Annotated in this window: 59 protein-coding genes (1 of these 59 only partly in view); 40 read left to right on the top strand and 19 right to left on the bottom strand. The window is 63.6% G+C overall.

The features are described 5' to 3' along the window. Positions 1-253, bottom strand: partial view of an alpha/beta hydrolase gene (locus ACWF6P_RS06710; RefSeq protein ID WP_452620474.1) — the 5' portion only. It extends 839 nt beyond the left edge of the window; the window shows 253 of its 1092 coding nt (coding positions 1-253); it begins with the start codon at positions 251-253; its stop codon lies off the left edge, out of view. A 19-nt stretch (positions 254-272) separates the two neighbouring features. On the opposite strand from ACWF6P_RS06710, the gene ACWF6P_RS06705 reads away from it, so the two are divergent. Genes ACWF6P_RS06705 through ACWF6P_RS06695 form a run of 3 tightly spaced genes read left to right on the top strand, consistent with a single transcriptional unit; the run spans position 273 to position 2294 of the window. Continuing rightward, on the top strand, positions 273-1037 hold the full coding sequence (locus tag ACWF6P_RS06705) for an MBL fold metallo-hydrolase (RefSeq protein ID WP_452620473.1): 765 nt from the start codon (positions 273-275) through the stop codon (positions 1035-1037). After that, a complete protein-coding gene (locus ACWF6P_RS06700; protein ID WP_452620472.1) occupies positions 1034-1699 on the top strand; it encodes an alpha/beta hydrolase family protein in 666 nt (221 codons plus the stop codon). Before ACWF6P_RS06705 ends, ACWF6P_RS06700 begins: the two co-directional genes overlap by 4 nt. Positions 1700-1742: 43 nt before the next feature. After that, positions 1743-2294 (top strand): SRPBCC family protein, encoded by a 552-nt coding sequence (locus ACWF6P_RS06695; RefSeq protein WP_378542803.1) that lies wholly within the window; start codon positions 1743-1745, stop codon positions 2292-2294. 4 nt (positions 2295-2298) lie between these two features. Here the strand turns inward: ACWF6P_RS06695 and ACWF6P_RS06690 are convergent, their stop codons facing one another. Further along, the gene (locus tag ACWF6P_RS06690; protein ID WP_452620471.1) at positions 2299-3369 is read right to left on the bottom strand and encodes a LacI family DNA-binding transcriptional regulator; all 1071 of its coding nucleotides are present in this window, start codon (positions 3367-3369) and stop codon (positions 2299-2301) included. A gap of 161 nt (positions 3370-3530) precedes the next feature. Between ACWF6P_RS06690 and ACWF6P_RS06685 the strand changes: the two genes are divergently transcribed. Next, positions 3531-4703 carry an acyl-CoA dehydrogenase family protein gene (locus ACWF6P_RS06685; protein WP_046380332.1) on the top strand — a complete coding sequence of 391 codons (1173 nt, stop codon included), beginning with the start codon at positions 3531-3533 and terminating at the stop codon, positions 4701-4703. Next, entirely contained in the window at positions 4700-5848 is a 1149-nt protein-coding gene (locus ACWF6P_RS06680; RefSeq protein ID WP_452620470.1) for a CaiB/BaiF CoA transferase family protein, read from the top strand. Before ACWF6P_RS06685 ends, ACWF6P_RS06680 begins: the two co-directional genes overlap by 4 nt. Positions 5849-5902: 54 nt before the next feature. On the opposite strand, the gene ACWF6P_RS06675 is transcribed toward ACWF6P_RS06680, so the two are convergent. Further along, positions 5903-6904, bottom strand: a complete 1002-nt coding sequence (locus ACWF6P_RS06675) for an NADP-dependent oxidoreductase (protein ID WP_095968655.1) — start codon at positions 6902-6904, stop codon at positions 5903-5905. Between the two features lie 111 nt (positions 6905-7015). Here ACWF6P_RS06675 and ACWF6P_RS06670 point away from each other — a divergent pair, with 111 nt between their 5' ends. Both ACWF6P_RS06670 and ACWF6P_RS06665 read left to right on the top strand, forming a co-directional pair. Next, complete coding sequence (locus ACWF6P_RS06670; protein WP_452620469.1) at positions 7016-7963, top strand: alpha/beta fold hydrolase; 948 nt, start codon at positions 7016-7018, stop codon at positions 7961-7963. Then, positions 7960-8391 (top strand): nuclear transport factor 2 family protein, encoded by a 432-nt coding sequence (locus ACWF6P_RS06665; protein ID WP_378629671.1) that lies wholly within the window; start codon positions 7960-7962, stop codon positions 8389-8391. The genes ACWF6P_RS06670 and ACWF6P_RS06665 overlap by 4 nt, the downstream gene beginning before the upstream one ends. 18 nt (positions 8392-8409) lie before the next feature. On the opposite strand, the gene ACWF6P_RS06660 is transcribed toward ACWF6P_RS06665, so the two are convergent. Further along, positions 8410-9183 (bottom strand): SDR family oxidoreductase, encoded by a 774-nt coding sequence (locus tag ACWF6P_RS06660; RefSeq protein ID WP_452620468.1) that lies wholly within the window; start codon positions 9181-9183, stop codon positions 8410-8412. Positions 9184-9418: 235 nt separating this feature from the next. Between ACWF6P_RS06660 and ACWF6P_RS06655 the strand changes: the two genes are divergently transcribed. Then, complete coding sequence (locus tag ACWF6P_RS06655; RefSeq protein WP_378629677.1) at positions 9419-10330, top strand: hypothetical protein; 912 nt, start codon at positions 9419-9421, stop codon at positions 10328-10330. On the opposite strand, the gene ACWF6P_RS06650 is transcribed toward ACWF6P_RS06655, so the two are convergent. Then, positions 10318-10929, bottom strand: coding sequence for a phosphoribosylanthranilate isomerase (locus ACWF6P_RS06650; RefSeq protein WP_452620467.1), 612 nt, complete (start codon positions 10927-10929; stop codon positions 10318-10320). The genes ACWF6P_RS06655 and ACWF6P_RS06650 overlap by 13 nt on opposite strands. 69 nt (positions 10930-10998) lie before the next feature. Between ACWF6P_RS06650 and ACWF6P_RS06645 the strand changes: the two genes are divergently transcribed. The 3 genes from ACWF6P_RS06645 (at position 10999) to ACWF6P_RS06635 (ending at position 14345) form a co-directional block, all read left to right on the top strand. Then, the gene (locus ACWF6P_RS06645) at positions 10999-12300 is read left to right on the top strand and encodes an alpha/beta hydrolase (protein WP_452620466.1); all 1302 of its coding nucleotides are present in this window, start codon (positions 10999-11001) and stop codon (positions 12298-12300) included. A 91-nt stretch (positions 12301-12391) separates the two neighbouring features. Further along, a complete protein-coding gene (locus ACWF6P_RS06640; RefSeq protein WP_230814689.1) occupies positions 12392-13621 on the top strand; it encodes an acyl-CoA dehydrogenase family protein in 1230 nt (409 codons plus the stop codon). Positions 13622-13748: 127 nt separating this feature from the next. Next, the gene (locus ACWF6P_RS06635; protein ID WP_452620465.1) at positions 13749-14345 is read left to right on the top strand and encodes a CatB-related O-acetyltransferase; all 597 of its coding nucleotides are present in this window, start codon (positions 13749-13751) and stop codon (positions 14343-14345) included. A 12-nt stretch (positions 14346-14357) separates the two neighbouring features. Here the strand turns inward: ACWF6P_RS06635 and ACWF6P_RS06630 are convergent, their stop codons facing one another. After that, the gene (locus tag ACWF6P_RS06630; protein ID WP_452620464.1) at positions 14358-14963 is read right to left on the bottom strand and encodes a hypothetical protein; all 606 of its coding nucleotides are present in this window, start codon (positions 14961-14963) and stop codon (positions 14358-14360) included. 67 nt (positions 14964-15030) lie between these two features. Here ACWF6P_RS06630 and ACWF6P_RS06625 point away from each other — a divergent pair, with 67 nt between their 5' ends. Together ACWF6P_RS06625 and ACWF6P_RS06620 are read left to right on the top strand one after the other, a co-directional pair. After that, entirely contained in the window at positions 15031-15384 is a 354-nt protein-coding gene (locus ACWF6P_RS06625) for a VOC family protein (protein ID WP_003939907.1), read from the top strand. A gap of 88 nt (positions 15385-15472) precedes the next feature. Beyond that, a complete protein-coding gene (locus ACWF6P_RS06620; protein ID WP_452620463.1) occupies positions 15473-16792 on the top strand; it encodes a M18 family aminopeptidase in 1320 nt (439 codons plus the stop codon). Between the two features lie 11 nt (positions 16793-16803). Here ACWF6P_RS06620 and ACWF6P_RS06615 read toward each other — a convergent pair whose 3' ends face one another. Then, positions 16804-17790, bottom strand: coding sequence for a Dyp-type peroxidase (locus tag ACWF6P_RS06615; RefSeq protein ID WP_452620462.1), 987 nt, complete (start codon positions 17788-17790; stop codon positions 16804-16806). A gap of 249 nt (positions 17791-18039) precedes the next feature. Between ACWF6P_RS06615 and purL the strand changes: the two genes are divergently transcribed. The 9 genes from purL (at position 18040) to purM (ending at position 28412) form a co-directional block, all read left to right on the top strand. Then, positions 18040-20328: a phosphoribosylformylglycinamidine synthase subunit PurL gene (gene purL, locus ACWF6P_RS06610; protein WP_452620461.1), complete on the top strand. Its 2289-nt coding sequence runs from the start codon at positions 18040-18042 to the stop codon at positions 20326-20328. A 3-nt stretch (positions 20329-20331) separates the two neighbouring features. Then, positions 20332-22116 (top strand): alpha/beta hydrolase, encoded by a 1785-nt coding sequence (locus tag ACWF6P_RS06605; protein ID WP_378446598.1) that lies wholly within the window; start codon positions 20332-20334, stop codon positions 22114-22116. Next, entirely contained in the window at positions 22113-22769 is a 657-nt protein-coding gene (locus ACWF6P_RS06600) for a CPBP family intramembrane glutamic endopeptidase (protein WP_452620460.1), read from the top strand. Before ACWF6P_RS06605 ends, ACWF6P_RS06600 begins: the two co-directional genes overlap by 4 nt. Beyond that, the gene (locus ACWF6P_RS06595) at positions 22769-23158 is read left to right on the top strand and encodes a sterol carrier family protein (protein WP_214883455.1); all 390 of its coding nucleotides are present in this window, start codon (positions 22769-22771) and stop codon (positions 23156-23158) included. The genes ACWF6P_RS06600 and ACWF6P_RS06595 overlap by 1 nt, the downstream gene beginning before the upstream one ends. 147 nt (positions 23159-23305) lie before the next feature. Next, positions 23306-24883: an amidophosphoribosyltransferase gene (purF, locus tag ACWF6P_RS06590; protein ID WP_003940541.1), complete on the top strand. Its 1578-nt coding sequence runs from the start codon at positions 23306-23308 to the stop codon at positions 24881-24883. 192 nt (positions 24884-25075) lie between these two features. Further along, positions 25076-25684, top strand: a complete 609-nt coding sequence (locus tag ACWF6P_RS06585) for an AIM24 family protein (RefSeq protein WP_020970622.1) — start codon at positions 25076-25078, stop codon at positions 25682-25684. A gap of 3 nt (positions 25685-25687) precedes the next feature. Beyond that, positions 25688-26365, top strand: a complete 678-nt coding sequence (locus tag ACWF6P_RS06580) for an AIM24 family protein (protein ID WP_003939918.1) — start codon at positions 25688-25690, stop codon at positions 26363-26365. A gap of 13 nt (positions 26366-26378) precedes the next feature. Beyond that, positions 26379-27125 (top strand): AIM24 family protein, encoded by a 747-nt coding sequence (locus ACWF6P_RS06575; RefSeq protein WP_003939813.1) that lies wholly within the window; start codon positions 26379-26381, stop codon positions 27123-27125. Positions 27126-27332: 207 nt separating this feature from the next. Beyond that, positions 27333-28412 carry a phosphoribosylformylglycinamidine cyclo-ligase gene (purM, locus tag ACWF6P_RS06570; RefSeq protein WP_003940225.1) on the top strand — a complete coding sequence of 360 codons (1080 nt, stop codon included), beginning with the start codon at positions 27333-27335 and terminating at the stop codon, positions 28410-28412. Positions 28413-28560: 148 nt separating this feature from the next. On the opposite strand, the gene ACWF6P_RS06565 is transcribed toward purM, so the two are convergent. From ACWF6P_RS06565 to ygfZ, 4 genes are all read right to left on the bottom strand, one after another. Beyond that, positions 28561-28764: a DUF3073 domain-containing protein gene (locus tag ACWF6P_RS06565; RefSeq protein ID WP_003940337.1), complete on the bottom strand. Its 204-nt coding sequence runs from the start codon at positions 28762-28764 to the stop codon at positions 28561-28563. Positions 28765-28966: 202 nt separating this feature from the next. Next, positions 28967-29920 carry an asparaginase gene (locus ACWF6P_RS06560; RefSeq protein WP_452620459.1) on the bottom strand — a complete coding sequence of 318 codons (954 nt, stop codon included), beginning with the start codon at positions 29918-29920 and terminating at the stop codon, positions 28967-28969. Continuing rightward, on the bottom strand, positions 29917-30585 hold the full coding sequence (locus ACWF6P_RS06555; RefSeq protein ID WP_378446596.1) for an MOSC domain-containing protein: 669 nt from the start codon (positions 30583-30585) through the stop codon (positions 29917-29919). The genes ACWF6P_RS06560 and ACWF6P_RS06555 overlap by 4 nt, the downstream gene beginning before the upstream one ends. After that, positions 30582-31703, bottom strand: a complete 1122-nt coding sequence (gene ygfZ / locus ACWF6P_RS06550) for a CAF17-like 4Fe-4S cluster assembly/insertion protein YgfZ (RefSeq protein ID WP_452620458.1) — start codon at positions 31701-31703, stop codon at positions 30582-30584. Before ygfZ ends, ACWF6P_RS06555 begins: the two co-directional genes overlap by 4 nt. Before the next feature lie 79 nt (positions 31704-31782). Between ygfZ and ACWF6P_RS06545 the strand changes: the two genes are divergently transcribed. The 5 genes from ACWF6P_RS06545 to cydC all read left to right on the top strand — a co-directional run bounded on the left by ACWF6P_RS06545 (position 31783) and on the right by cydC (position 38778). Further along, positions 31783-32646, top strand: a complete 864-nt coding sequence (locus ACWF6P_RS06545; protein WP_452620457.1) for an aminodeoxychorismate lyase — start codon at positions 31783-31785, stop codon at positions 32644-32646. Positions 32647-32800: 154 nt separating this feature from the next. Continuing rightward, positions 32801-34300 carry a cytochrome ubiquinol oxidase subunit I gene (locus tag ACWF6P_RS06540; protein ID WP_452620456.1) on the top strand — a complete coding sequence of 500 codons (1500 nt, stop codon included), beginning with the start codon at positions 32801-32803 and terminating at the stop codon, positions 34298-34300. 9 nt (positions 34301-34309) lie between these two features. After that, complete coding sequence (gene cydB / locus ACWF6P_RS06535; RefSeq protein WP_003939727.1) at positions 34310-35353, top strand: cytochrome d ubiquinol oxidase subunit II; 1044 nt, start codon at positions 34310-34312, stop codon at positions 35351-35353. 58 nt (positions 35354-35411) lie between these two features. Further along, positions 35412-37100, top strand: a complete 1689-nt coding sequence (gene cydD / locus ACWF6P_RS06530; RefSeq protein ID WP_452620455.1) for a thiol reductant ABC exporter subunit CydD — start codon at positions 35412-35414, stop codon at positions 37098-37100. Next, the gene (cydC, locus tag ACWF6P_RS06525; RefSeq protein ID WP_452620454.1) at positions 37090-38778 is read left to right on the top strand and encodes a thiol reductant ABC exporter subunit CydC; all 1689 of its coding nucleotides are present in this window, start codon (positions 37090-37092) and stop codon (positions 38776-38778) included. Before cydD ends, cydC begins: the two co-directional genes overlap by 11 nt. A gap of 233 nt (positions 38779-39011) precedes the next feature. Here the strand turns inward: cydC and ACWF6P_RS06520 are convergent, their stop codons facing one another. From ACWF6P_RS06520 to ACWF6P_RS06485, 8 genes are all read right to left on the bottom strand, one after another. Beyond that, positions 39012-40052, bottom strand: a complete 1041-nt coding sequence (locus ACWF6P_RS06520) for a type IV toxin-antitoxin system AbiEi family antitoxin domain-containing protein (protein WP_452620453.1) — start codon at positions 40050-40052, stop codon at positions 39012-39014. Positions 40053-40196: 144 nt separating this feature from the next. Beyond that, positions 40197-40835, bottom strand: coding sequence for an FABP family protein (locus ACWF6P_RS06515; RefSeq protein ID WP_214884598.1), 639 nt, complete (start codon positions 40833-40835; stop codon positions 40197-40199). 258 nt (positions 40836-41093) lie between these two features. Then, the gene (locus ACWF6P_RS06510; protein WP_003939797.1) at positions 41094-41399 is read right to left on the bottom strand and encodes a DUF1416 domain-containing protein; all 306 of its coding nucleotides are present in this window, start codon (positions 41397-41399) and stop codon (positions 41094-41096) included. 2 nt (positions 41400-41401) lie between these two features. Further along, positions 41402-42235 carry a sulfurtransferase gene (locus ACWF6P_RS06505; RefSeq protein ID WP_003939859.1) on the bottom strand — a complete coding sequence of 278 codons (834 nt, stop codon included), beginning with the start codon at positions 42233-42235 and terminating at the stop codon, positions 41402-41404. A gap of 74 nt (positions 42236-42309) precedes the next feature. Beyond that, a complete protein-coding gene (locus tag ACWF6P_RS06500) occupies positions 42310-42780 on the bottom strand; it encodes a DUF4395 domain-containing protein (RefSeq protein WP_452620452.1) in 471 nt (156 codons plus the stop codon). A gap of 132 nt (positions 42781-42912) precedes the next feature. After that, entirely contained in the window at positions 42913-42999 is an 87-nt protein-coding gene (locus ACWF6P_RS06495) for a putative leader peptide (protein ID WP_350318872.1), read from the bottom strand. 10 nt (positions 43000-43009) lie between these two features. Next, a complete protein-coding gene (locus tag ACWF6P_RS06490) occupies positions 43010-43486 on the bottom strand; it encodes a thioredoxin family protein (protein WP_452620451.1) in 477 nt (158 codons plus the stop codon). Continuing rightward, positions 43483-44262 (bottom strand): LmeA family phospholipid-binding protein, encoded by a 780-nt coding sequence (locus ACWF6P_RS06485; protein WP_452620450.1) that lies wholly within the window; start codon positions 44260-44262, stop codon positions 43483-43485. The genes ACWF6P_RS06490 and ACWF6P_RS06485 overlap by 4 nt, the downstream gene beginning before the upstream one ends. A 141-nt stretch (positions 44263-44403) precedes the next feature. Between ACWF6P_RS06485 and ACWF6P_RS06480 the strand changes: the two genes are divergently transcribed. From ACWF6P_RS06480 to ACWF6P_RS06420, 13 genes are all read left to right on the top strand, one after another. Further along, positions 44404-45156: a winged helix-turn-helix transcriptional regulator gene (locus ACWF6P_RS06480; RefSeq protein WP_003939728.1), complete on the top strand. Its 753-nt coding sequence runs from the start codon at positions 44404-44406 to the stop codon at positions 45154-45156. A 1-nt stretch (position 45157) separates the two neighbouring features. Next, positions 45158-46057, top strand: coding sequence for a mycothiol synthase (gene mshD / locus ACWF6P_RS06475; protein ID WP_452620449.1), 900 nt, complete (start codon positions 45158-45160; stop codon positions 46055-46057). A gap of 193 nt (positions 46058-46250) precedes the next feature. Next, positions 46251-47369, top strand: a complete 1119-nt coding sequence (pstS, locus tag ACWF6P_RS06470) for a phosphate ABC transporter substrate-binding protein PstS (RefSeq protein ID WP_452620774.1) — start codon at positions 46251-46253, stop codon at positions 47367-47369. Between the two features lie 68 nt (positions 47370-47437). Continuing rightward, entirely contained in the window at positions 47438-48529 is a 1092-nt protein-coding gene (gene pstC / locus ACWF6P_RS06465; protein ID WP_378531991.1) for a phosphate ABC transporter permease subunit PstC, read from the top strand. Between the two features lie 3 nt (positions 48530-48532). Then, entirely contained in the window at positions 48533-49441 is a 909-nt protein-coding gene (gene pstA / locus ACWF6P_RS06460; protein WP_003940100.1) for a phosphate ABC transporter permease PstA, read from the top strand. 58 nt (positions 49442-49499) lie between these two features. Next, positions 49500-50276, top strand: a complete 777-nt coding sequence (gene pstB, locus ACWF6P_RS06455) for a phosphate ABC transporter ATP-binding protein PstB (protein WP_230814665.1) — start codon at positions 49500-49502, stop codon at positions 50274-50276. Positions 50277-50557: 281 nt separating this feature from the next. Next, positions 50558-50860 (top strand): urease subunit gamma, encoded by a 303-nt coding sequence (gene ureA / locus ACWF6P_RS06450; protein ID WP_003939800.1) that lies wholly within the window; start codon positions 50558-50560, stop codon positions 50858-50860. After that, entirely contained in the window at positions 50857-51327 is a 471-nt protein-coding gene (ureB, locus tag ACWF6P_RS06445; RefSeq protein ID WP_007733849.1) for an urease subunit beta, read from the top strand. Before ureA ends, ureB begins: the two co-directional genes overlap by 4 nt. After that, entirely contained in the window at positions 51324-53033 is a 1710-nt protein-coding gene (locus ACWF6P_RS06440) for an urease subunit alpha (protein ID WP_007733854.1), read from the top strand. Before ureB ends, ACWF6P_RS06440 begins: the two co-directional genes overlap by 4 nt. A 4-nt stretch (positions 53034-53037) precedes the next feature. Then, complete coding sequence (locus ACWF6P_RS06435) at positions 53038-53727, top strand: urease accessory protein UreF (RefSeq protein WP_378542855.1); 690 nt, start codon at positions 53038-53040, stop codon at positions 53725-53727. Next, positions 53720-54469, top strand: a complete 750-nt coding sequence (gene ureG / locus ACWF6P_RS06430; protein ID WP_347874591.1) for an urease accessory protein UreG — start codon at positions 53720-53722, stop codon at positions 54467-54469. The genes ACWF6P_RS06435 and ureG overlap by 8 nt, the downstream gene beginning before the upstream one ends. Continuing rightward, positions 54469-55206, top strand: coding sequence for an urease accessory protein UreD (locus ACWF6P_RS06425; protein ID WP_452620448.1), 738 nt, complete (start codon positions 54469-54471; stop codon positions 55204-55206). The genes ureG and ACWF6P_RS06425 overlap by 1 nt, the downstream gene beginning before the upstream one ends. Before the next feature lie 90 nt (positions 55207-55296). Beyond that, positions 55297-56043 carry an SDR family oxidoreductase gene (locus tag ACWF6P_RS06420; protein ID WP_452620447.1) on the top strand — a complete coding sequence of 249 codons (747 nt, stop codon included), beginning with the start codon at positions 55297-55299 and terminating at the stop codon, positions 56041-56043. Positions 56044-56067 lie beyond the last annotated feature (24 nt).

The following is a 56067-nucleotide window of genomic DNA, read 5'->3' as shown; positions in this document are numbered from 1 at the left end:
CCGTTCGGGTCAGATTGGCGCGAGCAGCGGCGAGTGACTGGGAATCGGTTGTATGCGACGGTAGTGGCCGCGTCTTGGCGAGCGTGAGCAGCAGGTGTGCGTCGGCGTCGAGCGTGTTGCCCTCGATGACGACGGGTGGACCGGTGATTCGGCGTTTCACCGCGCTGGGCAGCGCGAATGCGGCTGCCACCAAGGATGCTTCGGCGCGATCTCGAATGCTGCGGCTGCTGGCCTGCTTCACGGATTCCGACACGTGGCGCACACTACCAAGCATGACTACTGCGGCACTGTCGATCACGCAGATCGAGAACACACACCTGGTTCGGTGCGGTCACGCCAATTGGGTGCTGGTCGAAGAGGGGTCCGATCTGACGCTGATCGACGGCGGATACCCGGCCAACGGGGCCGACGTCGAACGCTCGATCGAGCAGATCGGTCACCAGCTCGGGGATGTTCGGGCAATCCTCGTCACTCACGCGCACGTTGATCACATCGGCGGAATCGCGGACATCGTGACTCGGCTCGAGGTTCCGGTCCTGATGGATCCGTTGGAGGTGCCCCACGCGAAGCGGGAGTATCTGCAGCAGTTGTCGCCGGCTAAAGCTCCGTTGCTGTTGTGGCGGCGAGGTGCTCCGAAGTGGCTTCGCGACGTGATCGGAGCGGGCGCATTGAAAGGAGCGGAACTGCCTCACGCACAGGCCTTTGCGTCCGGTGGCGCGCTGGACGTTCCTGGCCGTATCGTGCCGATTCCCACTCATGGGCACACCGACGGTCACAGCGCTTACCTGGTCCCCGACGCAGGCGTCGTCGCGTCGGGTGATGCTTTGGTGACCGGACACGCGACGTCGAGCGTCGCCGGACCACAATTTCTGGTGTGCCCTTTCAATCATGACCGTGAAGCGACGGACCAGGCGTTGGACAATATCGCCGCTGCACCTGCCGGCGTGCTGTTTCCCGGACACGGTCCGGTCTACGAAGGCAGCCTGGCTGCCGCAGTCGAACAGGCCCGAGCCGGCCGGACAAGGATGCGTCCATGACTACTGTCGAAACGGTCGACGAAGGTGCAGTGCACGGGTTCCTGCATCGGCCTGATTCTGTGTCCTTCGCGTCGCCCGTCGCCACGCTTGCACTGACTCACGGCGCCGGAAGTAACTGCGACACTGTGCTGTTGCGTGCTGTTGCCGACGGCTTCGCCGTGGCGGGAGTGCAAGTTCTCCGATTCGATCTCGCGTTTCGGGTGCGTCGAGCTTCAGGCCCGCCACATCCCTCGCGTGCTGCGGAGGATCGCGCGGGCATTGCCGAGGTGATTGCCGCTGTTCACGCGGACTACTCGGTGTTCGGACCTGTTCTGCTCGGCGGACATTCGTACGGCGGACGGCAAGCGTCGATGCTGGCGTCGGAGAGCCCAAGACTCGTCGACGGACTCGTTCTGCTGTCCTACCCACTGCATCCACCGAAGAAGCCCGAGAAGCTCAGAACGGAACACCTACCCGAGTTGAACACACCGACCGTTGTCGTCCACGGATCGAAGGACGAGTTCGCGACCACGGAGGAGATTCAGGCTGCACTTGCGCTGATTCCCGCACCGACGCGATTGGTGGAGTTCGAGGGGGCTCGACACGACTTGTCCGTGGTGAAATTCCCGGTGGTCGAACAGGCAGTCGCCGCAGCAACAGAACTGTTCACGCTCGGACGTTGACGCGCCGGTTGCCCGTGTCGGTGGTTCCTGGTGAGATCGAAGCATGAGTGCCCAGCAGTATCAGCCCAGTGCCCTGTCGGACGTCACGGTGAGCGTCGACGGCGACGACACAGTCGTCAGCTTTCCCCGGGTGCTGCCGTATCCGGTCGAGAAGGTGTGGGAGGCGATCACCGACCCGGAGATGTTGGCGCAATGGACGCCGTACACCGCCGATCGGAATCTGAGCCGCACGGGCGACGCCGTGATCACCATGCTCACCGAGGACGGCGCCCCCGAAATGTCGTTGCCGGTCAGTGTTCACGTCGTGGAGACCACCCGGCGTCTCGAACACGAGTGGGGCCCGGACGAATTGGTGTGGGACCTGACCCCGGTCGAAGGCGGTACCCGCGTCGTGCTGACGCAGAGGTCGCGGGCTGAGGGGATGGCGTCGGCGCTCGCTGCGGGGTGGCATTTGTGCTTCGACGTACTCGATGCCCTTCTCGCGGGTGAGCCCTTCGGTCCGATCGTGGGTGAACGGGCACGCGAGTACGGCTGGGACGCGCTCAACTCCGGCTACGCGCGACGGTTGGGTATCGACGAATCTCAGGTCTGGTAGCTGCTCAGAGTTCTCGGGCGGCGGGCTTTCTGGTGGAGGCTCGCACGATCAGTTCGACGGGAAGTTTCACGGATTCGACGTTCCTGCCGGCGATCAATGCGAGCAGGTGTTCGAGCCCGGTGGCGCCGATCTTGCGGGCGGGGGACCTCACCGTCGTCAGTGGCACCGGGAGTTGGGAGACAACCGGGATGTCGTTGTAGCCGACCAGTGCAAGATCGTCCGGAATGCTCAACCCGAGATCGCGGGCTACGCCGAGGACGCCGATGGCAATGGTGTCGCTCACCGTGAAGACGGCGTCGGGCCGTGAATCCCCACCCAGCAGTATTGCCGCGGCATCGACTCCGCCTTGAACTTCGAACTCGGACGCCACGATTCGGTGCTGCGGCAGTTCCAAGCCCGCTTCGGCCAGGGCGTCGCGGAAACCTGCGACGCGTTCACGTGACGTGCTGGCGTGATCCGGTCCGGCGATCACACCGAGATCGCGATAGCCGCAGTCCAGTAGGTGCTTTCCTGCGAGGTAGCCGCCGAGGCGGTCGTCGCCGCTGACAAATGGCAGGCCGCCGTTCGGCGACGAAATTGCCGGGTCGATGTGCCGGTTCAGCAGCAAGATCGGTAGTGAGCGCAGGGGGAGTGAGTCGACAAAATCGGTACCCGGCAGGTGGATGCTGCTCAGCATGAGCCCGTCGACCTGCCGGCTGACCAGGAACTCGACGGCTTTGCGCTGCGCGTCCAGATCGTCAGGTGGGCTGGAGAGCAGGACCGAGTAACCCGCCGCGGTGGCAGCTTCCTCGATGCCCTGGAACATGGTGGCCACCACGACGTCCGTCAGCCTCGGCATCACGACGCCGATGGTGGTGGTCTTGCGGGTGCGCAGGCTGGCCGCCCACAGGTTCGGTTGGTAACCAAGCTCCTCGGCGACCTGACGAACTCGGAGCGCGGAGTCGGACCAACCGTCGGCGGGCTCGGGCTGACGGAGGACCCGCGACGCCGTCGAGATGTGGACCCCGGCCTGGTCGGCGATTTCGCGCAGCGTCGGCGGACGGCCGTTGCTGCGGGTCGACGGATCGGGCGTCATCTGCGTCGGGGCTCCTGCTGTGGGTCCGGGTGTGGGTCCGGGTGTGGGTCGGAGTGAGGGTCGGGGATTGACGGGTGTGCAACCGGGCCCTACTCTAGGCGATGCAAACGATTGCGCAATCGTTCTCGCAAAGGATTGCGCCCGAGAACACTGGAGGCCCCGTGACCACGCCGCAGTCCCTGTCCGAGCTTTTTGCCATCGACACCCTGCTGGACGCCGAAGAGATCGCGATCCGCGACACGGTCCGCAAGATGGTCGACGATCGCATTCGCCCGCACATCGGCGAATGGTTCGAGGCGGCAGCATTGCCGGCTCGTGAGCTGGCCAAGGAGCTGGGCGCGCTCGGCGTACTGGGGATGCACCTCGAGGGCTACGGCTGTGCCGGGATGAGCGCGACGGCGTACGGGTTGGCCTGCCAGGAACTGGAAGCTGTCGATTCGGGCATTCGCAGCCTCGTCTCGGTCCAGGGCTCGCTCGCCATGTTCGCGATCCACCACAACGGAAGTGAAGAGCAGAAGGAAGAATGGCTCCCGCGGATGGCGGCGGGTGAAGCCATCGGCTGCTTCGGTCTCACGGAACCCGATTTCGGATCCAACCCCGGCGGTATGCGAACCAACGCCAAGCGCGACGGCGACGACTGGATCCTCAACGGCACCAAGATGTGGATCACCAACGGCTCCATCGCGGACGTCGCCGTGGTCTGGGCTCGAACCGACGACGGCGTGCGCGGATTTGTCGTTCCCACCGACACTCCGGGATTCTCCGCCCCCGAGATCAAGAACAAGATGTCGCTCCGGGCGTCGGTCACCTCGGAACTGGTGCTCGAAGACGTGCGTCTGCCTGCCTCGGCGATGCTGCCCAAGGCTCGCGGACTGTCCGGCCCGCTCGGCTGCCTCAACGAGGCACGCTTCGGCATCATCTTCGGCGCGATGGGTGCAGCACGTGACTGCCTCGAGACCGCGATCTCGTACGCGCGTGATCGCAAGGTCTTCGACAAGTCGCTCGCCGCGTACCAGATCACCCAGGCCAAGATTGCCGACATGGCAGTCGAATTGGGCAAGGGGCAATTGCTCGCAATCCACCTCGGACGTCTCAAGGACGCCGGAACGGTTCGTCCCGAGCAGGTCAGCACCGGCAAGCTCAACAACGTCCGCGAGGCCATCAAGATCGCACGTGAATGCCGAACCATTTTGGGCGCCAACGGCATCACGCTCGAGTACCCCGTGATTCGACACGCCAACAACCTCGAATCCGTCCTCACCTACGAGGGCACCTCCGAGGTTCACCAGCTGGTGATCGGTCGCGCTCTCACCGGTGAAGAAGCGTTCCGGTGACGGTAGACGCTGTCGGAGCGCTCGACGGGTTGGTGATCGCGGATTTCGGCCGCGTCCTCGCCGGTCCGTACGCCACGATGATTCTTGCCGATCTCGGCGCGGAGGTCGTCAAGATCGAGCGGCCGGGTGTCGGCGACGATACTCGCAGCTGGGGTCCGCCGTGGGTCGGTGACGAGTCGAGTTACTTCCTGTCGGTGAACCGCAACAAGAAGTCGGTCACCCTGGACCTGCGCGAGAACGCGGATCTCGAGAGTGCACGCGAACTGGTTCGCAATGCGGACGTAGTGGTGCAGAACTTCCTGCCGGGAACGATGGACCGTCTGGGTCTGGGCTACGACGCTGTCCGAGAAATGAATCCGCGTGCGGTCTACTGCTCGATCAGCGGCTTCGGTGGCAACAATTCTCTGCCGGGGTACGACCTGTTGATTCAGGCGGTCGGCGGATTGATGAGTATCACGGGTCCCGATTCCAAGACACCCACCAAGGTCGGTGTCGCGGTGGTCGACGTCATCACCGGCTTGCATGCCAGCGTGGGAATCCTTGCAGCGCTGCGCCACCGCGATCGAACGGGCGAAGGGCAGCACGTCGAGGTCAACCTGTTGTCCTCGTTGCTGTCCGCGCTGGCCAACCAGTCCTCCGGCTACGTGGCCGCGGGTGTGGTGCCGGCGGCCATGGGCAATCGGCATCCGAGTATCGCGCCCTACGAGGTGTTCGAGACCGCCGACCGCCCGCTGGTTCTCGCTGTCGGCAACGATCGCCAATTCGGTTCGTTGGTAGAGGTTCTCGGAGTTCCCGAACTTGCCGCGGATGTACGGTTCATCTCGAATCGGGATCGGGTCGCGCATCGAGAAGAGTTGTTCGACGCCGTCACGGCTGCGTTGGCCAAGGGCACAGCAGACTCGTGGTTCGAGGCGCTGACCGAGCGCGGAGTCCCGTGCGGGCCCCTCAACGACATAGCCGACGCGATTGCACTGGCGGAGCGGCTGGATCTCGATCCGGTGGTGACCATCGACGATCCGCGTCGCGATGCACCGACTCGGCAGGTAGCCAATCCGATTCGGTTGAGCGGCACTCCGGCAACCTATCGGTCGGCCCCGCCGCGGTTGGGTGAGGACAGCGTTCCCACCCCGTCGGGCGTTGGTTGACGCACGCGAATCGGCCACCGGAACACCGGTGGCCGATCTGCATGTGTGTCTGACTCAGCTGACCTTCAGGACCAGCTTTCCGGTGTTCGCGCCGGCGAAGAGAAGATTGAGGCTGTCGCCGAACGCGTCGATACCGCCGTCGACGACGTGCTCGCGAGCAGTCAATTCGCCACTCTTGATCCACTTTCCGATCTGCTCCTGCGCTTCTGCATAGCGATCGAGGTAGTCGAAGACCACAAAGCCGGCCATCGTGGCCCGGTTGACGAGAAGTGACAGATAGTGCGCGGGGCCGGGCTGAGGCTCGGTGGCGTTGTAGCCCGCGATGGCGCCGCAGATGACGACCCGAGCACCGAGACGCAGGCGGGACAATGCTGCGTCGAGAATCTCACCGCCGACGTTGTCGAAGTACACGTCGATACCGTCGGGTGCATTGGACTTGAGTGCCTTGTAGACGGATTCGTTCTTGTAGTCGATGGCAACATCGAAGCCGAGGTCTTCGGTGAGCCACGCGCACTTCTCCGGACCACCGGCGATGCCGATGACCTTGCAGCCGTGGATCTTTGCGATCTGGCCGACGAGGCTGCCGACGGCGCCTGCCGCGCCGGATACTACGACGGTGTCACCGTCCTTCAGCTTTCCGACGTCGAGCAGTCCGAAATATGCGGTGACGCCGGGGAATCCGAGAGCGCCGAGCCAAGTCGGTAGGGGAGCGATCGATTCGTCCACCCGCGTGACATCGGTGCCGTCGGAAACGCCGTATTCGGAAGCGCCGAACGATCCGGCGACGATGTCACCGACCTGGTAATCGGGGTGTTGCGATTCGGTGATGCGTCCGACGCCGTGGGCGCGCATGACGGAGCCGAGTTTGACCGGGGGAACGTAGGACTTGACGTCGTTGAGCCAACCGCGCATCGCGGGGTCGAGGGAGAGGTACTCGACCTTGACGACAAACTCGCCCGGTCCGGCGGACGGGATCTCGGCATCGACATATTCCCAGGTGGAAGCGTCCGGAAGTCCTGTCGGGCGGGCGGCGAGGCGTACTTGGCGGTTGGTCATCTCTCCCCTTCGGCGAAACGAATTGAACTTGAGGCCGGATTCAATATAGGTGATGGATCACGAACTGGGAAGAGTTGGATGAACCGATTGGCGACTATGTATGTTCGATCGATGAGCAATGTGGTCGAAGACGCGCCTGGTTGGTTCACCCGGGCGCTGGAAGCGCCGGTCGAGACCGGTTCGGTGGAGGTCGAGGGCGCTGCGGTGCACTTTCGGGCTTGGGGGTCGGCCGGGTCGGCGGGGCCGGGAATCGTGCTGATCCACGGCGGTGCGGCCCACAGCAGGTGGTGGGACCACATCGCCCCGCAATTGGCTGATGGGCGGCGCGTCGTTGCCCTGGACCTGACGGGCCACGGCGACAGTGACACTCGCGACGCCTACGCGATGTCCCAGTGGGCTCGGGAGGTGCTGGCGGCGGCCGAGGCCGGGGGAATCGACGGCAAGCCGATTCTGGTGGGGCACAGCATGGGTGGGATTGTTTCTTTCGTGGCCTCACATCTGCACGGCGAGCTGTTGGATGGCGTTGTCATCATCGATTCTCCGCTCAAGGCGCGTACGCCCGAAGAGGAGGCAGCTCGACGCCAGAATGCGTTCGGCCCCAAGAAGGTTTATCCCACCAGGGAGGACGCGATGGGCCGGTTCCGCTTCGTTCCGCCGCAGGATTCGGGTCTGCCTGCGGTGCGTGACCATGTGGCAGCCACGTCGATGGAGGAAGTCGAGGGCGGTTGGTCGTGGAAGTTCGATCCGAACTTCTTTCTCCGTGTCGGCGCCGAAGATGTTCTGAGCAGTGAACCACGTTGCCGCGTAGCATATTTCCGGGCCGAGAACGGAATTGTGTCCGACCGACTCATGGAACACATGCGCGGGTTGTTCGGACAGGAGGCCATCGTGGCGGAGATTCCCGAAGCCGGACATCACGTCATGATCGATCAGCCGTTGCAACTCGTGACCGGGGTGCGAACTGTGTTGAGTGCGTGGGCCGTCGCAAATCAAGTGCCCGCACAGCAAGTGCCCGTAAATCAAGTGGCAGGTAACGCCGAAGAAAGGGTAGAAGCATGAGCACGGTATTGACGCTCGAACCGAAAGTCGAAGCAGCCCTGCAGTTGTGGCACACCATGATCGAAACCGGTGACCTGTCGGAGCTGCCGACCATCGTCGCGCCCGACGCGCAGTTCCGGTCGCCCACCGGGTTCAAGCCGTACCAGTCTGCGGATGCCGTTGTGCTCATTCTCAATACGGTGATCCAGGTCTTCGAGAACTTCGAGTACCACCGGCAGTTCGCCGGAGCCAACGGTCGGCAGGTCGTGCTCGAATTCAGTGCGAACATCGGCGACAAGAGCCTCAAGGGAATCGACATGGTCGAATTCGACGAGGACGGCAAGATCGTCGATTTCGAGGTCATGGTGCGTCCGGCCAGCGGGCTCGCCGCATTGGCTGCCGAGATGGGCAAGAGGCTCGGGCAGACGCTGCCGACCTACAAAGCCTGAACCGAGTCCGGCCAGGGCTCAGTTCGTACTGAATCCGCCGTTGGAGTGAAGGAGTTGTCCCGTAATCCAGCTTCCGGCGTCGGACATCAGAAACCGAACGAGGTCTGCAGTGTCGCCGGGAGTACCCAGCCGGCCGGCAGGGGTCTGGAGGGTGGCGGCCTGTCTGATCTCCGGTGTCATCCACCCTGTGTCGATCGGTCCTGGGTTGATGACGTTTGCTCTTACGCCACGTGATCCGAGTTCGACTGCGGCTGCGATGACGATGCGGTCGAGCGCGCCCTTGCTGGCCCCGTACGGGAGATTGTGGGCCGCATGGTCGCTGGTGAGCGCGATGATCCGCCCGGTCACCTGACTGGCATCGTGCTGTTGCGGAAGTCGTTCGGCGAACGCTTTGATCAGCAGCCAAGAGGCGCGGGCGTTGACGGCGAAATGTCGTTCCCAGCTCTCGATCGTGGTGTCGAGGATCGAGCTGTCGACGCTTTCGCAATGCGAGAGCACCAGCCCACGAAGGTCGCTTCGCGCTGCGGCAGCGTCAACGAGCTGATCGGCAGCGTCCGGCGAGGCCAGATCTCCGGGAATCAGGTCGACACGGCTCCCGAGTGCGCGACACTTCTCTGCAATGTCCTGCGGATCGTGCGCTCCGCGGACGAACCCGACGCGTTCGTCGTAAGGCTCCCAGTAGCCGATCGTCAGATCCCAACCATCCTCGGCGAGACCCAATGCAAGGCCTGCTCCGATCGACTTGCTCCGGCCGACGCCGGTGATCAACACGGTTCCGCGCTTGTCAGACACTGCTCGCCTCCAGAAACTTCGTGTAACTGACGCGGGACTTCCTGCAACTGACGCGCACAACTCGAGCGGTCAATCGCGGGTGAGGTCACTTCAGTTGGAAGGATCACTGTATCGGGCGAGCGGGTGCCGTCGGCCCCTCGACCTGGCAAGAGTCTTGACACGGCGCTGTTCACAGCGTTTGACTGAGATGCAAGCTCGAGTTGATTCGCCGGACTGTGTCCCGGGAGGTTGACCTATGCGCGGCAAGGGAATTGCAGGCAAGGCTTTCTCAGGCGAGGGCTGTAGACGTGGGGCACGGTCGCACCGGGGGACCATCCCGGTACTGGCTTTGGTTGGGGTGTGCGTACTTTCGTTTGCCATGACTCAGACGGCCGGCGCTCAACCTGTTGCGGAGACTGTCGATACCGGGTTCGTGATCCCCTTTGCCGGGGCACCTGGCTACGAGATCGTCGCGCCCACACAGCTGACCAGTCCGGATCAGCTCAACCAGCCGCTGGGGCAACCGGTAGCGGACGAGATTGCCGCGCAGATCGGACTCGAACCAGCCGACACTTTGTCCGAGGAGCAGTATCGCGATCTCATCTCCGGCGGTGGGGTCGGGGGCAATCGCGAGGACGCCGAGGTGATCGACGAATGCGCCCGAATATTGACCAATACGAACGGGCGCCCTCTCTACTCCGGCACTACGCCGTCGGCTCTGGCCAGTTACGGGTTGTACGTGAACCCCGACGGATTGTTGGAGAGTCCCGCCAACGCGGATGCGCCGACGCGGCAGGTGAATACGCTGATCGCTCCCGGCGGTTTTGTCGGCACTTGGTTACGCAACAACGGTGCGACGCACTCTCTGATTGCGCTCTATCAGTCGGCATACACGGTGCAAGCGGTCTACGGATTTGCAGCGCAACAGATTTCGGGTGAAGCGCAGCTGGTGACCAACACCAAAGGCGATGTGAGTTCGGAAGTCGGCATGTCGATGGCGCCGCCGCTCTGGATAGTGAACTTCGCTCTGCTCTACATCTTGAAGCCCGCACTGGCGGCAGCGATGCCTGCACACTGGGCTCCCATTCCGCCTGCCGTTGCCGACGCGGTGAAGGCGAGTCCCACCGGCCAAGTCGCGTTCAGTGACTACGCGTCCTACTTCGAGTGATCGGTCTGCCGGACAGCGCTCACGAACTTCTCGATCAAAGCGTGGTCCTTGACGCCGCGGGACGATTCGACGCCGCTGGAGACGTCGACGCCCCAGGCGCCGGTGGCATCCAATGCGTCGCGCACGTTGTCCGGGGACAGTCCGCCCGCCAGGATCCACTGGCCTTGCGGGCGCGATTGCTGTTGGGCCCAGTCCCACGGCACCCCGGATCCGGCGTCTGCGCCGTCGATCAAGAGTTCGTCCTCACCGAGGTCGAGGTTGTAACCGTCGCGGACGTTGCTGGAGACGACTGCACGGATCACGGTGAGGCCGGCGTCGTGCAGCCGCTGCACTTGCTCGGCGTTTACAAGATCGTGAATCTGCACGGTGCGAAGCCCGGTGCCCTCGGCGATCTCGAGGATCTGATCGATCGGGTTACCGAGAAAGACTCCGATTGCCCGGATATGGGCGGGGACCCGCGCGAGTAGTTCGACTGCGAGAGCGGGGTCGACTTTGCGGACGCTCTCGGCGAAGACGAAACCGATGGCGTCGACGCCCAATCCCACCGTGAAGTCGACCGTGTCAACGTCGCGTAGGCCACAGACCTTGATGAATGTCACCTGATCCAGAGTACTAGCGTCGTCGTCTAGCCTCGAGCGTGCGACATTTCTACGCGCGAGAGGCTTGACGTGGACTGGCTCTACCGAATCAGTTTGATCTCGGGACCGCTGCCGGTGATCCTGACTGTCCTTGGGGTCCTGGGTGGTGTGTGGCTGCTCGGTTCGAACGTGCGGTGGTACTACCGCCGAGCGGTGCCGATTGCGGGGCTGATCGCACTGGTGATCATGATCGCCGTGTGGATTACCGTCGAAAAGGTGATCGTGCCGTTCCCCGATCCCATCGCGATGTCGATCTACGTGTGGATCGGTCTCGGTATCTACGCGCTGCTACTTCTCGGGCCGCGAATCAAGGCGGGCGGAACCGTCGCGAAGGCGGTGCTGTCCGTGGTTGCGACAGTGCTGGTCATCGTCACCGCCGCGACCCAGATCAATCTGGTCTTTGCCGCCTACCCGACTGTGGGAATTGCGTTCGGCCACGACGATTTCGACCGCATTTCACTCAGTGAAGTTCCCGGTCCGACGGATCCTGTTGTCACCGGCGACCCCACCGACACGGTGTGGAAAGCGCCCGAAGGCATGCCGATTCGCGGACGAGTCACGACGTTGCCGGTCCCCGGAACGATTTCGGGATTCTCCGCGCGTGACGCTCAGGTGTATCTGCCGCCGTCGTACTTCACTAATCCGCGTCCGCTTCTTCCCGTACTGGTGCTGATGGCCGGCCAGCCTGGCAAGCCCGAGGACTGGCTTCAAGGCGGAAAGCTGACCGCGACAATGGATTCTTTCGCGCGCGATCATGCCGGGCTGGCTCCGGTCGTCGTGATCGCCGACGGAACGGGTTCGCAGATGGCCAATCCGTTGTGCACCGACTCTTCGCAGGGCAAGGTCGGCACGTATCTGGCAAAGGATTTGCCCGCGGCAGTGGCGAGTGCGTTCCAGATCGACACGAATCCGAGAGCGTGGGCCATCGGCGGGCTCTCCTACGGCGGTACCTGTTCACTACAGATGGCGACCAACTATCCCGACGTGTACCCGACGTTCCTCGATCTGTCCGGTCAGTTGGAGCCTTCGCTCGGTGACCGAGCGCGGACCGTCGACGAGATATTCGGCGGCGACGAGGCAGCGTTCGTGAAGGTGAATCCGATGGATCTCCTGGCGACGCGGAAGTTCCCGAACTCGGGCGGAGTGTTTGTGGTCGGAACGGATGACAACGAGTTCAAGCCCGGCCAGCAAAAGGTGTACGAAGCGGCCAAAGCGGCCGGAATGGACGCCAGGTATCTCGAGCTTCCCGGTGGTCACAGCTTTTCGGTGTGGTCCGCGGGCGTCGAACAGGAACTGGTGTGGATCTCGCAGCGAATGGGACTGATCAGCTGAATCCTGTTCCGGTTTTGGAACGTGTTCTATATTCGGTGTGTGGCTGTCGTTCGGCAGTCTCCCGATCGTTCACCGACTGGAGTTCAGGCACATGTACGAGTGGTCCGACACCGACCTGATGTTCCGCGACGCCTTGCGGGGCTTTATCGACAAAGAGGTGCGACCTCACGTCGACGAGCTCGAAAGTGGTGCGCTGCCGCCGTTCGACATCATCCGCAAGCTGTACTCGACCTTCGGTCTGGCCGACATGGCACGCGAGGGTCTCGAGAAGTCGCTGGCACGTGAGCGTGGCGATGCACCCTCCAGTGACGGTGAGAAGTCGAGTGCATTCAGCGGCGCAGGCAGCATGGGCGTTGTGCTCAACAGTGAATTGGCCGGAGTCAGCCTCGGTCTCGTCGCGTCGTTGGGCGTCAGCCTCGGATTGGCCGCCGGAACCATCCGCAGCCGCGGCACACTCGCACAGAAGGAACGCTGGCTCCCCGGCCTGGTGACTTTCGAAACCGTCGGCGCCTGGGCGATCACCGAACCGGATTCGGGCTCGGATGCCTTCGGCGGCATGAAGTCCTACGTGCGCCGCGATGGTGACGACTACATCCTCAACGGCAACAAGACCTTCATCACCAACGGTCCGTACGCCGACGTGATGATCGTCTACGCAAAGCTCGACGAGGGCGACGCGTCGGTTGATCGCCGCGATCGCAAGGTGCTCGCCTTCATCCTCGACAAGGGCATGGAGGGGCTCACGCAGAGCCCGCCGTTCAAGAAGATGGGTATGAACTCCTCACCGACCGGTGAGCTGTTCTTCGACAACGTCCGCATCACCAAGGACCGCCTGCTCGGCGAAACCGAGGACAGCGGAAAGTCGGACGGAAAGTCCAGTGCAAAGGAGAGCTTCGCCGCCGAACGCATCGGCATCGCGTCCCTCTCGCTCGGCATCATCAACGAATGTCATCGTCTGAGTATCGAATACGCGAAGTCCCGCAAACTGTGGGGACGCGAGATCGGGCAGTTCCAGCTCATCCAGCTCAAGCTGGCCGAGATGGAGGTCGCTCGAATCAACGTGCAGAACATGGTCTTCAACGCGATCGAACGCACCGCGGCCGGAGACAAGGTGAGCCTGGCGGAGGCGTCGGCGATGAAGCTGTACTCCTCGCGCGCAGCGACCGAAGTTGCGATGGAAGCCGTGCAACTGTTCGGTGGAAACGGCTACATGGCCGAGTACCGAGTGGAGCAGTTGGCGCGTGATGCCAAGTCGCTCATGATCTATGCGGGCAGCAACGAAATTCAGGTCACCCATATTGCCAAGGGGCTTCTGGGCTGACGACCGGCACGTTTTCGCGTGTCGGTCGACCGCAGCAGGAACCGGATAGTCTTGCTGCGGTCGGCGACACCGCGCCGACGGATCGGAGTAAGCAGTGAACGCGCCAGATCCCACAAATGTTCATCCGATGGCCGGGCAACCGCGAGTGGTGTTGCTGAGGCCGTTGATCGACAACCCGTTGATCGAGGTAGGGGAGTACACCTACTACGACGATCCGGAGTTCGCCGAAGAGTTCGAGACTCGAAACGTGTTGCACCACTACGGTCCCGACAAGCTGGTGATCGGAAAGTTCTGCGCGCTGGCAACCGGCGTCACCTTCATCATGAACGGTGCAAATCATCGTATGAACGGTGTCTCCACCTACCCGTTCCCGATCATGGGCGGCGATTGGGCCAGGCACATGGATCTGGTGCAGGATCTGCCGTCGCGTGGTGACACCGTCGTCGGGAACGACGTGTGGTTCGGTGGGAACGTGACAGTCATGCCCGGTGTTCGGATCGGTCACGGGGCGATCGTGTCCACTGGCGCTGTCGTGACGCGCGACGTCCCGGACTACGCAATTGTCGGCGGCAACCCGGCAACGGAGATCAAGCGCCGCTTCAGTGCTGAAGACATCGAGAAGTTGGTGCGAATTGCGTGGTGGGACTGGCCGATCGAGAAGATCACCCGCCACGTCCGGGTGATCTCGGACGGGAGTGTCGCGGAACTCGAAGCGGTCGACTGATGTCCTCGCCCGCTAGTTCGTTCGTGTGAGCGAGTAGTTTCGGACGTGAAGCAGAGTGGCGGCGACAAGACCGACAGCAAGACCTGTGGCTGTGAAGGTGATCGGGTTCGGTTCGAGGTCGAAGTGGATGATGGCCGATGCCGGGTAAGGGTTCTGCGGGTCACGAGGTTCAGGAAGGACCACCGAATAGAAGGTGGGCGGCCAGATTCTTCCGACAACGGCGACCGCAAGTCCGTAGGCCGCTCCGAAGATCGAAAGTGCAAGCGGAAGAACAAATTTTCTCCCACCTGCGTCGCGGGACAGGTGCCATCCCGTCGCGTTAAGTGTCGCCGACACGGCAATGGCGACAGCCGTTCCGACAATCAGGAACCACGCAGTTGCGGGGAACCAATGAGGGGCGTCGACGTAGCTGTAGCCTTCGACAACCCACATGTATCCGGTCTTGCCGTCCTCCGCCGGCGGCGGTGGCGGAGGTTGGATGCCGATATGCTCTGTTCGCAGAGATGGCGTGGCAAATCGCCAGGCGAGCACTCCGAGGACGCTCAGGAGTAATCCGGTCGCGATGAAAACGGCGAAGAGTGGTTCCGCAACACGGTTGCGAAGCGTCGTGAGTCGCATTCGAGGATCGTCTCATCTCAGCCCGAGATCGAGAGTCTTTGTCGGTGGCTTCCATTAGCGTGTGCGCATGACTCTCACACTCGGCATGATCACCTTCGACAGTCTCGATCCCGGTCCGCTCGCAACGTGGTGGGCAGCGCAGTTGGGCGGAAACATCGTCGAGGAAAACGACGGTTGGTTCTACATCGTCTCGGTCCCGGACAGCGCCACCAACTTCGCTTTCCAGAAGGTCCCGGATCCCACGGCAGGGAAGAATCGCATCCATCTCGATCTGGGAAGTCCGGATCTCGACGCCGAGGTGGCGCGACTCGTCGAGGCCGGAGCAACCGAACACCACCGCGAGAACATGGACGGTTTCCGCTGGGTGACGCTCCTCGATCCTGATGGAAACCAGTTCTGCGTGTCCGGTCCGCACGCCTGAGCTGACCAGTCCTGTGCCCGCTTGATTCGCGCCCACTGAATTCGCGCCCGCTGATATCGCGGACACCTGTTCGGGCATGATGAGGGGCATGACTTCTCAGACTTCTCGGACGTCTCAGGCCGGGGCGGCTTCTCTGACCGGGGCCGACGCAGACGGCTTGTGCAGCTTCGTCGATTCGTCACCGTCGCCGTTCCATGTGTGCGCGACGGTGGCGACCGAGCTGACGGCCGGCGGGTTCGTCGAAGTCCACGAAACGCAGTCGTGGCCCGCCGAGCCCGGACGGTACTTCCTAGTGCGAGGCGGTTCGCTGATCGCCTGGAGCACCGAGGGCGTCGGAAGTACCGCGCCGTTCCGGATTGTCGGAGGTCATACCGACAGCCCGAACCTGCGGGTCAAACAGCATCCCGACCTCACTTCGGCCGGGTGGCAGATGGTGGGCCTCGAACCGTATGGCGGTGCGTGGCTGAACTCGTGGCTCGACCGCGATCTCGGTATCTCCGGACGATTGAGTGTCCGGGTGGGAAACACTGTGGAGCAGAAGCTGGTTCGCATTGACGACCCGATTCTTCGTGTTCCGCAACTGGCTATCCACCTGTCCGAAGATCGCAAGGGCGTGACGCTGGATCCGCAGCGGCACGTCAACGGAATCTGGGGAGTGGGTTCGAAGCCCAAGTCTTTCATCGGTTTTGTCGCCGAGCGTGCCGGTGTGGCCGCGTCGTCGGTTCTCGGCTGGGAGTTGATGACACACGACCTCGCGCCCAGCGCAGTGGTGGGGGTGGACAAGGAATTGGTCAGCGCCCCTCGGCTCGACAACCAGGGCACGTGTTATGCAGGGACACAAGCACTTCTGGCCGCGGCCGAGTCGCCGGGGCAGCAGGTTCCGGTGCTCGCACTCTTCGATCACGAAGAGGTCGGCAGCATGTCCGATCGCGGAGCTTTCTCGGACCTGCTCAACACCGTGCTCGAGCGGATCGTGTTGGGACGCGGTGGCGGCCGCGAAGAATTCCTGCAGGCGATGGCCGGCTCGGTATGCGCGTCGGGCGACATGGCGCACGCCACGCACCCCAACTATCCGGACCGCCACGAGCCCGCTCATCGGATCGAGATCAACGGTGGGCCGGTACTCAAGGTGAACCAGAACTTGCGATACGCCACCGACGCAGCCGGTGCAGGCGAATTCGCGCTCGCCTGCGATCAGGCAGGAGTGCCGATGCAGCGCTACGTCCACCGCGCCGATCTGCCGTGCGGCTCCACCATCGGACCGATCACGGCATCACGCACCGGACTGTCCACCGTCGACGTCGGCGCGCCTCAGCTCGCGATGCACTCGGCGCGCGAGCTGATGGGATCGGCGGATGTCCGCATGTATGCCGACGCGCTTGGCGCCTTCCTCACGCCGCGTAGTTAGCGGGCGCGTAGTTAAAGTGCCGGGAGCCCAGCGGGCGTAGAGGGCGCAGCCGGTAGATTCTCGAAGAAGTCGGCGCTCGGTGTGAAGAACATCGAGCCCGTCACGGCCGTCGAGAAGTCGAGCAGACGGTCGTAATTGCCGCGAGGGTTGCCGAGAAACATGTTCTCGAGCATCCGTTCGGTGATCGCCGGCGTGCGGCAGTAGCCGATGAAGAAGGTGCCGAGCGCGTCGTCGCCGAGGCGTCCGTACGGCATGTTGGCGCGCAGGATCTCGAGAGCCTTGCCGTTCTCGTCCTTGATCGCGTTGAGGGCTACGTGCGAGTTGGCCGGCTTCACTTCGGACGTCATCTCGATGTCCTCGAGCTTGCTGCGCCCGATCACACGCTCCTGCTCGTCGACGGTGATTGCTTCCCAGTCCCGCATCTTGTGGATGTAGCGCTGGATGTGGACGTAGCTGCCGCCTGCGAACTCGGGATCCTCGCCGCCGACAGTCACCGCGGCGACGGCGTCGCGGCCCACCGGATTCTCGGTGCCGTCGACGAAGCCGATGAGGTCGCGGTTCTCGAAGTACTGGAAGCCGTGAACTTCGTCGACGACGGTGACCGCGCCGTGCAGTCGCTTCGTGATCTGCCGAGCGACCTCGAAACACGCGTCCATGCTCATCGCGCGGATGTGGAAGAGCAGATCGCCGGGAGTCGACGGCGCCGAGTGAACGTCACCCTGTAGAGCGGTGAACGGGTGCAGTAGGGCAGGGCGCGGACCGGCGAACAGTCGATCCCAGGCCGACGATCCGATGCTTGTCACCACATCCAAACCTGATCCGGGGACGCGCAGCCCCACGGCGCGCTGCAGACCCGCGACGTCGGCGAGTAGTTCTCTTGTGGTGTTCTCGCCACCCGGATTTACGGTCGCGACCAGGAAAATTGCAGCCGGAGTGAGGGGAGTGGTCACCGACTGGGACTGCGCCGTGAGATCGGACTGACGAACATCCTGGGGCATGCGAGGCCTTTCGAGGAGAGAGTGGACCGGGCTGACTTTAAGAAAACCGACCGGATTACCCAAACCGGTTCGGGTGTGACCGGCGATACTTCGCAGGCCCGGAGGTGTTGCGGGTGCTGCCGTCTGCGGAAGTCGTCGGCCCACACCGATAGACTGTCCCCCGGCACGTTCTTTCGTTGGGCACATTCGTGGTGTCCCGCTCCGCGCCGGCTTGCCTCTTGACTCCCGTAGGGAAGGGACCACTCTCCAGTGTCTGCTCACCAGGTCGATACCGTCACGCACGCATCGGCTGATCCCGATGCCGCTCAGCCGTTCAAGGAGCTCGGTCTCAAGGACGACGAATACGCACGCATCAAGGAGATCCTGGGCCGCCGTCCCACGGACGCCGAACTGGCGATGTACTCGGTGATGTGGAGCGAGCACTGCTCGTACAAGTCCTCGAAGGTTCACCTCGGATACTTCGGCAAAACCACCACCGACGAGATGCGCGCCAACATGCTGGCCGGTATCGGTGAGAACGCCGGCGTCGTCGACATCGGCGACGGCTGGGCAGTCACGTTCAAGGTCGAGAGCCACAACCACCCGTCGTACGTCGAGCCCTACCAGGGTGCGGCAACCGGCGTCGGCGGCATCGTCCGCGACATCATGGCCATGGGTGCGCGCCCGATCGCCGTCATGGATCAGCTGCGTTTCGGCGCTGCTGACGCCCCCGACACTCGTCGCGTCGTCGACGGTGTCGTGCGTGGTGTCGGTGGATACGGAAACTCCCTCGGCCTGCCGAACATCGGCGGCGAGACGGTCTTCGACGAGTCCTACGCAGGCAACCCGCTGGTCAACGCCCTCGCGGCCGGCGTCATGCGTGTCGAGGATCTGCACCTGGCCTTCGCTTCGGGCGCGGGCAACAAGATCATCCTGTTCGGCGCACGCACGGGTCTCGACGGAATCGGCGGCGTTTCGGTCCTCGCGTCGGCAACCTTCGACGACGAGGGTGGAGACACCGGCGGACGTAAGAAGCTGCCCGCGGTTCAGGTCGGCGACCCGTTCACCGAGAAGGTACTCATCGAGTGCTGTCTCGACCTCTACAAGGCCGGCCTCGTTGTCGGCATCCAGGACCTCGGCGGCGCCGGGCTGTCCTGCGCAACCTCCGAGCTGGCTGCAGCCGGCGACGGCGGCATGCACATCAACCTCGAGAAGGTTCCGATGCGCGCCACCGGCATGACCCCGGCCGAGGTGCTCTCGAGCGAATCGCAGGAGCGCATGTGCGCCGTGGTCACGCCCGAGAACGTCGATGCGTTCATGGAGGTCTGCAAGAAGTGGGACGTCCTGGCCACCGACATCGGCGAGGTCACCGACGGTGAGCACCTCACCATCTCCTGGCACGGCGAGACCGTCGTCGACGTTCCCCCGCGCACCGTCGCTCACGAGGGCCCGGTCTACAACCGTCCCGTCGAGCGCCCGGCAAGCCAGGACGCGTTGATCGCGAACACGACGGCAGGGCTTAAGCGCCCCGAGACGGACGAAGAACTCGAAGCAACTCTGCTGAAGATGATCGCTTCGCCTGCTCTGTGCAGCCGCAAGTGGATCACCGAGCAGTACGACCGCTACGTCCGCGGCAACACCGTCCTGGCCGAGAACGCCGACGGCGGCGTCATCCGCATCGACGAGAAGACCGGACGCGGAATCGCGCTGTCCACCGACGCTTCGGGCCGCTACACCGCGCTCGATCCGTACACCGGTGCCCAGCTCGCATTGGCCGAGGCTTTCCGCAACGTGGCAGTCACGGGCGCAACGCCCAAGGCCGTCTCCAACTGCCTCAACTTCGGTTCGCCCGAGGATCCGGGTGTCATGTGGCAGTTCCAGCAGGCTGTTCGCGGCCTCGCCGACGGCTGCGCCACCCTTGGCATCCCCGTCACCGGCGGCAACGTCAGCTTCTACAACCAGACCGGATCCACGGCGATCCTGCCGACGCCGGTGGTTGCCGTCCTCGGTGTGATCGACGACGTTCACCGCCGCATCCCGACGGGCCTCGGACTCGAGCCCGGCGAGACGCTGATCCTGCTCGGCGACACCCACGACGAGTTCGACGGTTCCATCTGGTCGCAGGTCGAGCACGGTCATCTCGGTGGCGTTCCGCCGAAGGTCGACCTCGCCCGTGAGCAGCTGCTCGCGGACATCCTGCTCGCCTCCTCGCGTGACGGACTGGTCACCGCAGCCCACGACCTCTCCGAGGGTGGACTGGCCCAGGCCGTCGTCGAAGCGGCGCTGGCCGGTGAAACCGGTTGCCGGATCCTGATTCCCGAGGGCGCCGATCCGTTCGTCACCCTGTTCTCGGAATCGTCGGGACGCGTCCTCGTTGCTGTTCCGCGCACGGAAGAAACCCGCTTCACGGGTATGTGCACCGCCCGCGGCTTGCCGTGGACGCGTATCGGGGTCGTCGACGAGGGCAGTGACTCCGTCGAGGTCCAGGGGCACTTCTCCGTCACGATGGCCAAGCTCCGTGAGGCCTTCGAGGGAACGCTGCCCGCTCTGTTCGGGTGATAGATGGTCGATTCCGGAGAACTGACTTCTTCTGACAGCCAGCCGCAGGAACACCACCTGCGGCTGGCTGTTCCCGCATCTCTCGAGAAGCTCGACAACCGCTTCACCGAGTGGGCTTGGGGTCTCCTCAAACTCGACTTCACCGGCATCGCCTTTGCCGCGTTCTTCTTCTGCTGGTCGTTGACACCTTCGTTGCTGCCGCGAGATTGGCTGTTCCAAGGTCTGATCGGCGGCATCAACTCGGCCATCGGCTACGGGGTCGGTACCGCGATCGGCTGGGCTGTCGAGCGATACCTGCTCAGCGGGCGACGGTGGTGGCCACTGCCCGAACCGGTGCCGTCCGCGATCAAAGTCTTCGTTCCGGTCGCGTCCATCGTCGCGGCGATCATCATGCTGGTCTACGCGGCCGGGTGGCAACGCGAAATCGCGGCACTGACCGATGCCGAAGGCACGACCACCTCGGGCTACATCCGAACACTCGGACTGAGTCTTCTCATCGGCGGTCTGCTCATCTCGATCTGGCGGGTCCTCCACGATCTGGTGAAACTGATTGCCCGACAGCTGATGCGGCGGTTCCACTGGTCACGGTCGGTGGCCAACGGTGTCGGCGTCCTGGTTGTCACCGTTCTGTTCTTCATGCTGGTCGACGGCGTCCTGGTCCGCGGAATCTATGCAGCGACCAACTCGATCTTCAGTCTGCAGAACTCGACCACTCGCGACGGCGTCGTCGAACCGCAGGATCCGATGAAATCGGGTAGCCCCGAATCTGCTGCTCCCTGGGACACGTTGGGGTTCGAGGGGCGAAACTTCGTCTCGCGCGGACTCGACGCGCAGGAACTCGAAGCGGCAACCGGTAAGCCTGCGATGGATCCGATTCGTGTGTATGCCGGCCTCGAAAGCGCCGAAGATCCCGAAGAGCGCATGGATCTGGTCATCAAAGAACTGGAGAGGACCGGCGCATTCCAGCGCAAGGTTCTCGTGGTCATTCCGACGACGGGTACGGGGTGGGTCAATCCTACTGCGGCGCAGGCAATCGAACTTGTGCACGACGGCGACACTGCTCTTGTCGCCAGCCAGTACTCGTACCTGCCGAGTTGGATCTCGTTCCTCGCCGACCAGGAGAAGGCGCAAGCTGCCGGACGCCTGTTGATCGAGCGGGTGCACGAAAGATGGCTCCAGGAACCGGAAGCCACCAGGCCGAAGTTCATGGTCTACGGCGAGAGCCTCGGCGTCATGGCCGGCGCCGGAGCCTTCGACACACTGCAAGCGGCGCGCGATACCGCCGACGGAATTCTGTGGGTTGGCCCACCGAACGCGACGCAGTTGTGGCGTTCGATCGAGAAGAGGCGCGATCCCGGCACCCCCGAAGTAGCGCCCGTATACGCGGACGGCCTGGCCGGCGTACGGTTCGCGGATCGCTCCGAAGACATTCCGACCGACGGGATGACGTGGCCGGAGCCGCGAGTTCTGTTTGTCCAGCACCCTTCCGATCCGGTGGTGTGGTGGTCGCCCGACCTGATGTTCAATCGTCCCGAGTGGCTCAAGGAAGTACCGGGATTCGACCGCTCACCGTCGATGAAGTGGTTCCCGGTCGTGACGTTCTGGCAGGTGTCCGCCGACCTCGGCAACGCCGCGGGAGTTCCGGACGGTCATGGTCACAATTACGGAACCTCCGTTCTGGACGCCTGGATCAGCGTTGCCCAGCCCGAGGGATGGACGGCCGCAGAAACCGAGCGGGTGCGATCGGCTTTGGTTGTCGCCGTGAAATCCGAGGGCCCGGAGAAGTGAGGGGAGCAGCCTCGATCGCGCTCTCCGCCGCCGCGATCACGTGGAGCAACGTCGTGCTTCCGGCATTCGGTCTTTCGGCTCGCACTCGCGCCGTGGTCAACACCGCGGCCGGTCTGTCGGCCATCGGCGTCCTACTCGCACGTGGTTACACCCGCGAGGAACTCGGTTTGGCGCACACCGGAATTCGTGGTGGTGCTCAGTTCGGCGGAGCCGCGGCCGGCGCAGTACTTACGGGTTACAGCGTCGCTTTGGCCGTTCCCTCCTTGCGTGCGACTCTCGCTGCCGACGAGCGAGCAGACGGCCGCGAAGACTTCCTCGAATGGATCGTCCTGCACATCCCGTTCGGCACGGTGCTCTCCGAGGAACTGTTGTTCCGTAGCGCGATGTCCGCGGTCTGGAACCGTGAACTGAACAGGCCGACCGCGCAGGCCGTTCACGCACTGACCTTCGGGCTGTGGCACGTCGCCCCCGCCCGCGGCGCCGGCGACAACGTTCCCGCAGCAGTGGCGTTCACCGGTGCGTCGGCATTGCTGTTCGAGTGGCTGCACCGCCGCGGCGGCAGCGTGCTTGCCCCCGCCCTGCTCCACCTGGCCACGAATGCCGGTGGCGCACTTGCCGTTCGTATTGCTACTCGCAGACAGGGAGTGAACTGATGCCGCCCCGCCGCGCCGTCGACCCCGCCGAATTTCGTGCCGCCGTCCTGGCCGTCGGCCCGTGGCTTCGAGATCCGGAACTGCCGAAGCCTTCGCGCAGTGAACTCGGTGCGGCAGTGAAGATGAGTGCGCGCACTCTCGAGCAGATCGCCCCCGGATCGAGCGTCGAGGTGCGGGTCCCACCGTTTGTTGCGGTGCAGTGCATCGAAGGTCCGCGTCACACCCGCGGAACCCCGCCCAACGTCGTCGAGACCGACGCTCGGACCTGGTTGCAGATGGTCACCGGACTCCTCGAGTTTTCCGAGGCCGCAGGTGACGGCCGAGTCGACGCATCAGGTAGCCGCGCTCCCGAAATAGCGCATTGGCTCCCCCTGCTGCGGTTGGCGTAGTGACAGAGCGGTTGGCGTAGTTACTAGAGACCATCCGGTTCGCTTCGGAGTGATCTGAGGCCCAAGGCTGCCCTCAGGGGAAGCGGGTCCCAAAATGGCCGTAGACTGTGGATGCCCCCCAACCCCTGCCCACAAAGGGAGCGCCCGGTGACTCGTGCCGATCTGTCGGTCAACAGTCCAAATCTCCTCGCTTCGAACCCGTCCGACGAGGACGAGAACGAACCCCGCGAAGAATGCGGTGTATTCGGCGTTTGGGCGCCGGGAGAGGATGTGGCGAAGCTCACTTATTACGGCCTGTACGCACTTCAGCACCGTGGTCAAGAAGCTGCCGGCATTGCGGTAGCCGACGGATCCCAGGTGTTGGTGTTCAAGGATCTCGGCCTGGTCAGCCAGGTATTCGACGAGCAGACCCTCGCAGCGATGCCAGGACATGTCGCCGTCGGACATTGCCGTTATTCGACGACCGGTTCCACGACGTGGGAGAACGCGCAGCCCATCTTCCGTACGACCACTGCCGGTACGGGCATCGCGCTCGGCCACAACGGCAACCTGGTGAACACCGCTGAACTGGCGAGCCGCACCCGTGCGGCCGGCCTGGTCAACGACAAGCGCCCCAATGCCGCGACTTCCGACTCAGACCTCATCGGTGGTCTGCTGGCACACGCTGCCGGCGACAGCACCATCGAACAGGCCGCGATGGAATTGCTCCCCACCTTGGAGGGCGCGTTCTGCCTGACCTTCATGGACGAGCACACGCTGTACGCAGCACGCGATCCGCACGGCATCCGCCCGCTTTGCCTCGGCCGTTTGGATCGCGGTTGGGTAGTCGCCAGCGAGACCGCAGCCCTCGACATCGTGGGTGCGTCGTTCGTCCGCGACATCGAACCCGGTGAGCTGCTCGCGATCGACGCCGACGGCGTTCGCTCCTCGCGTTTCGCGAATCCGACGCCCAAGGGCTGCGTCTTCGAGTACGTCTACCTTGCCCGTCCCGACAGTGTCATCGGTGGCCGTTCTGTCCACTCGACCCGCGTCGAGATCGGCCGTCTGCTCGCCAGCGAGCATCCCGCCGAAGGTGACTTGGTCATCCCCGTTCCCGAGTCCGGCACCCCCGCAGCCGTCGGATACGCACAGGGCTCAGGCATCCCCTACGGCCAGGGTCTGATGAAGAACGCCTACGTCGGACGTACCTTCATCCAGCCGTCGCAGACGATCCGCCAGCTCGGTATCAGGCTCAAGCTCAACCCGCTCAAGGAAGTCATCCGCGGCAAGCGCCTTGTGGTGGTGGACGATTCGATCGTTCGCGGCAACACCCAGCGTGCGCTCATCCGGATGCTCCGCGAAGCCGGCGCTCTCGAAATCCACGTCCGCATCGCCTCGCCGCCGGTCAAGTGGCCTTGTTTCTACGGCATCGACTTCGCCTCACCGGCCGAGTTGATCGCCAATGGAGCGGGCGGACAGGACGCGACTTTCGAGGAAATGCTCGACGGCGTGCGTCGCTCCATCGGAGCGGACACCCTCGGATACATCTCCACCGAAGGCATGATCGCCGCCACCGAGCAGCCGGCCAGCCGTCTGTGCGCCGCGTGCTTCGACGGGACCTACCCGATCGCGCTCCCCAAGGAAACGTCGATCGGCAAGAACGTCCTCGAGGGGATGCTCGAGAGCACCGCAGGTTCGACCGCCACTCGCGACAACGACAACGCGAGCGCGCTCAGCCGCCCCTGAACACCGAAAGCGCTGAACACCGAAAGCGCTGAACACCGAAAGCCTGAAATTCGACAGCCGAGAATCTGCCGTCCACAGCATGTGGGCGGCAGATTTTCTGTTCACGACTTTCTGTTCCACGACGCGATCTGTTCCACGGCACGGCATCCATCGTGAGCATCTGGCATAGTGCCCTCCGTGGCGCAACTGAGAATGGATGGGCACCGGGTACTGGTCGCAGACCTGGTGGGGGACACCATCAAAGCGATCAACGGCTCGATGGTGGCGTACGAGGGTGCGATCACCTTCAAGAACGCCGGTATGGGCGGTGGTGGCGGGCTGCGTGCCGCGCTGAAACAGAAGGCGGCAGGTGAATCACTGTCCCTGATGGAAGTCAGCGGTCAAGGCACCGTCTACTTCGCGGTCGACGCCCAGGACATCACGATTATCGAGCTCGACAACGACGCTTTGCACGTCGAAGCCTCACAATTGCTCGCATTGGTCGGCCAACTGCGAACCGACGTGAAATTTGCCGGTCTCCGCGGCGCAGGTTCAGGACAGGGCTTGTTCACGACGGTCGTCAGCGGCACGGGTCTGGTGGCCGTGCTGTCGAAGGGCGGACCGATCATCGCGCTCGAAGTCAGCCCGCAGTATCCGCTGGTTGCCGATCCCGACGCCTTCGTCGCTCACCGCGGTCAGCTGAACCAGAGCTTCGTCACCGACGTCACCTGGCGCTCCGCGATCGGCGGTGGCAGCGGTGAAGCGTTCTCGCTGCGATTCGACGGATCCGGTGTCGTCTACATCCAGCCCGAGGAGCGCTGACCCATGCCGTTGGAATTGGTGAACAGCAAGGTCGTCAAGTCGACTCTCGCACCGGGACAGAACGTGCTCGCCCGCACCGGGTCGATGCTCTACTACACCGGCGACGTCCGCTTCATCCCGCACAGCATGGGCGGTGGGCCCGGCGCCATGCCGAACATGGGCGGTATCGCCGGGATGGCCGGCCGCATGATGTCCGGCGAACACGCACGCATGATGGCCGCCGAGGGAAACGGTGAGGTTTTCTACGGGCACGCCGGTCTTTACGTCGAGGTCATCCACCTCGACGGTTCCTCGATGCTCACGGTCGAAGCCGACCGGCTCCTCGCACACGACGGTTACCTGCAGAGTTCGATAGTCGCTCTCACGTCGCAGGGCGGTGTGCGCGGAGCGGTACGTGGCGCCATGACCGGTCAAGGCCTGTTCACGACACAGTTGCACGGACAGGGAAGCGTCGCGGTTCTCTCTCACGGGGGCGCGATTCCGTTGCAGGTCGGTCCGAACAATCCTCAGGTCGTCGTCGACCCGCAGGCGTACGTGTGCCACATCGGTCAGATCAACGTCGACATCTCCGCGAACGTCGGTTGGCGCGAGGCCGTCGGCAAGGGCTCGGGGGAGTCCATCCAGCTGAAGATGACCGGCGCCGGCACCGTCTGGGTCCAGGCGTCCGAGCAGAAGTTCTGAGAGGGCACAGAGCATGGGTATCGAAATTCACAATCCGGCAACTCTGCCCGCCAACGACAACGTCCCGGGCAACGATTACGCCTTCTGCGTCGAGATGGCCGGGCAGCCGTGGTTCACGTCCAAGGGCGCGATGATCGCGTACTACGGAAACATCAACTTCGAGCCGCTCGGACGCACGAGTATGACGGCGATCGTCGCGGCCAGGTTCTCTTCGCCGCTCTACGCGGACGACTGGGTGCTCGCCCAGGGACAGGGAAAGTTGATCCTCGGCGACCGCGGATTCAACATCAATTCCTACGACCTCGACGACGGCAACCTCACGATTCGCGCGGCAAATCTCCTCGCCTTCGAGACGAGCCTGGACCTCAAACAGTCCATCGTCCCAGGCTTTTTGACGCTACTGGGGACGGGCAAGTTCCTGGCGTCGTCCAACGGGCCGGTCATGTTCGCGGAGCCGCCGCTGCGTATCGACCCGCAGGCGTTGGTGGGTTGGGCTGACTGCCCGTCACCGTCCCACCACTTCGACGCCGACTGGATGCAGAGCTTCCTGGGCGCGGTTCGCGGAAGCATGTTCGGCGCGAACACCGGCGAAGAACGCCAGTTCGATTTCACCGGAGCCGGGACGGTACTGATCCAGTCGAGCGAGAAGGTCGTCCACGACGGACACCTCCTCAAACACATCGAATCCGAGACCGTCGCACTCGGGCAGAACAGTCTGCGCGCACTGCACGCCTCGATCGGCGCGCGGCTGCAGAACTGACGTCTCGGGGTACGCGAGGTCTCACCGAGGGGGCCGGTCCGGTAGCGTATGGGCGTAATCGTCGGTATTTGTGTGCGCGCTCTGGGTCTCGAGTCGAACGATCCATCTCGCGTCACGAGGATTGCAAACACTTCACATTGCAAGACCACTTACCTGTGCACGAGCAATACGTGCTCGCGAGAAATACAAGGCTGGAGTAGTAACCCGATGACCGAGGACAGTCACCGCACCGCAGGCGCCTCCTACGCGGCAGCAGGAGTCGATATCGCCGCAGGCGACCGGGCGGTGGAACTCTTCGCCCCTCTGGCCAAGAAGGCCAGCCGCCCCGAGGTCATGGGTGGCCTCGGTGGTTTCGCCGGCTTGTTCTCCCTCAAGGGTGACTACAAGGAGCCGCTGCTCGCCGCATCGACCGACGGCGTCGGAACCAAGCTCGCTGTCGCCCAGGCGATGGACAAGCACGACACGGTCGGACTCGACCTCGTCGCCATGGTTGTCGACGACCTCGTCGTCTGTGGCGCTGAGCCGCTGTTCCTCCAGGACTACATCGCCGTCGGCCGGGTCATCCCCGAGCGTGTCGCGGAATTGGTCAGCGGTATCGCCGAGGGCTGCATCCAGGCCGGCTGCGCTCTCCTCGGTGGCGAGACCGCCGAGCACCCCGGCATCATGGCCGACGGTGACTACGACCTCTCCGCCACCGGCGTCGGTGTCGTCGAGGCCGAGAAGCTGCTCGGACCGGACCGCGTTCGCCCCGGCGACGTCGTCATCGCCATGGGTTCGTCGGGACTGCACTCCAACGGTTACTCGCTGGCTCGCAAGGTCCTGCTCGAGATCGACCGGATGAACCTGAGCGCACACGTCGACGAGTTCGGCCGCACGCTCGGTGAGGAACTGCTCGAGCCCACCAAGATCTACGCCAAGGACTGCCTGGCACTCGCTGCCGAGACCGACGTGCGCACCTTCTGCCACGTCACCGGTGGCGGCCTCGCCAACAACCTCGCGCGCGTCATGCCCAAGGGCCTGGTCGCCGAACTCGATCGCGGAACCTGGAGCCCCGCTCCGGTCTTCGCCATGATCGCGCAGCGCGGACGCGTCGAGCGCGCCGAGATGGAGCAGACCTTCAACATGGGCGTCGGCATGGTCGCCGTCGTCGCGCCCGAGGACGTCGACCGCGCGCTGGCCGTCCTCACCGCGCGCCACATCGACTGCTGGACGCTCGGTAGCGTCAAGAAGGCGTCGGACGCCGCTGCAGAGCGTGCGTTCCTGGCCGGAGACCACCCGCGTTTCTGAACCGCAACGTCAACTGCCCCATCGGAGAGATCCGGTGGGGCAGTTTTGTTTCCGCACAAGCAGGCGCGAGGCAGAAAATGGAACGCAAAAATGAGGAAGAGCGATCAGCTCTTCCTCATTTCACAGTCTGCGCGGTGGCAGTGCGCGGTCAACGCCGCCAGTCGTCGTAGTCGTCCTCTCGCGCATGCCCTTCCCTATCGGAAGTCTGGTCCGATCGGACACTGCTCCGATGCGAGTTGGTCGATCCACCTGCGAGCTCTCTTTGCAGGCTGTCGAAATCCGTGGTCGGTACGCTGTATTTCAATTCGCGTGCAACCTTGGTCTGCTTTGCCTTAGCCCGGCCGCGGCCCATGGCTGACCCCCTCGCGCTTTCGCGGGGCGGCCTGGGGAATTTGGCGGCCCCGTTTGAGTGTGTAAGTTTCCTGACACACACTCTAGCGTGGAAAAGTCGCTTCCGCTTCCACGAAGGCCTCACCGCCGTGTCTGATTGCTCTCACTATGGCCGCGAGCTGCCAGGATGCTGAAAGAACTCGTCAGAACTTTGTGAGAACTGCTCAGAAGTTTCCCGGAATTGCGCGAATCGTCCCCACTCGGGCGTCGCCGCCGAAGACCGGAGCCGACGCGAGAGCCGCCAATTCCTCGGTCCACTCCGTGTTCATCCGCTTGAGCAGAGCTGCCGCCAACGGCAGGAGCGCTCGCTCGTGACCGTCGTCGATCTTGAGGGCAAAAGCGGAACCGTCGGGAAGCGCTCCGGCGTAGATGCCGTCGTATCCGGTCTTGGAGAACAGACCCGGCACTGCGGACATCAGACGCTGATCGTTGCGGCCCGTGCCCGAAACGAGGAAGGGGTTCTCGCGGACCGCGTCGGCCACCGCTCGTTCGGGGGAGTCGGGCTCAGCCGAGGGCAGGCGTCCGAATGCCCGAGCCAGGTTCGTGAGCGAGAGCGGGACGATCGGGAGACCACAACCGTCGATGCCGAGTTCCTGCTCTTCCTCGCCGCTGAGATCGAAGATCGTCTCCTGGATCGCGAGCTGCAGGGGATGAGTCGGCTCCATGTACGTCTCTAGCGGCCAGTCGTTCACGACGCACGTCGCGAGCATCGCGGAGTGCTTGCCCGAGCAGGTCATGTAGATGGGGCTGGGAAGCTCACCCGCGGCGATCAGTTCAGCTCGGGCCAGTTCGTTGCCCGGGAGGTCGGACGGGCACTGCAATTGGTCGACACCGAGTTGGTAGCGAGCGAGGAGCGCGGCGACCAGTTCGATGTGATCGGCCTCGCCCGCGTGTGAGGACGACGCGACGGCCAACTCTTCCGGGCTGGTGGGTGCAAAGCCGTTACGAAGCGCAGCGACGGCTTGCAGCGGCTTGTTCGCGGAGCGGGGGTAGATAGGTGTGTGAATTTCCCCGAGTCCGACAACGACCTCGCCGTCGGCGCCGAGAACGACGGCCGATCCGCGGTGCACGCATTCGCGGAATCCGGAGCGGACTACTTCCACCAATTCGATACTCACGAGTGCACCTGCGCTTCTGCTTGTTCGATGAACCTCTGGACACGCGCGGTGACGTTCGGTGCAAGATCGGTGTGTTCTGCGAGCAGCCGTCGAAGCCGCTCGGGGTCCGTTCCGGCGAAGACCTCGCGAACAGTCACTCCGTGATCCGGAACGTGGACTCGGGTGACCGAGTCGCCCGCGGCGATCGTGCCGGTCCGGTTGACGCGAAGATAGGCGCCGACGTCGGTCCGCTCGGTGAATCTTTTGACCCAGCCCTTTTCGGCGGCCCAGATGCCGAAGGTGCCACACGGGACCCGGGGAGCGGTCACTTCGAGTTCGAGAACGTCCGACGCCTCGGCTCCGGTGATGTGCCAACGCTCGCCGATCACGGCGTCCGTGACAAGCATGCCGCTGATGTGGAGATTCTCGCCGAACCATCCGGGGCCGAGAGGTCGGCCCAATTCGTCCGACCAACGCTGGGCTTCGTCGCGCTGATAGGCGTAGACAGCTTGGAAGGCGCCGCCGTGGAACTCGGTGTCGCAGACGTAGTCGCCGCCGAGTCCGAGTCGGCCGACCGCGACGCGGCCGTCGACGGGACGCTTGTCGATCGCGGTTCGCGGGACTCGCCTGACGCCACTGTCACGTTCGGTGTGGAGGACGCAGACCGCGTCGACGGTGCCCGTCACTTTCCGCGCAATCGGTTGACAGCCTCGCGTCCGGCCTGGGGTGCGTCGTCCGCGACGATCGAGTCCGGGTCGATGGACGCGGCGCTGGGTCCGGCCATCAGTTCGGTGTCGACCGGGATGTTGCGCTTGATCAGAGCGAGTGCGATGGGGCCGAGCTCGTGATGATTGACGACGGTCCCGACGCGTCCGACGGCTCGTCCGCCCGCTGTGATCGGGTCACCCGGTTCCGGGACGGCTTCGGCGCTGCCGTCGAGGTGCAACATGACGAGATGGCGCGGGGGCTTGCCGAGATTGTGAACTCGGGCGACGGTTTCCTGGCCGCGGTAGCAGCCCTTGTCGAGGTGGACGGCGCCGTGCTCGGCCGGCCCGCCGATCCAGTGGACCTCGTGCGGGATCGTCCGCTCGTCGGTGTCCAGTCCGAGGCGTGGCCTCGTCGCTTCGACGCGCAGTGCCTCGAAGGCCCAACTTCCGGCGGGCTTCGCGCCGGCATCGGTCAGCTTGGTCCACCACGCCGCCAATTGCTCACGTGGGACGAGGAGATCGAAAGAGTTCTCGGTGGGCCACGGCATGCGGCGGACAAATCCGCCGTCGGCCAACGCGAGAGCGTCGTAGGCCTCGGTGGGTGTCTGAACCTCGAGTGCGGCGAGGACAGTTGACGCTTCAGGTCCGATCAGGCTCAGGACCGCGAATTCGTTGCCGTCTCGGGGTTCGGCCTTGGACCAGAACACCATCTTCTTCAAGAAGGAGAGGAGGTCCGGTCCGCGGTCGGCCTCGGTGTCGATCCAGGTGACACCTGCCAGGTCTGTCTGCACGAAGTGGTGCTCGACGCGTCCGTTGACGTCCAGGCTCAGATTTTCGGCGCTCTTGCCGTCGGGGAGCGCGGCGATGTGCTGGCTCGAAATCGTGTGCAACCAGGTGAGGCGTTCGTCGCCGGGAATGGCGATCACGAATCTGTGACTGCGGTCGACCACCACTGCTGCGCGCTGCGCGGTTCGCTGTTCACCGAGGGGATCGCCGTAGTGCCACGCGACACCGATGTCGGCCGAACCGTCCGGTGCGGTGACCGCGCCGGGGGAAGTCAGAAGTGGGCTGTTGGGCACAAGAGCGTTGTCGACCACAAGACCAGTCTAGGAGTGTGGGCGGGATCGCGGTTACAGGGCGGCCCCGGCGGCTTGGCGGATCGTTAGGGTTGATGGCATGCCTGATCGCGTATTGGTGACTCTCGACCATGAGGTGCTCGATGCTGACGCACCGTTTCTGCACGCCGACGACCTGGCGGTGGTGCGCGGCGACGGAGTCTTCGAGACGCTGTTGGTACGCGACGGCCGCGCGCGGGTGGTCGAAGGACATCTGAGTCGACTGGTTCTGAGCGCGCGGGCGCTGGGTCTGCCCGCCCCCGTTCTCGATGACTGGCGTCTGGCGATCGAGATGGCAGCCGAGGAGTGGGGGACAGAGAAGGAAGGCGCTCTTCGTCTTGTTCTGACCCGCGGCCGTGAGAGCGGCGACAAGCCGACAGCCTTCGTGATGGTCGGCCCGGTGGCTGATCGGGTCAGGCAGGTCCGTGAATCGGGGCTTTCGGTGATGACTCTCGAGCGAGGTTTCTCCGTCGATCTCTCTGCCCGGGCACCCTGGCAGCTACTGGGCGCGAAGACGTTGTCGTACGCAACCAACATGGCAGCGCTTCGATATGCGGCGAATCTGGGTGCCGACGATGTGATCTTCGTCAGTTCCGAGGGCAATGTGTTGGAGGGGCCACGCTCGACGGTGGTGATCGTTCGGGACAGGACTTTGATCACACCGCCTCCCGCACAGGGCATTTTGATGGGTACTACGCAGCGTGCCCTGTTCGACGTTGCCGGCAGCGCTCGCTTCGATTGCCGGTACGAAACCCTCCGACCTGCGGATTTGATTGCGGCTGACGGAGTGTGGATGGTTTCGAGCGTCACGCTGGCCGCACGCGTCCATACACTCGACGGGCTCGCATTGCCAGAGCCGAAGGTCTCCGGGGAATTCGCGGAATTGGTTGAACGTGCAATTGATTCGGATTCAGCAGGGCGATAGGCGAATAGGAATCGCGACAGGTCTCTACTACATTTGGTAGTAGCAAAGTCCTGCGGTCCAAACCGGACAGCAGTACCGTGTCCGCAGGGGCCGAGCGACTGCCCGCGTCTCGAACCCCGAAGCCTGTCCCAGGGCCCTACTCTCGGAGTAGCCAATGGATACTTTGGACGTCTCCAGGTGGCAGTTCGGTATCACTACCGTCTACCACTTCATCCTTGTTCCGCTGACCATCGGACTTGCACCGATGATCGCGATCATGCAGACGATGTGGGTGGTCACCAAAAAGGACCACTGGTATCGGCTCACCAAGTTTTTCGGCAAGCTTTTCCTCATCAACTTCGCACTCGGTGTAGCCACCGGCATCGTGCAGGAGTTCCAGTTCGGCATGAACTGGAGCGAGTACTCGCGATTCGTCGGTGACGTCTTCGGAGCTCCACTCGCATTGGAAGGCCTTGTCGCCTTCTTCATGGAGTCCGTCTTCATCGGACTCTGGATCTTCGGTTGGGGCAGGCTGCCCAAACTTGTACACCTGGCGTGCATTTGGCTCGTGGCGATCGGCGTCAACGCGTCGGCGTTCTTCATCATCGCGGCCAACTCGTTCATGCAGCATCCGGTCGGTGCGACGTACAACCCTGAAACGGGTCGTGCCGAGCTCACCAGCATCTGGGAGTTGTTGACCAACAACACCGCTCTCGCTGCCTTCCCGCACGCGGTTGCCGGCGCCTTCCTGACGGCGGCGACGTTTGTAGCCGGCATCAGTGGTTGGTGGATGGTGCGGAACATGCGCCGCTCCAAGCAGGCTGAGGCCGCCGAAGCTGAACGTCTCGAAACCGATGCACGGACGATGTACCGCCCGGCAACACGATTCGCCTTGCTCGTCATGATCGTGGCCGGAATTGGCATCATCTACACCGGTGACGTCCAAGGCAAGCTCATGTTCCAGCAGCAGCCCATGAAGATGGCGTCGGCGGAATCGCTGTGCGACACCGAGATGGATCCGGATTTCTCGATCCTCACCATCGGTACACACAACAACTGTGACAGCGTGACACACGTTCTGAAGGTGCCGTTCGTTCTGCCATGGTTGGCCGAGGGCAAGTTCACCGGCGTCGAACTGCAAGGCGTGAACCAACTGCAGGAGCAGGCCGAGCAAGACTTCGGACCGGGCAACTACCGACCGAATCTCTTTGTCACGTACTGGTCTTTCCGCGCCATGATCGGCCTTGCCGCCGGTTCGGCCGCACTGGCCCTCGCGGGACTGTGGGTCACCCGCAAGGGGCGAGTCCCGGACCAGAAGTGGTTCGGAATCCTCAGCCTCGTCGCGATTCCCACTCCGTTCATGGCGAACAGTGCCGGCTGGATCTTCACCGAGATGGGCCGTCAGCCCTGGGTGGTGCATCCCAACCCGACCGGCGTCGACATGATCAGACTCACTGTCGACCAAGGTGTTTCGGACCACGCGTCGGCTACCGTCTGGGCTTCGCTGATCACCTTCACCCTCCTGTACGGAGCGCTGGGTGTCGTCTGGTTCAAGCTGATCGTGCGATACGCGAAGGAAGGCCCGTTGGAGCACGACATGCATCCGCCGGGCGATACAGATCATGACGAGCCGGAAGATCCGGACAAGCCCAAACAACTGTCGTTCGCGTACTAGGAGGCGATCATGGGACTTCAAGAAGTATGGTTCGTGCTCGTCGCAGTACTGTTCATCGGTTACTTCGTCCTCGAAGGGTTCGACTTCGGTGTCGGAATGCTCATGCCGATCGTCGGCAGAGGCAGTGACCTCCCGGCCGATACGCGTCGACGGGTAGCGCTCAACACGATCGGCCCGGTGTGGGACGGCAACGAAGTGTGGCTGATCACGGCCGGTGGCGCGATGTTCGCGGCATTCCCGGAGTGGTACGCGACGTTGTTCTCCGGGTTCTATCTACCGCTGCTGATCATCCTGGTGGCCTTGATCGTTCGGATCTGTGCCATCGAATGGCGGAGCAAGATCGACGACGACAAATGGCGTCAGCGTTGCGACTGGGGCATCATCTTCGGCTCCTGGGTCCCGGCAGTTCTCTGGGGCGTGGCTTTCGCGAACATCGTTCGGGGCGTGGCGATCAACGCCGACAAGCAGGTCGAGTCGGGATTCTTCGATCTGCTCAATCCTTACGCACTGCTCGGCGGTCTGACCACCGCGCTGGTGTTCGCTCTCCACGGCGCTGTGTTCCTGGCGCTCAAGAGTGCCGACGAGGTTCGTGAAGATGCCGTGAAAATTGCTGCACGGCTGGCAATTCCAGCTATTCCGGTCGCCGGCGGATTCGTTCTGTGGACGCAACTCGCCTACGGCAAGGGATGGACGTGGATTCTGGTAGCCGCCGCTGCTGCCGCACTGATCGGCGTCGTCTTCCTGACGCGGGCCGAGCGCGAAGGCTGGGCCTTCGTTCTCACTTGTGTGGCCGTCATCGCCACTGTCGTGCTGCTGTTCGCCTCGCTGTTCCCGAACGTCATGCCGTCGACGCTTGATCCGGCATACAGCCTGACCATCGAGAACGCGTCGTCGAGTCCGTACACGCTCAAGGTGATGACGTGGGCCGCGGCATTCATGACGCCGGTGGTGATCATCTACCAGGGTTGGACGTACTGGGTGTTCCGTCAACGCATCTCCTCCAAGCAGATTCCGGCGTCGATCGGCCTGCGATTCAAGGAGAAGACGTGGTAGTGGCAAACCCGCAATCACACAAGACTCGAATCACGAAAGAACTGACGGTCGAATTCACGTGACTATCGAAGTAGGCGACGCTCCCACCACTCGGGAGCGTCGCCGGGGGCCGATCGACCCGCGGCTGTGGCGACATTCCGCTTCTGCGCGCGGCTATCTGATCCTGACTGTTGCTCTGTCGATGGTGAACGTCGTGATGGTCATCGTCGCGGCGCTCATGATCGGCCGGGTGCTGGCCGGAGTGATCACCACTCGAACTGTGGATGTTTCCTCGTGGACAACCGAATTGGTTGTTCTAGGCGCAGCTGTGGCGGTCCGAGTTCTGGGGACTTGGCTGCAGACCAGGTATGCGCACCGGGCGTCGACTCGCGTCGTTGCCGAGATCAAGAACGGCGTGCTGACGTCGGCGACGGCGATGAGTCCTCGCGATCTCGATCCTCGGCGTGACGAGATCGCGACCGTGGTCACCCGCGGTGTCGACGGTCTTGGCCCGTACCTGACGGGATACCTTCCGGCTCTGGTCTTGTCGTTGACGCTGACACCCATCACCCTGATAGTCATTGCGGTGCAGGACATGACGTCTGCGGTCATCATCTTCGTGACGCTGCCGCTGATCCCCATCTTCATGATTCTGATCGGCTTGCTGACAAAGGGTAAGTCGGAGAAGACGCTGGCAGCGATGACCACGTTGTCTTCGCAACTCCTCGATCTTCTTGCCGGTTTGCCGACGCTGCGGGCGCTCGGTCGTCAGCAAGGTCCTGCCGAGCGCGTCCGTGAACTCGGTGACGCTCATCGGCGAACGACGATGTCCGCCCTCCGCGTCGCGTTTCTGTCCTCGATGGTCTTGGAACTGCTCGCAACACTCTGCGTTGCATTGGTGGCCGTGAGCATCGGCCTGCGACTGGTGTACGGGGACATGACACTCGAGCCGGGGATAGTCGCGCTGATCCTCGCGCCCGAGGTGTACCTGCCGCTCCGAATGGTGGGAACCCAGTTCCATGCCGCCGAGGACGGAATGGCCGCAGCCGACAAGGCATTCGAGGTGATCGAGGCCGATTTTGCCGCGCCGGAGGGTGGTTGGACGACGGTAGTCGCTCGCGGCGCCGACATCGTCTTCGACGGCCTCGGTGTGGACTCTCGTGGGGGAGTCGCGCCGTCTCAACTCTCCGCCGTTGCGTCGCCAGGGAAGATCACCGTGCTCACCGGTCCCAACGGCTGCGGCAAGTCGACGGCAGTGCACGCGCTACTCGGGCTGATCGAACCGAGTAGTGGGCGCGTGACGGTCGCCGGCGTCGATGTCCGAGACCTGGACGAGCACGCGTGGTGGAGTCAGTTGGCCTGGCTACCGCAACATCCGGTCCTCCTGCCCGGCACCATTCGCGAGAACCTCGATCTCACAGGGGCTGTCGAGTCGCAGGCGTTGGCTCGAGCTGCGGCCGCGACGGGATTCGACGCGGTACTGGCCGAGCTGCCTGCGGGCGTCGAGACCGTGATCGGCGTCGGCGGCACTGGTCTGTCGTTGGGGCAGCGGCAGCGCCTGGCCCTGACACGCGTCCTCGCCTCCGACCGCGCGGTTCTTGTCCTGGACGAACCCACCGCTCACCTCGACTCCGATTCGGAAGGGACAGTGTTGGCTTCTCTGAGAGCACGAGCGGAGCGCGGCGACACCGTGGTCGTGATCGGCCACCGTCCGAGTGTGCTCGTCGCGGCTGACCGGATCGTCGAGGTACACGCTCATGAGAAGTGATACTCACGATCCGCTCCTGCGTGCTCTGCGGCTACTGGAACTTCGGCCACGACGAGTACTGACGGCGGTAGCGGCGGGCGTCGCAACACTCGGCAGCGCCCTCGCCTTGGCCGCGCTGTCCGCGTGGTTGATCACGCGGGCCTGGGAGATGCCTCCCGTTCTCGACCTCAGCGTTGCGGTGGTTGCCGTACGCGCATTGGGAATCTCGCGTGGTGTCTTTCGTTATCTCGAGCGATTGACGACGCACGACGTCGCGTTGCGCGGCACCACCGCAGCGCGATCGAGGATCTACCAGCAGTTGGCAGCGGGAGATCCCGCGGCCGCTGCCGGACTGCGACGCGGCGACCTGCTCTCACGAACCGGCGCCGATGTGGACGCGCTGGGCGACGTCGTCGTCAAAGCACTGATCCCGATTGCGGTTTCGATTGTCCTCGCGTTCGCTGCGGTGGGAATCTTGTTGTTCATCTCCGTTCCGGCCGCGCTCATTCTCGCTGTTGCGCTGGCGGTGTCCGGGATCGCGGCACCCTGGTTGTCGGCTCGTGCTGCTCGACTCGCCGAAGCCGACAGTTCAGCTGCCGCAGCTCGATTCAGCGAGTCTGCGGTGACGGCCCTCGACCATTCTGCCGAGCTTCGGGTATCGGGCCGCTTGGATCAAGCAGTGAGCGAGGCTGTCTCCGCCGAGAACGAGGTGGTCGACGCGACCGATCGTGCGGCGGTACCGAGTGCCTTTGCCGCCGCCGCGACGCCTCTCGCAATCGGCGTGAGCGTCCTCGGGGCTCTTCTGATCGGAATCGCGCTCTACGGAACCACCGACATGTCACCGATGTCCATGGGAATCCTTGTACTGCTTCCCCTGTCGGCTTTCGAGGGAACCGCGATACTGCCCAGCGCAGCGGTGGCATTGACCAAGGCGCGGCTGGCGTCGGCGCGCATCATGGCGGTTCTCGATCGCGCAGCCGAGGAGCACGTCGAAGGCGACCGTGCGTGGCCGGAGGACGGGGTCCTGAGTGTGCACGCGTTGCGGGCGGGTTGGCCCGGGGGGAAGGTGACCGAACCGCTGTCGGTGGATCTTCCTCGCGGTGCTCGTGTTGCCGTCATCGGCGAGAGTGGATCGGGAAAGACCACTGCGCTGATGACGATGGCGGGACTGCTGCCGCCCGTCGCGGGAACAGTTCGTGTTGACTCGGTGGACGTTTCGGATATCGATCCGGCCGAGCTGCGTCGGCACGTGGGGTACTTCGCCGAGGACGCACACCTATTCGAGACGTCGGTACTCGAGAACCTGCGCGTTGCACGCGGTGACCTCACGGTCGAGGACGCGGAGAAAGCACTTGCTGCAGTTGGTCTCGGCGATTGGCTGGCGGAACTGCCGGACGGGCTCGACACCTACCTGGTCGGCGGTATGCGAGCGGTTTCGGGCGGTGAGCGTCGTCGGTTGCTGTTGGCACGCGCGATCGTCTCGCCCGCGGAGGTACTGCTGCTCGACGAGCCGACCGAGCACATGGACGCGGAGGCAGGCGCTCAGTTGCTTCGGGAGTTACTCGATCGCGACGGAATGCTGGTCGATTCTTCGCGAACGGTTGTTGTCGTCACTCACCAACTTCCGGCCGGTACTGGAGCTGACCAGGTGATATGCGTCGGAAAAGTTTCTGTGGAAAATACGTTGCCGTCATCGTGAAGTGGGCGTACTTTCTCCAGTACACAAGGAAGGAGGTGGTCTGAAATTGAAGTACAGACGGACGCGTGAGGTGGCTGCCAGCTAGCCGCAATCGCTGACGGAATTCACTTACCGCGCGAGCGGCCGGCGAATCCCAGGCAGCCACCCGACCCCCGAGCCCCCGATCAGTCCGACCGGGACCCCCGCGAAAGCGAGGGTGTGGCTCGGGGGTCGCTTCGTGCTGTGCGCCTTTGTTAACCCCCGGCGGTTAATAAAGGCGCACAGCGTGGACAAGGATTAGGCCCCCACCATCCACCGCGCTCGAGGACCGCTCTGACCTCGGCTGCAGTTCGGCACGAGGCTCCCTCCACCTCTTCCCAACCGAAGACCAGTGTGGCGTTGCCTGACAGTTCGGATGCGTTTCCTCGCCGACGATCACGCAGTGCAATCGCCCGAGAAGAGTGGAAGGCAAATCCGTCGAGTCGAACGATCAGTGCGACACCACAATTGCGGTAGTCCACGTCCTCGTGGAGGGTTCTCCCATCAACGAGGACCGGCGATTGTCGTCGTGCTTCCGGCAAACCGTGTGCGCGCTCGACTTCGATTGCGTAGCGATGTTCGAGTACTGACTGGACGCCGCGATCCAAGAGGTCCAGTGTCGAGGACAGCGCTTTGACATATCGCCTCGGCCGGCGGCACTCCATTCGGGTGCGTAGCGCCATCTGCGACACCTTGCACGCCGTGGCCGAGCGGACCAGAGAACGAGCGGCGTCGCGAGCTGACGGCTCTGCCACCGCCAGGTCGATTGCGGTGTCGGCCAGCGACGTACGAGCAGGCTGAGTGGCAACCCCGATATGGGCTTGAGCGCGTGAACGATGAACGATCACTCCGGGATGAGCAGTGGACCACCCCAACGGAACGGGGCGCGTCGGGGAGCGTTCAGGTCTGAACGTCGGATTCTGACAGCGCGAGGATCGGCCGTATCGGACCGTGATGTGGACCGGCAGTTCGGACTCGATGTGCGTAAGTCCCCACTCTTCGGCAGCAGTCCGATGACTCAGATAAGTTTCACCGCCGCCGAACAGAAGTGCAGCTTCGAGAATCATTGCTCGATTGAGTGGGCCGTTGGTACTGGATTGAACACCGTGGAGGACGGTCGTCCATTGACCCGATTCGACCAGATGTTGGATGCGCCGCGGCGAATAGCCGAAAGGGCGCAGTTGTTTATTGGTCGCGAGTCCGTGTTGGAAGTCGAAGAGTCTTCGGAGATCAGGATCGATGTAGTCGCAGCTCATGCGAATACCGTGGGATCGCTGTCCGACAGGAATCAGTCGAAGATGCCGCCCGGAAGCTCGCCTGTGGAATTTGACGGTGCCTGTGGATAAATCTGCTGTGCGCCTTTATTAACCGCCGGGGGTTAATAAAGGCGCACAGCAGGACTAGCCGATATAGCGCGTCAGCCGCGCCGAGAGACGCGGTTCCAGGCCACCGTCAGACATGATCCGCTCTTCGACGTACGCGAGGTCGCCGCCTTCGACGATGCCGTACAGACGCTTCGCGCCGCCGTACAGTGCACCGGACTGGCTGCGGATCACCACGTCGGTGGCAAGTTCCCACGATGCCTGGGTGAGTGCGCGCCCGTAGTACATTTCGACGACGCCGGAGCTGTGGCTGAGCAGGAGTTCGACGACTTCCTGGTTGACGCTGCCGGGGATGCCGTCGCCGCCCATGCGCCAGTAACCGCTCTCGCGCAGATCGGGGCTCACGTACTCGCCCTCGGCGTCGAGACGCCAGGATCGGGACTCCCAATTGAGGTAGGGGCCACCGTCGTGAGAGATGACGATCTGCTGACCGAAGGCGTAGTCGCCGGTCTCGTCGTGTCCTTCGCCTTCGCCGCGCCAGACGCCGACGAGGGGGAGTAGCGCGAGGAGTTCGGGATTGATGTCCGGGCCGAGGCGCAGGTTTGCGGTGTCCTCGGGCAACGGAAGGTCCGGCAGGGTCGGGATGTTGAGCGACGCCGTCGACTTGGAACGCTCGACGGCGATAGCGACAGCTTCGTCCCCGCTGCCGCGCCTCACGGCACCTGCAGCGGCGGAATCGTCAGCGGTCGCGTCGGACCCTGAATCCGGAGCCTGGCTCACGACTCGTCGGTGACCAAGCGGTACACGACGTACACGGAGAACCAAGCGATCATGACGGATGCGAGTGCGAGGAGTACCTCGAAGAAAATGACCACGGGTACATCTTAGACCGCGGCGACCGACCGGAAAAATCGGGCGCCGGAATGCAGAAGACCCCGCACCGAAGGGGTGCGGGGCCGCCTGCCGAAGCAGGAATTACTTGCTGACGGTCACGTCCACGTTGTGCACGCCCGAGCCCTCGGGTGCGACGGTGGAGGTGCCGTTGCCCGAGCTGGACAGTGCACGCACGGTCCACTCGCCCGGAGCGGCGAAGAAGCGGAAATCGCCGGTTCCCGATGCCACGACCTCGGCCGTGAACTCTCCGGAGCCGTCGAGCAGACGCACGAATGCGCCGCCGATGGGCTGGCCGTCAGCCGCGAGGACGCGGCCGGTGATGACCGTTTCCTTCTCGACGTCGACGCCGGCAGGCAGGGTCTGGCCCTGGGTAGGTGCTCCACACATGATCAGGCTCCCAATTCGATCGGTGCGCCGACGAGTGAGCCGTATTCGACCCAGCTGCCGTCGTAGTTCTTGACGTTGTTCTTGCCGAGGATCTCCTGCAGGACGAACCAGGTGTGGCTCGAGCGCTCGCCGATGCGGCAGTAGGCGATCGTTTCCTTGGTGTCGTCGAAGCCCTTCTCCGCGTACAGCTTGGCGAGGTCGTCGTCCGACTTGAAAGTGCCGTCCTCGTTGGCGGTGGTGCTCCACGGGATGTTGATGGCGCCGGGGACGTGGCCGCGCTGCTGTGCCTGCTCCTGCGGAAGGTGCGCGGGGGCGAGGATCTTGCCGGAGAACTCGTCAGGGCTGCGAACGTCGACGAGGTTCTTGCTGCCGATGGCGTCGATGACCTCGTCGCGGAATGCGCGGATCGAGAAGTCGGGGGTCTCGGCCTTGTACTGAGTGGCTTCGCGGTTGACGGCATCCTTGGAGAGCGGGCGTCCGTCGAGTTCCCACTTCTTGCGGCCGCCGTCGATCAGCTTGATGTCCTGGTGGCCGTACAGCTTGAAGTACCAGTACGCATATGCGGCGAACCAGTTGTTGTTGCCACCGTAGAGAACGACGGTGTCGTCGTTCGCAATGCCCTTGGCGGAGAGCAGATCCGAGAACTGCTCCTGGTTCAGGAAGTCGCGTCGGACGCCGTCCTGGAGGTCCTTGCGCCAGTCGAGCTTGACTGCACCCTCGATGTGGCCGCCGTCGTATGCGCTGGTGTCCTCGTCCACCTCGACAAAAACGGTCTTGGGGGTGTTGAGGTTCTGCTCAGCCCAGTCAGCGGAGACTAGGACGTCGGAGCGAGCCATGGTGTTCCTTTCGATGTGGTCTTGCATCGGTCGATATCTAGCAGGGGTTCAGCAGGGTTGTGTGGCAAGCGCTTTCACGCGGTGGTAGCGCGGCCCGTATTTCGCAGCCTTGCGACGAGTGGGTAGATCTGGCAGCCGAGGCAGATACCGAACGCGGCGTTGAGCAGGGCCGCGAACAAGGCGAAGCCGGTGGCAACGGTGCCGACGATCGTCGACCCGGCCAGGAAACCGACCGTGCCGGCGAGTGCGAAGACGAAGCCGACGAACTGCGCGAAGCGAAGTGGCGCTACGGGTTCGCGTTCGCTGACCGACGAGATTCGCGGCGCAACAAGCTTGCCGAAGATCTGGCCGTACGGGCTGCGCTTGGGACCGAGTACCGCTCCGACCGCGAAGACGATCGCCTGCAGGGCGAGAAGCACTGTGGCGGCGGGCAGAGAGAAGGTCGAGAGGATGAGCGTGAGTACGAGAACGCCGGTGGTGACCCACGCGGCGAATCGAGGTCCGCGGACGTCGACCTGCTCGAGCTGGGGTGTGGTTGTGGACATCGGGAGTGCTCCTGCGCTGGATTGCATGGTGCTTGCCTGGACCGAGAAAACGGGGACGCAAAAAGTCCCGTTCGGTGAATTGATCACGTGAGCGAAAGCTCGAGAGTCAGAGAGAACTGACGGATGTGGTGATCAGCAACAGGTACAGCAACAGCCCCCGAGGCGGCACAGGTCTACTGCGCGGCGTCGGGTGAGCATGAGCTCGTGGCGGGTTTGCACGTCGGCGAGTTTACCCCGAATTCTCGGATTTTGGCTCGTGGGGTCCGGATAGTGGTACGAGCGCAGCTTTCAGGTCGGCTGCGGACGGCACTCCTGACACTCGGAACTGTTCGTCCAGACCACCGTCGAGGATGAACGTGGTGGGTAGGGACAGGACGCTCATTTCGCGTGCCAGGGCCGGTTCTTTGTCGATGTCGAGTTCGATCTCCACCGGCGGACGGGGAGCGTCGGCCATCGAAACCACGACCTGGCCGACGACACGCCGTACTGCTGCACACGGTCCGCACCAGTCGGCGGAGAAATGCAGTACGACGGGTCCACCGTTCGGCGACGCGACTCCGGCGGCGCTCAGTAGTTCGAGGCGGCTGTCGGTGGTGCCGACTGCGGGCGTGGTGGTGGCTCGGACCGCTCCGTTGCGCGACTTGAGAAAGAGCCCGACCGCGACGACAGCTACGAGCGCGACCAGCAGAATTGTGATCCCGGTCATCGGTTCTGCAGCTCTGCGAGATCGATCGTCGTGTTTTCGGCGCTGCCTTCGATCACGATTCTTCCGCCTTCTGCGTAGACCAGGCTCGGCTGGATTCCGTAGGGGAGGGCCTGCGGATCGATCGAGTAGCTGAACAATCCGAGGACTACGGGCTCGAGTGCTGCGGGGATCGAGAAATCGGCTTTGCCCTCAGGACCGAAGTACAGGTTGCTGGCGACGATCTTGACCTGCCCACCTTCCAGAACCAGGTTGGCCTGCACGCTCACGGCTGTCTCGACCGGGCCGACGGCAACCGTTCCGGTCAGTACAACGGCGCCTGCGGTGCTGGCGCCCGTTCCGCCGCTGCCCCCGGTGCCGTCCGACTTGTTGGCCGGCGGCGAAGATACCTGCAGGTCAGGGATGTTCAGCAACTTTCCGAGGTCGGTGGCGTTGATTCCCATCCGGCCGTCGAGTTTGTCGACGGGGAGCTGGGTGACGTTGCCGTTCACGATGTCGGAGAAGGGCACGGTGACCCCGCGCAGGTTGGCCTCGACGGTCACTTCGCCGACCACGTCGCTCTGGACGCCGGTGGCTCTGACGTAGACGTCCTTGTACTTCCCACCGAGTGCCTGGGTGAGGAAGGGGAACCCGTTGAAGGTGACCTCGGGGTCCGCCTCGAGTGACGCGCCGGTTCGGAGCTCGCGGGAAACCCGGTACTCGGCGTACGCGGCAGCGCCGAAATCGGCCACCAGTCCGAGGCCGAGGAGGAAGACGATGCCGATGATCAGTTTGCGCACCGCACCATTGTGACGGACTCCGGTCGGGGTTCGATGCGACGGCCCCGGTACCAGGCACGCTAATGTAGTGACCGACCAAAAGCGTCGAACTACTCGAGCGTTGCCCTCGCGGGTTGCGCGGGCTACTAGATAGGAGGCCGTGTGGAACTGCTCCTCCTCACCTCCGACCCCAACCCGGAAGCTGTACTACCGGCGTTGGCGTTGCTGGCGCACTCGGTTCGGCCTGCCCCCACAGAGGTTTCCTCGCTTCTCGAAGCGAGTTCCGCGGACGTGGCGTTGGTAGATGCGCGCACCGATCTTGCTGCCGCGCGCGGTTTGTGTCGACTGCTCGGAAGCACGGGATCTGCAGTACCTGTGGTCGCCGTACTCACCGAAGGCGGACTCGTCGCAGTCAATGCCGACTGGGGGCTGGACGACATCCTGCTTCCCGGTACCGGTCCGGCGGAGGTGGACGCCCGATTGCGGTTGTTGGTCGCCCGCAGCGGCGGTGTGGCCAGTCCGGAAGCGTCGGGAAAGATCACGCTGGGCGAATTGGTTATCGACGAGGGGACGTACACGGCACGACTGCGTGGACGGCCCCTTGATTTGACTTACAAGGAATTCGAGCTGCTCAAGTACCTCGCGCAGCACGCCGGGCGGGTATTCACCCGTGCGCAGTTGTTGCAGGAAGTGTGGGGTTACGACTTCTTCGGTGGCACCAGGACGGTTGACGTCCACGTGCGTCGTCTGCGGGCGAAACTCGGCACCGAATACGAGTCCTTGATCGGTACAGTCCGAAATGTCGGATACAAGGCAGTGCGTCCGACCAGGGCCAAGGGCGGCGCTGCTGCTCCCGTTCAGTTCGAGGACGACGAAGACGTCGACTACGACGCGGCCGACGGTTCGGTGGTCTGACGTGGGTTGGACCGATTCGCTGCCGGCCGGATCCGCCGAGCAGGTTTCCGCGCTGCTCGATCGCGCGACCGAGTTCGACGGCAAGGCGCCGGTGTCGGAGCAGGGGCGACATGCCGTTGCCGGACGCGGTGCAGCACGACACTTCCTCGAGTTCGACGGCGATGCCGTCGTCGGTTACGCACAGCTGCAAGCCGGTTCGGACGAGCATCCTGACATGGCGGAGTTGGTGGTCGACCCGCAGGCACGGCGCCGCGGCATCGGAACCAGGCTTGCCGCAGCGGTATTCGACGAGGGCCGTTCAGGCACACGCGTCTGGGCGCACGGAAACATCGACGCTGCAGTGGAATTCGCCAAGAGTCTCGATCTGGTCAGCGTGCGTGAGCTCCTTCAGTTGCGTCGACCTCTCGATGCTCCGCAGCTTCCGGAAATCGTTGTGCCCGAAGGTGTAACGATGCGGACGTATCGCGGACCCGAAGACGATTCCGAGATCCTTCGCGTCAACAATGCGGCGTTCTCCTGGCATCCCGAGCAGGGCGGCTGGACCCAGTCGGAGATCGACGAGAGAACGGCCGAAGGGTGGTTCGATCCCGCCGGTCTGTTCATGGCGTTCGCGGACACCGATCCCGAAACTCTTCTCGGCTTTCACTGGACCAAGGTGCACGCACCCGAAGGCGATGATCCGGAGCTGGGGGAGGTGTACGTCGTGGGCATCGATCCTGCGGCACAGGGACGCGGCCTCGGCCGAGTGCTGACCCTCGCGGGCATGCATTACCTGCGTGATCGTGGACTCGGAACCGTCCTTCTGTACGTCGAAGGCGACAACACTGCCGCCCTGCACACGTACGAGCGTCTCGGCTTCGATCGGTTCCACGTGGACATGGCTTACGCCCGCGCGCGCTGACGTCACAGTCGAACACGCAGAAATGTCTGGTCTGTTCATTCTCCGTTAACCATGTGTGGTCCAACCGGACACCGCGCCCGCCTACTTTTCTCTGTGGGCAGCGCCGTGTTGCCTGATGCAGATTTCAATCATTTTGCATCTCATGTCGCCGCCCGATCGTGGGCGTGGCGGTAGCGATTTCCGGAGGATCTTGGTGAATCTCAAGCGCAGTGGTGCCCTGCTCGGTGTAGTGGCCGTGGGCGCCATGACCTTGGCCGCATGTGGCAGCGACAACAACTCGTCGTCGACGGGTGTGGACGCGTCCTCATCGAAGGCAACGTGCGAAGGCAAGAGCAACCTCTCTGCCGCTGGTTCCTCGGCACAGAAGAACGCCATGGACCAGTTCGTCTCCACCTACATCTCCGTGTGCCAGGAAAAGGGCAAGACGGTCAACGTCGCCTACAACCCCAGCGGTTCGGGTGACGGACGTACGCAGTTCATCGCCAAGCAGATCGACTTCGCGGGCTCCGACTCGGCCATCAAGGACGAGCAGGCCGACAAGGCCAAGGAGCGTTGCGTCGGCGGCGAAGCCTGGAACCTTCCCCTCGTCTTCGGCCCCATCGCAGTTGCATACAACCTCGACGGCGTCGACAAGCTCGTTCTCAACGCAGAGGTTCTCGCGAAGATCTTCAACGGTGGCATCACGAACTGGAACGATCCGGCAATCGCCGCGCTGAACTCCGGGGCAAAGCTTCCTGACGAGAAGATCACCGCCGTGATCCGCTCCGATTCCTCGGGCACCACGGACAACTTCCAGAAGTACCTCGACGCAGCGTCGAACGGTGCTTGGACTTCGGGTGCGGGCTCCGACTTCACCGGTGGCGTCGGTGAGGGCGCCAAGGGTTCGGCCGGAGTAGCACAGGCAGTATCCACCGCACCGGGTTCGATCACCTACGTCGAGAAGTCGTTCGCGGATCAGAACAAGCTCTCGGTTGCCGAGATCAACACGGGCTCCGAGGCAGTCGCACTGACCAACGATTCGGCTTCCAAGTCGATCGCCGGTGCCAAGTTCAAGTCCGACGCCACCGGCGACCTGACGCTCGACCTCGCGTCGATCTTCAAGACCAACGAAGCCGGCGCGTACCCGCTCGTGCTCGCCACCTACTCGATCGTGTGCTCCAAGGGCTACGACGCCGACACCTCCGCAGCTGTGAAGTCGTTCCTGACCAGCGCAGCAAACGAGGGACAGGCCAACCTGGCCGAGCAGGGCTACGTTCCGCTGCCCTCGAACGTCCAGGATCGACTCAACGCATCCATCTCGGCAATCAGCTGAGCTGACCTGCGGACTCGTGCGGACAAGCCCATGGATCTACATTCAGACGTGAAGGAACGTGAGCGCACATGAGTGACGCGCCCATCACCTCGACATCTCGTTCTCCCGGCCCCGCAACCAGCGGGGCCGGGGTGGGCGGTCCGAACGGCACCACGGAGGACACGATTACTTCCACCAAGGCCCAGGCCACCGAGCAGTCACCGAAGGGTGACGGCCCGGGTACCGGCACAGCAAAGACCGTGACCCGTCCGGGCGACCGCATCTTCAGCTCGCTCGCTTCCGGTTCGGCCATCTTCATCACCGTCGTCATCGCGGCGATCGGTGCGTTCCTGATCTGGCGGGCGATCCCCGCACTGAGCCGGAACCAGGTCAACTTCCTGACCAGCTCCCAGTGGGTGACGCAGAACATCAACGAGATGGCATTCGGTGTCCTCGACCTCTTCCAGGTCACGGTCCTCGTCTCGCTCTTCGCGCTGGTGCTCGCGATGCCGATCGCACTGGGTATCGCGATCTTCCTGACCTCGTACTCACCCAAGTGGCTCACCCGGCCGCTGTCGTACACGATCGATCTCCTCGCGGCAGTGCCGTCCATCGTCTACGGCCTGTGGGGACTTCTCGTATTCGCACCGGCGATCACCCCGGTCGCGGTGTGGCTCAACAAGACTTTCGGCTGGTTCCCGCTCTTCGCCGACGGCAGCGGATCGATCACCGGCGGCGGCACCATCTTCACCGCAGGCATCGTCCTGGCCGTGATGATCCTTCCGGTCATCACCGCAGTGACCCGCGAGGTGTTCATCCAGACCCCGCGATCACAGATCGAAGCCGCACTCGCACTCGGCGCCACGCGCTGGGAGGTTGTGCGCACCACGGTCATCCCGTTCGGTAAGTCCGGCTACATCAGCGGATCGATGCTCGGTCTCGGACGCGCACTCGGTGAAACGATGGCGCTGTACCTGATCCTGCGCACCACCTCTCAGGCCTTCGGCTGGTCGCTGTTCGACGGCGGCTCGACCATCGCCTCCAAGATCGCCCTCGGCTACGCGGAGTTCAACAACGACATCCAGGCAGGCGCGTACATCGCGGCCGGACTGGTGCTGTTCGTACTGACCTTCGTCGTCAACGCGGCTGCCCGCGCAGTGATCGCCGGAAAGAAGGACTGACCCATGACCTCCACTCTGGACCGGCCGGTCAAGGCCCCAACTTTCCAAGGCGTCGGTGCCCGTCGTCGCGCCAAGGACGTCATCGCGACCATCCTGGTCAGCCTGGCAGTTGTCATCGCGCTCATCCCGTTGGTCTGGGTGCTCTTCACGGTCATCGCCAAGGGCTTGCCCGCTCTGACGTCGCCGACGTGGTTCACCAACTCGCTGAGCGGATTGACGGCGTCGGCCGACGGTGGCGGTATCTATCACGCATTGATCGGCACCCTGCTGCAAGGCATCGTGTGCGCGGTCTTCTCCATCCCGCTCGGCATCTTCGTCGCGATCTACCTGGTGGAGTACGCCGATCGGAAGTCGAAGCTCGGCAAGCTCACCACGTTCATGGTCGACATCCTCAGCGGTGTTCCGTCGATCGTGGCCGCGCTGTTCATCTACGCCCTGTGGATCGCGACCTTCGGTTTTCCCAAGTCCGCGTTCGCCGTGTCGCTGGCTCTGGTCCTGCTGATGGTCCCGGTCGTCATCCGCTCCACCGAGGAAATGCTGCGCATCGTCCCGATGGATCTGCGAGAGGCGTCGTACGCGCTCGGTGTGCCGAAGTGGAAGACCATCTCGAAAATCGTTCTGCCGACGGCACTTCCCGGCATCATCACCGGCGTCATGCTGGCCCTGGCCCGCGTGCTCGGTGAGACCGCACCGCTGCTGATCCTCGTCGGCTACGCGCCGTTCATCAACTTCGATCTGTTCAACGGCGAAATGGGTACTCTGCCTTCCGTCATGGTCGCCGAGATGAACAACCCCACCGACGCCGGCACCAACCGCATCTGGGGCGCAGCATTGACTCTGATCCTGCTGATCGCGATCCTCAACATCGTCGCGAAGCTGATCGGTCACTTCTCACAGGTCAGAAGCAAGTGATGCGGCCTCGGAACATGTTCGTACTCAACAGCGTCAACAACTCAGTAGGGAGCCGGTAATGGCCAAGCGTCTGGATCTCAAGGACGTCAACATCTACTACGGCAAGTTCCACGCCGTCGCCGATGTGGGCCTGTCCGTCCCGCCCCGGAGTGTCACCGCCTTCATCGGCCCGTCCGGCTGCGGCAAGTCCACCGTTCTTCGTTCGCTCAACCGGATGCACGAAGTGATTCCCGGTGCGCGCGTCGAGGGTTCGGTCTTGCTCGACGGTGAAGACATCTACGGTTCGAACGTCGATCCCGTCGGTGTTCGCAAGACCATCGGCATGGTCTTCCAGCGGCCCAACCCGTTCCCGACCATGTCCATCCGGGACAACGTCGTCGCGGGCTTGAAGTTGCAGGGCGAGCGCAGCAAGAAGAAGCTCGACGAGGTGGCCGAGCGTTCGCTGCGCGGCGCCAACCTGTGGAACGAGGTCAAGGATCGCCTCGACAAGCCCGGTGGTGGCCTCTCAGGCGGTCAGCAGCAGCGTCTGTGCATCGCGCGTGCCATTGCCGTCTCGCCCGACGTCCTGCTCATGGACGAGCCGTGCTCCGCGCTCGACCCCATCTCGACTCTGGCGATCGAGGATCTGATCACCGAGCTGAAGAAGGACTTCACCATCGTCATCGTCACGCACAACATGCAGCAGGCTGCGCGTGTGAGTGACCAGACGGCGTTCTTCAACCTCGAGGCAACCGGTAAGCCCGGTCAGCTCGTCGAGATCGACGACACCGAGAAGATCTTCTCGAACCCGACACAGAAGGCCACCGAGGACTACATCTCCGGCCGCTTCGGATAAGTCCTGGGATTGCACACTGCACGACCATGTTTCACCCCCGTTTCCAACAGGAGACGGGGGTGAAACTTTTTGGTTGTGGTGATAGTTCCCACTCCGGTGCGTACAGCTGAGCGTCGTTGGGCGCCCGAATAATTCGATGAGCAGCGCAAGTGCGCCGAGTGGGTGCTGAAGTAGCCGACGATGTGAATCTCGTGGATACTGACGACGCTTCGGGCAATGCTAATCTCGGCCCGACAGCACGCTGTCGATCGATGTCGTTTCACAACCGGAAGGGCTTGTCAGTGCACCTCACCCCTTCAGATACCGAAAAGCTGCTCCTGAGCGTTGCGGGCATGGTCGCCCGCGACCGCCGCGAGCGCGGGGTACTGCTGAACTACCCCGAAGCGATGGCCCTGATCTCGTGTTGGATTCTCGAGCGCGCGCGGGACGGAATGACGGTTGCGGAACTGATGAACGCCGGTCGGCAAGTGCTCACCCGCGACGACGTGATGGAAGGGGTGCCAGAGATGATTGCAAACGTCCAGGTGGAGGCCACTTTCCCGGACGGTCGCAAGCTGGTCACCGTGACGGAGCCCATTCGATGATTCCCGGTGAGGTACGTGTGTCCACCGAACCGCTCGAGTTCGGCACAGACGCGGAAAAGATCACGATGGTTGTCGTCAACGACGGCGATCGTCCCATTCAGATCGGTTCGCATCTCCATCTGCCGGCCGCCAACCCGGCGTTGACCTTCGATCGCGAAGCGGCGGACGGTTTCCGGCTCGACATCCCCTCGGGAACGTCGGTTCGGTTCGAACCGGGGGTCAGCAGAACGGTGACCCTGATCGCGCTCGGCGGACTCAAAAGGGTTCCGGGCCTGCAGATCGTGCCGGACGAAGACCTGCCGACGCATGCGCGTGAGCCCAAGACCGTCATGCCGTTCGGTACGCCCGGCGTCGAGGTCGAAGAGCCGTTGCGAGCGTCCTCGGTGAATGTTCGCGTGAGTGATGTTCCAGTCGAGGCGGATTCACCGGATGACGCCGCGACGACAGTTGAGAGGACAGCCGAATGAGCAGGATCGATCGACGCGGTTACGCCTCCCTGTACGGTCCGACCGCAGGCGACCAGATCCGTTTGGCCGACACAGATCTGTGGATCGAGATCGAGCACGACTACACCGCGACAGGCGACGAGATGGTCTTCGGCGGCGGTAAGAGCATCCGCGAGTCGATGGGCCAGGGCCTGACCACTCGTGATCAGGGGGCTCTCGACGTCGTCATCACCAACACGGTGATCCTCGATCACTGGGGAATTGTCCGGGCAGACGTCGGAATTCGCGACGGACGCATCGTTGCGATCGGTAAGTCCGGCAACCCCGACATCATGGATGGCGTGCACCCCAAGTTGCTCATCGGGCCGAGCACCGACGTGATCGCCGGTGAGGGAAAGATCCTCACCGCGGGTGCGATCGACACTCACGTGCACTTCCTCAGTGAAGTCGAGATGATGGAAGCACTCGCCACTGGTACGACGACCGTGGCGGGCGGCGGAACGGGCCCCACCGAAGGAAGCAAGGCAACCACCGTCACGCCCGGCGCCTGGTCGCTGACGATGATGCATCGGGCCCTCGACCACATCCCGCTCAACGTCCTTCTTCTCGGCAAGGGCAGCACCGTCAGCCATGAGGCCATGCGCCAGGAAGCTCTCGCGGGCGCAGGCGGATTCAAGGTTCACGAGGACTGGGGTTCCACTCCGGCCGCGATCGACGCCGCTCTGCGAGCAGCCGACGAGTTCGGCCTCCAGGTAGCGCTGCACGCCGACAGTCTCAACGAAACCGGTTACGTACAGCACACTTTGGACGCGATCGCCGGACGCGGAATCCACGTATTCCATGCGGAGGGCGCCGGCGGCGGGCACGCACCGGACATCATCGTGACCGCCGGTGAGCCGAACGTTCTTCCGGCATCGACCAATCCGACGTTGCCGCATACCGTCAACACGGTTGCCGAGCACCTCGACATGCTCATCGTGTGTCATGCGCTCAATCCCCGGGTTCCGGAGGACCTTGCCTTTGCCGAGTCTCGAATCCGCCCGACAACGATTGCGGCGGAGGACTTTCTGCACGACATCGGAGCCATCTCCATCACCTCGTCCGATGCCCAGGCTATGGGCCGTATCGGCGAGGTGACTCTGCGGACGTGGCAGGTGGCCCACGTCATGAAGGCCCAGTACGGCAAGCTGGGCACCAGCATGCCGGCCGACAACGAGCGTGCACGGCGCTACGTCGCCAAGTACACGATCTGCCCTGCCGTCGCGCATGGGATCGATCACGAAATCGGGTCGGTCGAGGCCGGGAAGATGGCGGACCTGGTTCTGTGGGATCCCGCGTTCTTCGGAGTCCGTCCTTCTGCCGTGATCAAGGGTGGAGCGATAGTTGCTGCGCCTCTTGGTGATCCGAACGCTGCGATCCCGACCCCGCAGCCGGTGTTCGTTCGCCCGGCCATCGCGGCAACTCCGGGATCGGCGCCGCACCTGTCCACGACGTTCGTCTCGCCGATGGCCATCGAGGACGGTTTGGCCGATCGTCTCGGCCTCACCCGCACCCTCACCGGCGTCCGGCCGACTCGGCACCTCACCAAAGCGGATATGCCGAACAACACGGCACTGCCTTCCATCGACGTCGATCCGGAGACGTTTGCCATCAAGGTCAACGGCGACCTGATCGCGCCCAACCCTGTTGACGTAGTGCCGATGGCTCAGCGCTACATGCTGTTCTGAAACCATGTCAATCGAGATGGCGTCTGCCGAGATAGCGTCGATGCTCTTGGCAGACGGGCGTCTGCCTACGGGCGGTCACGCGCATTCGTCGGGGTTGGAACCGGCACTGGTGGGCGGACTGCTGCAGAGTCAGGTCCCTGACTTCATCCGGGGGCGACTCGAAACAGTAGGGCTGGTCGAGGCCGCTGCAACGGTGATCACGCGGCGTTGGGCCGTAAGCGCGGGTAGTGCAGGCGAACTCGAGGACATCTCGAGAGAACTGCTCGCTCGGACTCCCAGCGCACCGCTGCGTGAGGCGTCGATTCAACTCGGACGCGGGCTGGCAAGGCTGGCGTCGCGATTGTGGCCGCACCACCCCGCGGTGCAGATCCTTATGGCCCTGCCCGGGCATCCGATGCGTCCGCTCGCGTTGGGAGTCTTCACGGCGATCTCCGGGATGGACGACCTACAGGCAGCTAGATCCTGTCTGTACGACGACGCTCAAACGGTGGCGTCGGCAGCATTGAAGCTACTGCCGGTGGATCCGGCAGAACCGGTCGAATGGCTGCTCCGAGCCGCCTCGACCATCGAAACCGTCGCCGCGGCTGCCGTAGCAGTCGACGGCGTCACAGATATACCCGCAACAACAGGACCGTTGGTCGAACAATGGTCACTCGAACACCACGCTCGATCCAGGAGGATTTTCCGTGCTTGACAACCTGAACAACACCGCCACTGCTGCAAGAGGTTTGAGGCTCGGCGTCGCCGGACCGGTTGGCACCGGCAAAAGTACCCTCATCGCCACCATCTGCCGCGAACTCGCGTCGGAGTACGAGATCGCGGTTGTGACCAACGACATCTACACCGACGAGGACGCGCGACTGTTGCGCGCGGCCAACGTTCTGCCGATCGAGCGCATCGTCGCAGTCGAGACGGGCGCGTGCCCGCACACGGCAATTCGTGACGACGTCACACCGAATCTCATTGCGGTCGAAGACCTCGAGCGTCAGTTCCATCCCCTCGACATGGTGATCGTGGAAAGCGGTGGTGACAACCTGACTGCCACGTTCAGTCCGGCCTTGGTCGACGCCCAGATCTTCTGTATCGACGTCGCCGGCGGCGGAGACGTCGCGCGCAAGGGCGGTCCCGGAATCGAGCGGGCAGATCTGTTGGTGGTCAACAAGATCGACCTCGCCCCGTACGTCGACGTCGACGCGGTCCAGATGGTTGCCGATGCCACGGCCGCGCGTGACGGACTTCCCGTTCTCGCACTCAGCCAGAAGGATCACGCAACGATCGACCAGCTCAGCGCGTGGCTTCGCCAGGTCATCGCAGCTCATCGCGCGGGTAGTCACACCCCGCAGGATCCGGGACCGATGGCACCGCACTTTCATGCCGATGAAGAAGACCACGACCACGGACACGGTCACGGGCACAGTCACTCTCACGCTCACTGATGAGCACCGGAGCTACGCGGGTTGTCGTCGAGCGAGTGGGGGACACCGCTGTTGCGCGAGAGCTGATCTCGGGCGATTTCCTGGCCCCGCGGTTCGTCGACGCTCGCGGGCTCACCGTGCGAATTGCCTTGGTAGGGCACAGCGCAACGCTGTTGGCCGGTGACGACCTGCGTATCGAATTCGTGGTCGCGCCGGGTACGTGTCTCGAGGTGATCGAGCCTTCAGGGACCGTCGCGTACAACGCGCGCGGTGGCCGGGCGTCGTGGTCGGCATCAGCGAGCGTCGGCGCGGGTGCGGCGCTGATCTGGCGTGCGGCACCGTTTGTCTTCGCCGGCGGCGCGGATGTGACCAGGCGCGTGGATATTTCGCTGGAATCCGACGCGGTGGCGCTGCTCGACGAGATGATCGTGTTCGGCCGGACCGGCGAAACCGGCGGTGCGCTTCGCTCGGATCAGCGAATCACCGTCGACGGTGACGCGCTTCTCGTGGAAACACTCGATCTACGTAGCGTGCCGGGCCGTTCGCTGCCGGGAATTCTTGGTGGTCATCGCGTGCTCGGTACAACCATGCTGTTGGGGATGAAGACTTCCGACGACGTCGAGGGACACGTGACGCCGCTGGCGGGACCGGGGATGCTGGCCCGGGCTGTGGCCGACCACGCACACGAGGCGAGCGAAGCGTTGGATCCGATCTGGTCGCAGTGGCGGGCACGGGTCTCGGAGAAGTACAGCGACTGATCTGCCCGGTCGTCACACTCCGGGCGGCTGCATCGTCCACTATGTGACCAGGCCGAAGAGAGCCGGGCGCACAGGTTTGACGGAGGCATCATGCGAGTTGTTGTTCTGGGCGGAACCGGCCAGATGGGAAAACTGGTTGTAGAGCAGGCCAGGGCAAGGGGCCATGACGTGGTCGCTGCCGCTCGATCGACGGGAGTCGACATCTCCACGGGTGCCGGGTTGGACGAAGCGGTTGCCGGCGCCGACGTGGTCGTCGACGTGAGCGATCACGTCACCAACAGTGCCAAGAAGGCGATCGAGTTCTTCCAGACCGCAGCGAGGAGTATCGCCGCGGCCGAAACCAGAGCCGGCGTGAAGCACCACGTGTTGCTTTCGATCGTGAACTGCGACGATCCGCAGTTGAAGTCGTTCGGGTACTACCAGGGAAAAGCTGCGCAGGAACGCGCTGTGGAAGCGTCGGGCGTTCCCTTCACGATTCTGCGATCCACTCAGTGGTTCGAGTTCGGTGAGAAGACCATCGCCCTCTTCGGACTGGGGCCGGTTGCGATGGTTCCCCGGATGCGGTCACAACCGGTGGCAGCGAAGACCGTTGCCGAGGCGCTTGTGGCCTGTGCTCAGAATGGTCCGACCGGTAGGGTCCCAGACCTGGCCGGGCCCGAGGTCCTCGAGATCCCGGCCATGACGCGCGAGATTTTGAGATACCGCGGGCGACGCAAGTGGCTGATCCCGATCTCGATGCCGGGAGCGGGTAAGGCGATGAAGGGTGGGGCGCTGCTACCCGGGCCTGGGTCGACAACTGCGGGACCCACGTTGGAGACCTGGTTGCACGAGAACTGAATAGGAAAGGCGGCCGCGCAGGTG

Source organism: Rhodococcus sp. NPDC055024 (assembly GCF_053608585.1).
The sequence above is the reverse complement of the archived record's forward strand: the minus strand, read 5'-3'. Positions and strand labels throughout refer to the sequence as shown.

Excerpts from the sequence above, each read along its gene's own strand:
- ACWF6P_RS06705 (WP_452620473.1), top strand. The coding sequence starts at position 273 with ATGACTACTGCGGCACTGTCGATCACGCAGATCGAGAACACACACCTG.
- ACWF6P_RS06700 (WP_452620472.1), top strand. The coding sequence starts at position 1,034 with ATGACTACTGTCGAAACGGTCGACGAAGGTGCAGTGCACGGGTTCCTG.
- ACWF6P_RS06695 (WP_378542803.1), top strand. The coding sequence starts at position 1,743 with ATGAGTGCCCAGCAGTATCAGCCCAGTGCCCTGTCGGACGTCACGGTG.
- ACWF6P_RS06690 (WP_452620471.1), bottom strand. The coding sequence starts at position 3,369 with ATGACGCCCGATCCGTCGACCCGCAGCAACGGCCGTCCGCCGACGCTG.
- ACWF6P_RS06675 (WP_095968655.1), bottom strand. The coding sequence starts at position 6,904 with ATGACCAACCGCCAAGTACGCCTCGCCGCCCGCCCGACAGGACTTCCG.
- ACWF6P_RS06670 (WP_452620469.1), top strand. The coding sequence starts at position 7,016 with ATGAGCAATGTGGTCGAAGACGCGCCTGGTTGGTTCACCCGGGCGCTG.
- ACWF6P_RS06665 (WP_378629671.1), top strand. The coding sequence starts at position 7,960 with ATGAGCACGGTATTGACGCTCGAACCGAAAGTCGAAGCAGCCCTGCAG.
- ACWF6P_RS06655 (WP_378629677.1), top strand. The coding sequence starts at position 9,419 with ATGCGCGGCAAGGGAATTGCAGGCAAGGCTTTCTCAGGCGAGGGCTGT.
- ACWF6P_RS06640 (WP_230814689.1), top strand. The coding sequence starts at position 12,392 with ATGTACGAGTGGTCCGACACCGACCTGATGTTCCGCGACGCCTTGCGG.
- ACWF6P_RS06635 (WP_452620465.1), top strand. The coding sequence starts at position 13,749 with ATGGCCGGGCAACCGCGAGTGGTGTTGCTGAGGCCGTTGATCGACAAC.
- ACWF6P_RS06630 (WP_452620464.1), bottom strand. The coding sequence starts at position 14,963 with ATGCGACTCACGACGCTTCGCAACCGTGTTGCGGAACCACTCTTCGCC.
- ACWF6P_RS06625 (WP_003939907.1), top strand. The coding sequence starts at position 15,031 with ATGACTCTCACACTCGGCATGATCACCTTCGACAGTCTCGATCCCGGT.
- ACWF6P_RS06620 (WP_452620463.1), top strand. The coding sequence starts at position 15,473 with ATGACTTCTCAGACTTCTCGGACGTCTCAGGCCGGGGCGGCTTCTCTG.
- ACWF6P_RS06615 (WP_452620462.1), bottom strand. The coding sequence starts at position 17,790 with ATGCCCCAGGATGTTCGTCAGTCCGATCTCACGGCGCAGTCCCAGTCG.
- ACWF6P_RS06605 (WP_378446598.1), top strand. The coding sequence starts at position 20,332 with ATGGTCGATTCCGGAGAACTGACTTCTTCTGACAGCCAGCCGCAGGAA.
- ACWF6P_RS06595 (WP_214883455.1), top strand. The coding sequence starts at position 22,769 with ATGCCGCCCCGCCGCGCCGTCGACCCCGCCGAATTTCGTGCCGCCGTC.
- ACWF6P_RS06585 (WP_020970622.1), top strand. The coding sequence starts at position 25,076 with ATGGATGGGCACCGGGTACTGGTCGCAGACCTGGTGGGGGACACCATC.
- ACWF6P_RS06580 (WP_003939918.1), top strand. The coding sequence starts at position 25,688 with ATGCCGTTGGAATTGGTGAACAGCAAGGTCGTCAAGTCGACTCTCGCA.
- ACWF6P_RS06575 (WP_003939813.1), top strand. The coding sequence starts at position 26,379 with ATGGGTATCGAAATTCACAATCCGGCAACTCTGCCCGCCAACGACAAC.
- purM (WP_003940225.1), top strand. The coding sequence starts at position 27,333 with ATGACCGAGGACAGTCACCGCACCGCAGGCGCCTCCTACGCGGCAGCA.
- ACWF6P_RS06565 (WP_003940337.1), bottom strand. The coding sequence starts at position 28,764 with ATGGGCCGCGGCCGGGCTAAGGCAAAGCAGACCAAGGTTGCACGCGAA.
- ACWF6P_RS06545 (WP_452620457.1), top strand. The coding sequence starts at position 31,783 with ATGCCTGATCGCGTATTGGTGACTCTCGACCATGAGGTGCTCGATGCT.
- ACWF6P_RS06540 (WP_452620456.1), top strand. The coding sequence starts at position 32,801 with ATGGATACTTTGGACGTCTCCAGGTGGCAGTTCGGTATCACTACCGTC.
- cydB (WP_003939727.1), top strand. The coding sequence starts at position 34,310 with ATGGGACTTCAAGAAGTATGGTTCGTGCTCGTCGCAGTACTGTTCATC.
- cydC (WP_452620454.1), top strand. The coding sequence starts at position 37,090 with ATGAGAAGTGATACTCACGATCCGCTCCTGCGTGCTCTGCGGCTACTG.
- ACWF6P_RS06520 (WP_452620453.1), bottom strand. The coding sequence starts at position 40,052 with ATGAGCTGCGACTACATCGATCCTGATCTCCGAAGACTCTTCGACTTC.
- ACWF6P_RS06510 (WP_003939797.1), bottom strand. The coding sequence starts at position 41,399 with ATGTGTGGAGCACCTACCCAGGGCCAGACCCTGCCTGCCGGCGTCGAC.
- ACWF6P_RS06505 (WP_003939859.1), bottom strand. The coding sequence starts at position 42,235 with ATGGCTCGCTCCGACGTCCTAGTCTCCGCTGACTGGGCTGAGCAGAAC.
- ACWF6P_RS06500 (WP_452620452.1), bottom strand. The coding sequence starts at position 42,780 with ATGTCCACAACCACACCCCAGCTCGAGCAGGTCGACGTCCGCGGACCT.
- ACWF6P_RS06490 (WP_452620451.1), bottom strand. The coding sequence starts at position 43,486 with ATGACCGGGATCACAATTCTGCTGGTCGCGCTCGTAGCTGTCGTCGCG.
- pstC (WP_378531991.1), top strand. The coding sequence starts at position 47,438 with ATGAGTGACGCGCCCATCACCTCGACATCTCGTTCTCCCGGCCCCGCA.
- pstA (WP_003940100.1), top strand. The coding sequence starts at position 48,533 with ATGACCTCCACTCTGGACCGGCCGGTCAAGGCCCCAACTTTCCAAGGC.
- pstB (WP_230814665.1), top strand. The coding sequence starts at position 49,500 with ATGGCCAAGCGTCTGGATCTCAAGGACGTCAACATCTACTACGGCAAG.
- ureB (WP_007733849.1), top strand. The coding sequence starts at position 50,857 with ATGATTCCCGGTGAGGTACGTGTGTCCACCGAACCGCTCGAGTTCGGC.
- ACWF6P_RS06440 (WP_007733854.1), top strand. The coding sequence starts at position 51,324 with ATGAGCAGGATCGATCGACGCGGTTACGCCTCCCTGTACGGTCCGACC.
- ACWF6P_RS06435 (WP_378542855.1), top strand. The coding sequence starts at position 53,038 with ATGTCAATCGAGATGGCGTCTGCCGAGATAGCGTCGATGCTCTTGGCA.
- ACWF6P_RS06425 (WP_452620448.1), top strand. The coding sequence starts at position 54,469 with ATGAGCACCGGAGCTACGCGGGTTGTCGTCGAGCGAGTGGGGGACACC.
- ACWF6P_RS06420 (WP_452620447.1), top strand. The coding sequence starts at position 55,297 with ATGCGAGTTGTTGTTCTGGGCGGAACCGGCCAGATGGGAAAACTGGTT.